Annotated in this window: 54 protein-coding genes and 1 tRNA gene (2 of these 55 cut by a window edge); 30 read left to right on the top strand and 25 right to left on the bottom strand. The window is 66.4% G+C overall.

Features of this window, described 5'->3' with window-relative positions:
* From ACYQ0R_RS00890 to ACYQ0R_RS00880, 3 genes are all read left to right on the top strand, one after another.
* Nucleotides 1-859 carry the 3' portion of a C-terminal binding protein gene (locus ACYQ0R_RS00890; RefSeq protein ID WP_459820446.1) on the top strand. 116 nt of this gene lie to the left of the window's left edge, so 859 of the gene's 975 nt are visible here — the last part of the coding sequence; the start codon falls outside the window, past its left edge; the stop codon is at nt 857-859.
* A gap of 90 nt (nt 860-949) precedes the next feature.
* Entirely contained in the window at nt 950-1,540 is a 591-nt protein-coding gene (locus ACYQ0R_RS00885) for a winged helix-turn-helix transcriptional regulator (RefSeq protein WP_459820445.1), read from the top strand.
* 1,115 nt (nt 1,541-2,655) lie between these two features.
* A tRNA-Gln gene (locus tag ACYQ0R_RS00880) sits at nt 2,656-2,728 on the top strand.
* Nucleotides 2,729-2,952: 224 nt separating this feature from the next.
* Here the strand turns inward: ACYQ0R_RS00880 and ACYQ0R_RS00875 are convergent.
* Entirely contained in the window at nt 2,953-5,853 is a 2,901-nt protein-coding gene (locus tag ACYQ0R_RS00875) for a CARDB domain-containing protein (protein ID WP_459820444.1), read from the bottom strand.
* Here ACYQ0R_RS00875 and ACYQ0R_RS00870 point away from each other — a divergent pair.
* Nucleotides 5,833-6,255, top strand: coding sequence for a DUF5305 family protein (locus ACYQ0R_RS00870; RefSeq protein WP_459825625.1), 423 nt, complete (start codon nt 5,833-5,835; stop codon nt 6,253-6,255). The two genes, ACYQ0R_RS00875 and ACYQ0R_RS00870, sit on opposite strands and share 21 nt — an antisense overlap.
* Before the next feature lie 33 nt (nt 6,256-6,288).
* Here the strand turns inward: ACYQ0R_RS00870 and ACYQ0R_RS00865 are convergent, their stop codons facing one another.
* Nucleotides 6,289-7,017 (bottom strand): SDR family oxidoreductase, encoded by a 729-nt coding sequence (locus ACYQ0R_RS00865; RefSeq protein ID WP_459820443.1) that lies wholly within the window; start codon nt 7,015-7,017, stop codon nt 6,289-6,291.
* 116 nt (nt 7,018-7,133) lie between these two features.
* Nucleotides 7,134-8,285, bottom strand: coding sequence for a signal peptidase I (locus ACYQ0R_RS00860; RefSeq protein WP_459820442.1), 1,152 nt, complete (start codon nt 8,283-8,285; stop codon nt 7,134-7,136).
* Between the two features lie 289 nt (nt 8,286-8,574).
* Here ACYQ0R_RS00860 and sufB point away from each other — a divergent pair, with 289 nt between their 5' ends.
* The 19 genes from sufB to ACYQ0R_RS00765 all read left to right on the top strand — a co-directional run bounded on the left by sufB (nt 8,575) and on the right by ACYQ0R_RS00765 (nt 29,417).
* Nucleotides 8,575-10,005: a Fe-S cluster assembly protein SufB gene (gene sufB / locus ACYQ0R_RS00855; protein WP_459820441.1), complete on the top strand. Its 1,431-nt coding sequence runs from the start codon at nt 8,575-8,577 to the stop codon at nt 10,003-10,005.
* 4 nt (nt 10,006-10,009) lie between these two features.
* Nucleotides 10,010-10,150, top strand: coding sequence for a DUF7563 family protein (locus ACYQ0R_RS00850; protein ID WP_459820440.1), 141 nt, complete (start codon nt 10,010-10,012; stop codon nt 10,148-10,150).
* A gap of 9 nt (nt 10,151-10,159) precedes the next feature.
* Nucleotides 10,160-10,528 (top strand): hypothetical protein, encoded by a 369-nt coding sequence (locus ACYQ0R_RS00845; RefSeq protein WP_459820439.1) that lies wholly within the window; start codon nt 10,160-10,162, stop codon nt 10,526-10,528.
* Between the two features lie 176 nt (nt 10,529-10,704).
* Nucleotides 10,705-11,808 carry an ABC transporter substrate-binding protein gene (locus ACYQ0R_RS00840; protein WP_459820437.1) on the top strand — a complete coding sequence of 368 codons (1,104 nt, stop codon included), beginning with the start codon at nt 10,705-10,707 and terminating at the stop codon, nt 11,806-11,808.
* An 11-nt stretch (nt 11,809-11,819) separates the two neighbouring features.
* Entirely contained in the window at nt 11,820-12,857 is a 1,038-nt protein-coding gene (locus tag ACYQ0R_RS00835) for a FecCD family ABC transporter permease (RefSeq protein WP_459820435.1), read from the top strand.
* Complete coding sequence (locus tag ACYQ0R_RS00830) at nt 12,854-13,681, top strand: ABC transporter ATP-binding protein (protein ID WP_459820434.1); 828 nt, start codon at nt 12,854-12,856, stop codon at nt 13,679-13,681. Before ACYQ0R_RS00835 ends, ACYQ0R_RS00830 begins: the two co-directional genes overlap by 4 nt.
* Before the next feature lie 358 nt (nt 13,682-14,039).
* Nucleotides 14,040-15,266: a hydrogenase small subunit gene (locus ACYQ0R_RS00825; protein ID WP_459820432.1), complete on the top strand. Its 1,227-nt coding sequence runs from the start codon at nt 14,040-14,042 to the stop codon at nt 15,264-15,266.
* A gap of 2 nt (nt 15,267-15,268) precedes the next feature.
* A complete protein-coding gene (locus ACYQ0R_RS00820) occupies nt 15,269-16,837 on the top strand; it encodes a nickel-dependent hydrogenase large subunit (protein WP_459820431.1) in 1,569 nt (522 codons plus the stop codon).
* Nucleotides 16,830-17,765, top strand: a complete 936-nt coding sequence (locus ACYQ0R_RS00815) for a cytochrome b/b6 domain-containing protein (RefSeq protein ID WP_459820430.1) — start codon at nt 16,830-16,832, stop codon at nt 17,763-17,765. Before ACYQ0R_RS00820 ends, ACYQ0R_RS00815 begins: the two co-directional genes overlap by 8 nt.
* A gap of 18 nt (nt 17,766-17,783) precedes the next feature.
* Nucleotides 17,784-18,467 (top strand): hydrogenase maturation protease, encoded by a 684-nt coding sequence (locus ACYQ0R_RS00810; protein WP_459820429.1) that lies wholly within the window; start codon nt 17,784-17,786, stop codon nt 18,465-18,467.
* Nucleotides 18,464-18,703: a hypothetical protein gene (locus ACYQ0R_RS00805; protein WP_459820428.1), complete on the top strand. Its 240-nt coding sequence runs from the start codon at nt 18,464-18,466 to the stop codon at nt 18,701-18,703. Before ACYQ0R_RS00810 ends, ACYQ0R_RS00805 begins: the two co-directional genes overlap by 4 nt.
* Nucleotides 18,703-19,200, top strand: a complete 498-nt coding sequence (locus ACYQ0R_RS00800; RefSeq protein WP_459820427.1) for a HypC/HybG/HupF family hydrogenase formation chaperone — start codon at nt 18,703-18,705, stop codon at nt 19,198-19,200. The genes ACYQ0R_RS00805 and ACYQ0R_RS00800 overlap by 1 nt, the downstream gene beginning before the upstream one ends.
* A complete protein-coding gene (gene hypD, locus ACYQ0R_RS00795; RefSeq protein WP_459820425.1) occupies nt 19,190-20,296 on the top strand; it encodes a hydrogenase formation protein HypD in 1,107 nt (368 codons plus the stop codon). The genes ACYQ0R_RS00800 and hypD overlap by 11 nt, the downstream gene beginning before the upstream one ends.
* Nucleotide 20,297: 1 nt before the next feature.
* Complete coding sequence (hypE, locus tag ACYQ0R_RS00790) at nt 20,298-21,401, top strand: hydrogenase expression/formation protein HypE (protein ID WP_459820424.1); 1,104 nt, start codon at nt 20,298-20,300, stop codon at nt 21,399-21,401.
* 29 nt (nt 21,402-21,430) lie between these two features.
* Nucleotides 21,431-21,817: a hydrogenase maturation nickel metallochaperone HypA/HybF gene (locus tag ACYQ0R_RS00785; RefSeq protein ID WP_459820423.1), complete on the top strand. Its 387-nt coding sequence runs from the start codon at nt 21,431-21,433 to the stop codon at nt 21,815-21,817.
* Nucleotides 21,814-22,620 carry a hydrogenase nickel incorporation protein HypB gene (gene hypB / locus ACYQ0R_RS00780; protein WP_459820422.1) on the top strand — a complete coding sequence of 269 codons (807 nt, stop codon included), beginning with the start codon at nt 21,814-21,816 and terminating at the stop codon, nt 22,618-22,620. Before ACYQ0R_RS00785 ends, hypB begins: the two co-directional genes overlap by 4 nt.
* The gene (hypF, locus tag ACYQ0R_RS00775) at nt 22,617-25,124 is read left to right on the top strand and encodes a carbamoyltransferase HypF (RefSeq protein WP_459820421.1); all 2,508 of its coding nucleotides are present in this window, start codon (nt 22,617-22,619) and stop codon (nt 25,122-25,124) included. Before hypB ends, hypF begins: the two co-directional genes overlap by 4 nt.
* A gap of 102 nt (nt 25,125-25,226) precedes the next feature.
* The gene (locus ACYQ0R_RS00770; protein ID WP_459820420.1) at nt 25,227-27,425 is read left to right on the top strand and encodes an N-6 DNA methylase; all 2,199 of its coding nucleotides are present in this window, start codon (nt 25,227-25,229) and stop codon (nt 27,423-27,425) included.
* A gap of 291 nt (nt 27,426-27,716) precedes the next feature.
* The gene (locus tag ACYQ0R_RS00765; protein ID WP_459820419.1) at nt 27,717-29,417 is read left to right on the top strand and encodes an L-lactate permease; all 1,701 of its coding nucleotides are present in this window, start codon (nt 27,717-27,719) and stop codon (nt 29,415-29,417) included.
* Nucleotides 29,418-29,479: 62 nt separating this feature from the next.
* Here the strand turns inward: ACYQ0R_RS00765 and ACYQ0R_RS00760 are convergent, their stop codons facing one another.
* A complete protein-coding gene (locus ACYQ0R_RS00760) occupies nt 29,480-29,719 on the bottom strand; it encodes a hypothetical protein (RefSeq protein ID WP_459820418.1) in 240 nt (79 codons plus the stop codon).
* A gap of 145 nt (nt 29,720-29,864) precedes the next feature.
* Between ACYQ0R_RS00760 and ACYQ0R_RS00755 the strand changes: the two genes are divergently transcribed.
* Nucleotides 29,865-31,370, top strand: a complete 1,506-nt coding sequence (locus ACYQ0R_RS00755; RefSeq protein WP_459820417.1) for a flippase — start codon at nt 29,865-29,867, stop codon at nt 31,368-31,370.
* Nucleotides 31,371-31,508: 138 nt separating this feature from the next.
* A complete protein-coding gene (locus ACYQ0R_RS00750) occupies nt 31,509-31,979 on the top strand; it encodes a hypothetical protein (protein WP_459820416.1) in 471 nt (156 codons plus the stop codon).
* Nucleotides 31,980-32,013: 34 nt separating this feature from the next.
* Here the strand turns inward: ACYQ0R_RS00750 and ACYQ0R_RS00745 are convergent, their stop codons facing one another.
* The 9 genes from ACYQ0R_RS00745 to ACYQ0R_RS00705 all read right to left on the bottom strand — a co-directional run bounded on the left by ACYQ0R_RS00745 (nt 32,014) and on the right by ACYQ0R_RS00705 (nt 39,477).
* Complete coding sequence (locus ACYQ0R_RS00745) at nt 32,014-33,066, bottom strand: actin-like salactin (RefSeq protein ID WP_459820415.1); 1,053 nt, start codon at nt 33,064-33,066, stop codon at nt 32,014-32,016.
* Entirely contained in the window at nt 33,053-33,565 is a 513-nt protein-coding gene (locus ACYQ0R_RS00740) for a FlaD/FlaE family flagellar protein (protein ID WP_459820414.1), read from the bottom strand. Before ACYQ0R_RS00740 ends, ACYQ0R_RS00745 begins: the two co-directional genes overlap by 14 nt.
* Before the next feature lie 87 nt (nt 33,566-33,652).
* On the bottom strand, nt 33,653-34,222 hold the full coding sequence (locus tag ACYQ0R_RS00735; RefSeq protein ID WP_459820413.1) for a DUF7575 domain-containing protein: 570 nt from the start codon (nt 34,220-34,222) through the stop codon (nt 33,653-33,655).
* Nucleotides 34,223-34,257: 35 nt separating this feature from the next.
* Nucleotides 34,258-34,686, bottom strand: coding sequence for an MFS transporter (locus tag ACYQ0R_RS00730; protein WP_459820412.1), 429 nt, complete (start codon nt 34,684-34,686; stop codon nt 34,258-34,260).
* A 122-nt stretch (nt 34,687-34,808) separates the two neighbouring features.
* Nucleotides 34,809-35,522, bottom strand: a complete 714-nt coding sequence (gene hisH, locus ACYQ0R_RS00725) for an imidazole glycerol phosphate synthase subunit HisH (RefSeq protein ID WP_459820411.1) — start codon at nt 35,520-35,522, stop codon at nt 34,809-34,811.
* A gap of 96 nt (nt 35,523-35,618) precedes the next feature.
* Nucleotides 35,619-36,704, bottom strand: a complete 1,086-nt coding sequence (gene phnE, locus ACYQ0R_RS00720) for a phosphonate ABC transporter, permease protein PhnE (protein WP_459820410.1) — start codon at nt 36,702-36,704, stop codon at nt 35,619-35,621.
* Between the two features lie 22 nt (nt 36,705-36,726).
* Nucleotides 36,727-37,509: a phosphonate ABC transporter ATP-binding protein gene (locus ACYQ0R_RS00715; RefSeq protein WP_459820409.1), complete on the bottom strand. Its 783-nt coding sequence runs from the start codon at nt 37,507-37,509 to the stop codon at nt 36,727-36,729.
* 24 nt (nt 37,510-37,533) lie between these two features.
* Nucleotides 37,534-38,673: a PhnD/SsuA/transferrin family substrate-binding protein gene (locus ACYQ0R_RS00710; RefSeq protein WP_459820408.1), complete on the bottom strand. Its 1,140-nt coding sequence runs from the start codon at nt 38,671-38,673 to the stop codon at nt 37,534-37,536.
* A 189-nt stretch (nt 38,674-38,862) separates the two neighbouring features.
* Nucleotides 38,863-39,477 (bottom strand): uracil-DNA glycosylase, encoded by a 615-nt coding sequence (locus ACYQ0R_RS00705; protein WP_459820407.1) that lies wholly within the window; start codon nt 39,475-39,477, stop codon nt 38,863-38,865.
* A gap of 303 nt (nt 39,478-39,780) precedes the next feature.
* Here ACYQ0R_RS00705 and tnpC point away from each other — a divergent pair, with 303 nt between their 5' ends.
* A complete protein-coding gene (gene tnpC / locus ACYQ0R_RS00700; protein ID WP_459820405.1) occupies nt 39,781-41,235 on the top strand; it encodes an IS66 family transposase in 1,455 nt (484 codons plus the stop codon).
* A gap of 55 nt (nt 41,236-41,290) precedes the next feature.
* On the top strand, nt 41,291-41,467 hold the full coding sequence (locus ACYQ0R_RS00695) for a DUF7501 family protein (RefSeq protein ID WP_459820404.1): 177 nt from the start codon (nt 41,291-41,293) through the stop codon (nt 41,465-41,467).
* A 36-nt stretch (nt 41,468-41,503) separates the two neighbouring features.
* Here the strand turns inward: ACYQ0R_RS00695 and ACYQ0R_RS00690 are convergent, their stop codons facing one another.
* The 5 genes from ACYQ0R_RS00690 to ACYQ0R_RS00670 all read right to left on the bottom strand — a co-directional run bounded on the left by ACYQ0R_RS00690 (nt 41,504) and on the right by ACYQ0R_RS00670 (nt 46,826).
* Nucleotides 41,504-42,916, bottom strand: a complete 1,413-nt coding sequence (locus tag ACYQ0R_RS00690) for a glutamate-5-semialdehyde dehydrogenase (protein WP_459820403.1) — start codon at nt 42,914-42,916, stop codon at nt 41,504-41,506.
* 146 nt (nt 42,917-43,062) lie between these two features.
* Nucleotides 43,063-43,986: a glutamate 5-kinase gene (proB, locus tag ACYQ0R_RS00685; protein WP_459820402.1), complete on the bottom strand. Its 924-nt coding sequence runs from the start codon at nt 43,984-43,986 to the stop codon at nt 43,063-43,065.
* Nucleotides 43,979-44,767 (bottom strand): pyrroline-5-carboxylate reductase, encoded by a 789-nt coding sequence (gene proC, locus ACYQ0R_RS00680; RefSeq protein ID WP_459820401.1) that lies wholly within the window; start codon nt 44,765-44,767, stop codon nt 43,979-43,981. Before proC ends, proB begins: the two co-directional genes overlap by 8 nt.
* An 82-nt stretch (nt 44,768-44,849) precedes the next feature.
* Nucleotides 44,850-46,364, bottom strand: a complete 1,515-nt coding sequence (locus ACYQ0R_RS00675) for a flippase (protein ID WP_459820400.1) — start codon at nt 46,362-46,364, stop codon at nt 44,850-44,852.
* A 57-nt stretch (nt 46,365-46,421) separates the two neighbouring features.
* Nucleotides 46,422-46,826, bottom strand: coding sequence for an FxLYD domain-containing protein (locus ACYQ0R_RS00670; protein ID WP_459820399.1), 405 nt, complete (start codon nt 46,824-46,826; stop codon nt 46,422-46,424).
* 314 nt (nt 46,827-47,140) lie between these two features.
* Here ACYQ0R_RS00670 and ACYQ0R_RS00665 point away from each other — a divergent pair, with 314 nt between their 5' ends.
* Nucleotides 47,141-48,286 carry a glutamate-cysteine ligase family protein gene (locus ACYQ0R_RS00665; protein WP_459820398.1) on the top strand — a complete coding sequence of 382 codons (1,146 nt, stop codon included), beginning with the start codon at nt 47,141-47,143 and terminating at the stop codon, nt 48,284-48,286.
* Here ACYQ0R_RS00665 and ACYQ0R_RS00660 read toward each other — a convergent pair.
* From ACYQ0R_RS00660 to ACYQ0R_RS16035, 5 genes are all read right to left on the bottom strand, one after another.
* A complete protein-coding gene (locus ACYQ0R_RS00660) occupies nt 48,283-49,164 on the bottom strand; it encodes a class I SAM-dependent methyltransferase (RefSeq protein ID WP_459820397.1) in 882 nt (293 codons plus the stop codon). The genes ACYQ0R_RS00665 and ACYQ0R_RS00660 overlap by 4 nt on opposite strands.
* Nucleotides 49,165-49,197: 33 nt before the next feature.
* Nucleotides 49,198-50,247 (bottom strand): ABC transporter permease, encoded by a 1,050-nt coding sequence (locus tag ACYQ0R_RS00655; RefSeq protein WP_459825623.1) that lies wholly within the window; start codon nt 50,245-50,247, stop codon nt 49,198-49,200.
* A gap of 19 nt (nt 50,248-50,266) precedes the next feature.
* Nucleotides 50,267-52,294, bottom strand: coding sequence for an ABC transporter permease (locus ACYQ0R_RS00650; RefSeq protein WP_459820396.1), 2,028 nt, complete (start codon nt 52,292-52,294; stop codon nt 50,267-50,269).
* Nucleotides 52,291-53,295, bottom strand: a complete 1,005-nt coding sequence (locus ACYQ0R_RS00645; protein ID WP_459820395.1) for an ABC transporter ATP-binding protein — start codon at nt 53,293-53,295, stop codon at nt 52,291-52,293. Before ACYQ0R_RS00645 ends, ACYQ0R_RS00650 begins: the two co-directional genes overlap by 4 nt.
* A gap of 134 nt (nt 53,296-53,429) precedes the next feature.
* Nucleotides 53,430-53,549, bottom strand: a complete 120-nt coding sequence (locus tag ACYQ0R_RS16035; protein WP_488193299.1) for a DUF7989 family protein — start codon at nt 53,547-53,549, stop codon at nt 53,430-53,432.
* A 119-nt stretch (nt 53,550-53,668) separates the two neighbouring features.
* Between ACYQ0R_RS16035 and ACYQ0R_RS00640 the strand changes: the two genes are divergently transcribed.
* Nucleotides 53,669-54,097, top strand: a complete 429-nt coding sequence (locus ACYQ0R_RS00640; protein WP_459820394.1) for an SRPBCC family protein — start codon at nt 53,669-53,671, stop codon at nt 54,095-54,097.
* A gap of 11 nt (nt 54,098-54,108) precedes the next feature.
* Here ACYQ0R_RS00640 and ACYQ0R_RS00635 read toward each other — a convergent pair whose 3' ends face one another.
* Both ACYQ0R_RS00635 and ACYQ0R_RS00630 read right to left on the bottom strand, forming a co-directional pair.
* Nucleotides 54,109-54,636, bottom strand: a complete 528-nt coding sequence (locus tag ACYQ0R_RS00635; RefSeq protein ID WP_459820393.1) for a DUF84 family protein — start codon at nt 54,634-54,636, stop codon at nt 54,109-54,111.
* Nucleotides 54,637-54,657: 21 nt separating this feature from the next.
* Nucleotides 54,658-55,425, bottom strand: coding sequence for a cobalamin-binding protein (locus tag ACYQ0R_RS00630; RefSeq protein WP_459820392.1), 768 nt, complete (start codon nt 55,423-55,425; stop codon nt 54,658-54,660).
* Nucleotides 55,426-55,645: 220 nt separating this feature from the next.
* On the opposite strand from ACYQ0R_RS00630, the gene ACYQ0R_RS00625 reads away from it, so the two are divergent.
* A protein-coding gene (locus tag ACYQ0R_RS00625) for a transcription initiation factor IIB (RefSeq protein WP_459820391.1) crosses the window boundary here: on the top strand, nt 55,646-56,578 show its 5' portion. Its footprint extends 39 nt past the window's final position; only the first 933 of its 972 coding nucleotides appear in the window; the start codon lies at nt 55,646-55,648; the stop codon falls past the right edge of the window.

Raw genomic sequence — 56,578 nt, 5'->3', positions numbered from 1 at the left:
CGAGCGGCTGATCGAGGCCGGAGACGGTGCGGACGCGGTCGTAACGGATATCAACAGCCCCGTCAGCGCCGAGGCGGTCGAGGCGCTGGATCTCTCCGTCATCGTCCGGTCGGCGGTCGGCGTCGACAACATCGACGTCGTCGCCGCGGACGAGGCCGGCGTGGTCGTCACCCACGTCCCCGACTACTGTATCGACGAGGTTGCGGCCCACTCGGTGTCGCTGCTTCTCACCTGCCTCCGGTCGATCGCGACGTACGACGACGACGTCTCGGCCGGCAACTGGTCGTGGGAGACCGGCCGGCCCGTCCGCCGGATCGCGTCGTCGACGATCGGCCTCGTCTCCTTCGGCCCGATCGGACGGCGGGCGGCGCGTCAGCTGTCCGGATTCGGCGCGGAGCTCGTGGCGTACGACCCGTTCGTCGATGCTGAGACGATGGCCGACGCCGACGTCGAGAAGGTGGCGTTAACGGAGCTGTTCGACCGCTCCGACCACGTCGCCGTCTACGCGCCCCTGACGGATGCGACCCGCGGGATGGTCGACGCCGATGCGCTCGCCCGGCTCGACGACAGCTCCGTGCTCGTCAACGTCGGTCGCGGTCCGGTCGTCGACTCCGACGACCTCCTCGCGGCGCTGGAGGCGGACGAGATCAAGGCCGCCGGCCTCGACGTGCTCGACGAGGAGCCACCCGGGGACGACCCGCTCATCGGACGCGAGGACACGATTATCACGCCACACGCCGCGTGGTACAGCGAGGAGGCGTACATCGAGCTGAACGAGCGCGGCGCGGCCGACATCGCCGCCGTCCTGAACGGAACCGCACCCGACGGCCGGGTCGACCCCGAAGCGGACTGGTTATAACAGCCGTCGCGCCGCCAACGGTAGTCGCTTCCCACATCTCGGAGTCGCGTCGACCGCACCGTTATAAACGCGCCGGCGAAATCGTCGATCATGCGCACGCTTGATGAGACGGACCGGGAGATCCTTCGGCTGCTGTTGTCCGACGCTCGCCGCCCGTACAGCGAGATCGCCGACCGCGTCGGGCTCTCGGCTCCGGCCGTCTCCGACAGGATCGACCGCCTGCGGGACGCGGGCGTCATCGAGGGGTTCACGCTCCGGATCGACGACCGGGAGCTGTCGAGCGGGCTGGAGACGCTGGTGACCATCCGACCCGCTCCGGCCGAAGCGACCCGGGTGTACGACGCGCTTGCCGGCCACGACCGCGTGGAGAACGCGTTTCTCACCGCCGACGGCGACGTGGTCGTCTCCGCGCGGATCGCGGACGGCGAGGTCAGGGACCTGATCGACGAGGCGATCGGGATGGACTCCGTCGCGGAGCTCTCCGTGCAGGTGATCGATCGGCAGAGCTGGTCGCCTGCAGTCGGCGACGTCGACCTCGCCGTCGACTGTGTCGAGTGCGACAACACCGTCACGGCCGAAGGCGAGTCGGCGCGGATCGACGGCACGCTGTATCATTTCTGTTGTGGCTCCTGTCTGCAGCGGTTCGAACAGCGTTACGACCGCCTCTCCGAAGATGCGTGAGCAGCCCTGAGAGGGCGGATCGCATAACACAGTGCACACACCGACAGGAGAACCGCTTGATCCAAGATATCGCGGCGATCGATACCGGGCGTATATTGCGCATACGAGAATCGATGTGTGGTTTATAAAGGTGTATTCAGCGTGGTGAGGAGTGGTATATAAGTGAGCGGTGGAGCGGAGACCGACTTGGAAGCCCCAGCCGCGACGGCTCGCGCGGCTCGCTGCGCGCTTCAGTCGCTCACTTCGCTCGCTCCTTGCAGTGCTTGCTTCGCCGTGCGTCGCCCTCGCGGCTGCCCCTTCCAGTCCCGCCCCGCACCGCAGCCTCGGACCACCCCAGCCTCGACCGGAGGGGCCGCCGGAACCGCTCGGCGGCCCCCTCCGGTCTCCCTCGCGCGCTCGCTCACGGGCCTGCGGCCCGCTCGCGGCGCGCGCCACCGCAACCACAAGCAAAACATTGTTCGTTTATCAGGCGACTGCGGGCGGTCGGCGCGCGCCTCCGAGCGCCCTTTCTAGGGCGCGAGGAGCGCGTGCGAGGGAGGCGGCGGCGAGCGCGGAACGCGCGAGCCGCCGACGAGGCTGGGGAGGCGTGAGGTGCGGTTGCGGTGCGGTCGGGTGGGGTTGAAAGGGGCAGCCGTGATCCCCGCGAGCGGAGCGAGCGGGGGCTCGGGAGACGCAGTCTCCCGGTGGGGCGACGCCCGCCGCTGTAAGCACCACAGGGAGCGAGCACCGCGAGCGACCGAGGAGCGCAGCAAGGCGCGCGAGCCGTCGCGGCTGGGGCTTTCAGATCGTTCGTCGCGGAGCTATCGCTCCCGCGACTCACTTATAAACCAAATCCGATCCCCTTACATGATTCCTTATAAACAACCCAGTCACCCTAATAAGAGACGTACGCCCGGTGTCGATCACGACCCAAGCAGCGTCGCACTGCTGAGTCGAGCGTGAGATCATCGCATACACACCGTGACAAGAGTTCCATAACACCCTGTCAGGGTGAGTCTGGCCGAACGCGTCGGGGAGTCGAGTGGTTGGATCCGGATCGACGGTCGGGGCGACGGCGCGGTCGGACGGGGCCGGAAAGTAACCTACTTGAGGGCGGGCGGGTTAGAGGCAGGCGAAGTCCCGTGGTGTAGTGGCCAATCATAATGGCCTTTGGAGCCATTGACGGCGGTTCGAATCCGCCCGGGACTATGGTGTTCCGAATATCCCCGTGAGCCGTGCATATCCGCGGCTGCTCGACGCAGCGCACGATCGGAAGCGAGTCCTTGCGGGTCGAAGCCGTCCGCAACGAGGCTGACGGGCGGGCCGTTATCGATCGCGGCCGGCACCGACGCGTCGCCGTTGCGAGCGACGAATGAAACGATACTCGAGCGGCGTGCGGGTCACGCCGAGCGTGGACCGAGCGCCGACGTCGGCTACTCGGTTCTGCGGGCCGCGATCAGCGCCGCGACGAGCAGCGCGACGAGCGTGACGACGGTGCCGAAGCCGGGGATCGGGAACTCCGCGGGCTCCTCGGGCGTCTCCTCGACCGGCGTGTCGACCGGCGTCTCCTCGGGCGTCTCTTCGGGCGTCTCTTCGGGCGTCTCCTCCGGCGTGTCGACCGGGGTGTCCTCCGGCGTCTCCTCGGGCGTCTCTTCGGGCGTCTCCTCGGGCTCGTCGTCCGGCACGCCGAAGTCCTGGTCGAGCGAGCCGCCGCGCGGACTCGGGTCGTCCTCCTCGACTTCGGTGACCGTCAGGGCCGCCGGATCGCTCGTTTCGTCGTCGGAGCGAACTCGGACGTCGAACTCACCGAGCTCGGTCGGCTGGTACGACAGGTCGACCTCCTCGGACTCGCCGGGATCGAGCTCCTCGATGGTCTCGGCATCCTCGACATCCCCGTCGATGAGCAGCTCGATGTCCTGGCGGTCGCTCGCGCCCGCGGTGCCGCCGTCGTTCTCGACGGTGACTTCGAGCTCGAACGTCTCGTCTTCCTCGATCTCGAACTCCTCGTCCTCGAACTCGGCGATCGTGAACTCCGCGTCCACGATCGGCGCGTTGAGGGCGGTGAGTTCGACGTTCGAGAGGATGTCTGCCACGTCCTCCGGATCGTCCTCATCTTCATCGAATTCGTCAGTGTCTCTGACATCATCGAAGAACACCGGTCCGGCGGCGCTTCCCCACCAGTTGTCGGGCGCGAAGACGTACGCTTCGGCTGCCGTGCCCTCCGTTTCGATGGCGGCGTCGTTCCGCTCGATGTTGGTCAGCGTCAGTTCGTGGCTGCCCGAGTTGGCGAACAGCCCACGCTCGTGGTTGATCAGATTGAGGTTCTGTACGGTGGCGTTCGAGGCGTCGCCGTGCAACTCGATCGCGTGGTCGGTTCCACGGAAGTCGCTGTCACGGACCACCAGATCCGAACCGGTGCTGACCACGCCGTGGCCATCGGAGTCACCGCGGATCGTCGTGTACCGGACCAGCGTGTCGGTACCGGCGTCGTCGATCGCCGGGTCCCACTCGCTGTCATCCTCGGCAAAGAGCGTAACGCCGCGGATCGTCGCGTTCTCGGCCTCGTCGTCGACGGCGACCCCGGTCGCACCGTCCGCATCCGCAGCCGACAGGGCGAGCCCGTCGATCGTCACGTCGTCGGCGTCGATCGCGATCGCGGTCGAGGTGAGGTCCGGCGCAGTCGGCTCGCCACCGACGGCCTCCAGGGTGATGCCGGACTCGTCGACGGTCGCCGTCGAGTCGAGCGTCGCGTCGCCGCCGACGAAGACCGTGTCGTCCTCGCCGGCGTCGTCGACCGCCTCGTCGAGCGCGCCGAAGTCGAGGCCGGCCGCCGTGCCGCCGACCACGTCGTTCGCATCGTCGGACTCGTCGTTCGCGATCGTGACCTCGAGCACGGCCGGGAACTCGCCGGCGCGGAGCGTGTCGTCCTCGATCTCGACCTCCAGCTCGACCGTCTCAGTGCCGTCGGCCGGCACCGTGACGCTTTCGGTCACCTCGTCGGCGAACGGTTCGACGACGGTGGTCTCGTAGGCGAGCTGGACGTCGGTGTCCGCTTCGACCTCGCCGAGGTTCGCGACGGTGATTTCCACCTCGTCGCCGTCGGCAACCGACTCGATATCCAGATCGTCGTCGGGGTCCTCGAAGACGAACGTCGCCGGGAACGCCTCCCTGACGAGGATCTCGCTGTCACGAGTCGCGTCGTCGGTGCTGAGCTCGATCGGCTGCTCGCCGAGGTCGAGCTCGTCGGCGTCGACCGTGAATTCGACTTCTTGGGGCTCGTCGCCGCCGTCGAGGTCGACAGCCTCCTCGGTGCGGATCACCTCGCCGCCGACGATCAGCTCGACGTCCTGTGTGTCCGTCTCGTCGCCGACGTTGTTGATCTCGGCCTCGACTACGAGTGCATCGCTCCCACTGTCTTCTAAGATCTCGTCCGCGCCCTGCACGATCTCCGCGTCCTCGATGCTCGGATCGTCGATCCGGAAGAGCGGATCGTCGGGTGCCTCGATCACCTCGACGGTCGCGTCGTCCTCGCCGCCGTCGTCACCCTCGATCTCGACGTCCAGCGTGCCGGGGTCGATCTCCGCGTCGTCGCGGGTGAGCACGACGGTTTCCGTCTCGCCGCCGTCGACGGTCACGTCTTCGGCCGTGTCGACCTCCTCGTCGTCGACGAACAGCGTGACGGTTTCGTCGCCCTCCTCGTCGCCAGTGTTCGCGATCCCGACGTCGACCTCGAGGTCCTCCTCGTCGGTCATCGGATCGGGGATATCCTCGATGAACACGTCGAACGCCGCGGGCGCGAGCACGGTCACGAACTCGGTCCGCTCCTCGTCGGCGGCGGTGACGGTCACCTCGAGCTCGCCGGGCTCGAAGGGCCCGTCGGCGGTCAGCGTCACCACCTCGTCGTCCTCGCCGGCGACGGTCACGTCCTCGTCGACCGTCGCGCCGTTTGCGGCCAGCTCGACGGTGGTGTCGCCCGCGGCGGTGCCGAAGTTCTCGATGGTCACGTCGACGTCCAGTTCGGCGTCGTCGTCCTCGCCGGAGACCTCGGCGGGGGCGTCGACGTCGGTGATCGCGAGGTCGGCGGGTGAGAGCACGGTGACGTCCTCCTCGGCGGAGTCGTCCTCGGTGAACGCCTCGACGACGCGGTCGCCGGCGTCGCGGTCGTCGACGTCGACGGTGAACTCGACGGTCTCGGTGTCGTCGCCCGCCACGTCGACGGTGCTGAACGCGACGCGGCTGTCGTCGAACTCGAGCCACGTGCGGTCGTCGGCCTCCTCGGCGCGGTCGCGACCGGCGTCGCCCGCCGCGAGGCGCTGTTCGCGGTCGCCGACCACGAGCGCGCCCACCTCGAGTACCGGCGCACGCGCTCGGACATGGACAAGTGGATCTCCGCCGGCAGCGCGCCCGACGGCGACGACCGCACCGTCGTCGAGCTCGACTCGCTCCGCGATCTGGTCGACGTCGCCGTCGACAGCGACCGCCGCGTGATCGAACGCGCCGACCAGCGCCCCCGGTTCGTCGTCCTCGACGACGACGTCCGCTACGTGTACGACCCGCCGCCCGAGGTGCTTTCCCCCGGGCGTGCCGCCACCGAGGACGACCGCACCGAGTCGGACCCCCCGACCCCGCCGACTGACGGCGACCCACGCGTGAACGACGCGACGATCGCGGACGACGGCGACGCCGCACGCTCCGCCGCCACCGACGGCGACGGACGCGGTCGCGAGCAGCCGTAAATCCAGTCGGCCCGCGACACGTGACGGCCTCGGTCACCGCATCAGCTCTCCGCCGTTCACGTTCAGCGTCTCGCCCGTGACGAACGTCGCGTCCCTGAGGTACGCGACCGCGTCGGCGATCTCCTCGGGCTGGCCGTATCGATCGACCGGAATCCGTGCCAGCTCCTCGCGTTGTTCCGCCGGCGTCCGGTCGTCGGTCATGGCCGTCTCGACGTGGCCGGGCGCGACCGCGTTCACCCGCACGTCGGGCGCGAAGTCGCCGGCGTGGCTCCGGGTGAGCGAGAGAAGCGCCCCCTTCGAGGCGGCGTAGTGGCACTCGACCGGCGCACCGGTGTGCGCGAGGATCGAGGAGACGTTCGTCACCGAGGGAGCGTCCGTCGACGCTTTGAGGTGCGGGAGCGACGCCTTCGTCACGTTGAACGCGGAGTTGACGTTGACGTCCATGATCCGGTCGAAGTCGTCGGCATCGAGCTGCTTCGTGTACACGTGCTGGTCGATCCCGGCGTTGTTGACGACGTGGTCGACGCCGCCGAACGCGTCGGCGGTCGTCGTCACGAGTCGTGCGGCCGCGTCGGCGTCCGACACGTCCGCCCCCACGACGACGGCGTCTCGCCCCCGGTCGCGTACCGCTTCCGCGACGGCCTCGGCGGCCTCGTCGCTGGTGTGGTAGTTGACGGCGACGTCGTAGCCGTCGTCGGCGAACCGAACTGCGATCGCCCGTCCGATTCCTCTGGAGGATCCCGTCACGAGTGCGGCCGGCATGCCTCCCGGATCGCCTGCCACCGACTTCGTGTTTTCGACCGCGATAACGGACGCGTGCGCCGCTACCGACCGCGTCGATCGAGGTCGAACGATCGCACGAAGTAGGGAGCGGTCGGCTACCGCAACAGCCGTTTCACGCGGACGGTGAACGGAACGTCGCGGGAGGTGTCTCGGAATCGGACCTGGTTGAACCCGATCAGCCCGCCGACGAAGCCGACGAACGCGCCGCCGATGAACAGGTTCAGTGCGGCCAGCGCCGCGTACGGCGACATCGAGTGGAGCCACGTCAACGCACCTTCGGGCATCACGACCAGATACCGGTGCTCCTCGATCGTGATCGTCCGCTCGACGCCCGGCTCGGGCGCGGGTGCGGAGACGGTCGCCGTCGCCGTCTCACCGACCGGTACCCCGAGCGAGTCGGGTTCGACCGCCACGTCGTCGTCCGTCGGCTCGAAGACGAGGAGTAGGGTGATCAGCCCGCCGTTGTGCGCGTCGAACTCCGCCTCCACCGCGTCGCCCGGCTCGACCCCCTCGGCGTCGGCCACCTCGTCGCCGTCGATGACGACGTCCGTCGGCCCGCTCGGCACGATCATCGCCGCGTTCGCGGGCACGAGCACCACGACGAGCAGCAGCACCGCGACCGTCCGCCCGTCGACGCCGTCCGGGTCGTCCAGCGACCGGCTCATGTCGCGCTCCGGGCCGGCGTCCGGGTCGGACCGGAACGAGGCCACGAACAACACCGCGCCGAGCACGAAGATCCACACGCCGACCGTGCCGGGCGAGACGTCCGCATCGAGCCCCAGCGCGTCGACCGCCCCGACCACGGTGCCGAACACGACGCCCTGAATCCCTTCGATCCCGGTGCCGAGATGCGGGATCGTCACCGTCGTATCGCCGATCTGCAGCGCCTCGGCGACGATCCGGTCGTCACCCACGGGTGGCTCCCCGCCGTCCTGATCGGTGAAGGGGTTGGCGTCGCCGCGCGTGATGTACCCCTCGTCGGTCTCGCCGACCACCCGGTGAGTCGTGAGCCCGCCACCCTCGATCTCCTCGGCGTGGAACGTGATCACGTCACCCTCGCTCGGCGGTCCGGCCACCGCGGCCGGGATCGCGACGAAGCCGTCGCCCTCGTCTATCGTCGGCTCCATGCTTCCGGAGTCGACGTACGCGATGAGCGTCGGCTGGCCGAACACCTGGCCGAGCACGAGCGCGGCGAACACGACGACCAAAACCACGACGGCAGCGCGCTCGATGACTCCACGGAGCATGTACTATCGCCGAGTTACACGTCAGCGCACCTGAAGCTTTCTCACGACGAACCCGGAGGAACTTCAGCTGCACGGCAAGCATTCGTCGCCCGCAGAGCGTTCGGGCGGCACATCGAGACGTGTCGATCGAAACACCCGTCGGGTGTTCCGACCGATCTAAGATTCACAACAAAAAATCCGTATTTAAACCTCAGACATTTACCGTGGTCTTTAGATGAAACCATACGTAGTTACTAAAATAGATTTCCGTACAGCACATTTATATTCATAGTATCCGAAGTTCAGTTCGATGAGCTCAAATCAAGACCACCTGAAAGAGACGAACACCGAGGCCCGGTTCGAGTTCAAAAAGGAGGAGAAATCCGCCTTCAAAGCCGATAAGGGGCTGACCGAGGAGACGATCCGGGTCATCTCCGAGGACAAAAACGAGCCCGAGTGGATGCTCGAGCGGCGCCTCCGCGCGCTCGAGCAGTTCAACGCCATGCCGATGCCGACCGACTGGCCGGAGGCTCCCGACATCTCCGAGGTCGACGTCAACGAGATCATCCCGTACATCCGCCCCGACGTCGACGTCCGCGCGGGCGTCGACGACTGGACCGAGCTCCCCGACGAGATCAAAGACACCTTCGACAAACTCGGCATCCCCGAAGCCGAAAAGAACGCCCTCTCCGGCGTCGGTGCTCAGTACGAGTCCGAGGTCGTCTATCAGAACATACAGGAGCGCTGGGAGGAGAAAGGCGTCATCTTCTGTAACATGGACAAGGCGGTCCAAGAGCACGAAGAGCTCGTCAAAGAGCACTTCATGACGAAATGTGTTCCGCCGAGCGACAACAAGTTCGCCGCGCTCCACGGCGCGATCTGGTCGGGCGGCTCGTTCGTCTACGTCCCCGAAAACACCACCGTCGACATGCCCGTCCAGGCGTACTTCCGGATGAACTCCGAAGGGATGGGCCAGTTCGAACACACCCTCATCATCGCCGAGGACGGCGCCGAAGTCCACTACATCGAGGGCTGCTCGGCACCCAAATACTCCGCGTTCAACCTCCACGCCGGCGGCGTCGAAGTGTTCGTCGGCGAGGACGCACACGTCCAGTACTCCACCGTCCAAAACTGGTCGAAAAACACCTACAACCTCAACACCAAACGCGCCATCGCCGAAAAGAACGGCCGCATGGAGTGGATCTCCGGCTCGATGGGCTCGAAAGCCACCATGCTGTACCCCTCGACGATCCTCAAAGGCCGCGGTGCCTCCGACAACCACATCACCATCGCCTTCGCGGGCGAAGGGCAAGACATCGACACCGGCGCGAAAGTGTACCACAACGCGCCCAACACCAAATCCACGATCGAATCGAAATCGATCGCCAAAGACGGCGGCCGCACGAACTACCGCGGGCTAGTCCACATCGCCGACGGCGCCGAAAACTCCTCGACCGCAGTCGAGTGTGACGCGCTCATGTTCGACAACGAGTCGACGTCCGACACCATGCCGTACATGGAGATCAACGAGTCGAAAGTCGACGTCGCACACGAAGCCACCGTCGGCAAAATCGGCGACGAGGACATCTTCTACCTCCAGTCCCGCGGCCTCGACGACGACGACGCCAAACAGATGATCGTCTCCGGCTTCATCGAACCCATCACCGAAGAACTCCCCATCGAATACGCCGTCGAACTCAACCGACTCGTCGAACTCGAAATGGAAGGGTCGCTCGGGTGATAGTATGCCACGGTGTACACACTGCGGAACACACGTGTCACAGCGCTTCGTGAACGTCTTCGGACTGGACGGCGACGGCGTCGTGGCCTGTCCGAGCTGCTCGGGTCGGAGCCACGTCGCTGAGACGATCAGAAAACGCTGCTGAGACGCTCACATGGAACACTGCTTCGCGTGCGACACTGCGTACGGGTACCTCGGCACCACGCCCCACGACGGATCGTGTCCCGACTGCGGCGCCACGACGGTCACGCCAGCCGGCACGCTGGACGTCGTCGACACGACCGTGTGGGAGAGCGCGAACGGGCTCTCGACGCTCCGGATAACGGCGGTTGACGCCGGGTCGCGGCGATTCGAGTTCGAGGTCGCCGCGCGACGCGGGCGTGGAACGCTCGTCCGGCTTGCGATCGAAGGGGTCGCGGTGCCGACCGAAGCGGTCTGGTCGGTCCCGCCCACCGTCGCCACCGTCGTGACCCAACACGGGATCAGAATCGGCGACGATCCGTCGAAACCGACTCCCTGCTGAACGTTACACAACCGGTCGAGGGAGCCAGCGAGCCGTCCCCCGTCCCGGCCAGCTCCGATGTGATGGCTCGGGACGAGGACCGTGCCTCGATTCGAAGATCGCGGCTCGATTCTAGTATTACGATCATGCCCAAAAGTATTATTTTGGGTGTTGATGTAGCTCCAGTACGGGCAAACATGCGCCGATGCTCCCGACGCTCGTTGCTAGCCGGTCTGAGCGCCGGATCACTCGCCGGTGCTGCCGGGTGTGTTGCCGAACCGCTCACCACCGGGACGAACGGCGAGACGATACAGGACCAGGCGGGCAGGGAGGTGACACTCCCGGAGACGGTCGATCGGGTCGTCGGCGTCGGTCCCGGGGCGCTCCGGCTGGTGTGTCATCTCGGACTGGCTTCGCGGGTCGTTGCGGTCGAGTATCCCGAACACGCCGACGATGACTGGACGCCTCCGTACACCCTCGCACATCCCGAGTTCCGTGAGCTCCGGACGGCGGGCCCACAGCACGGCGGCGACGCCGAGTCGATCGTGGAGGCGGCTCCCGACCTGATCGTCGCCGCCACGGAGACGCCGGAGCGGGCCTCCCAGCTCCAGTCCCGTACCGGGGTGCCGACGCTGTGGGTCGATCAGGGCGATTTCGCCGACGGGCGTGACTCACTGTACGCCGCGTGGCGTACCGTGGGAAAGGCGGTGGATCGTCGCGAACGCGCCGAGGAGCTCGTCGAGTTCGTGACGTCGACCCGTGAGGAGCTCAGCACGATGACGACCGACGCCGGCGCGCATCCGTCGGTGTTCGCCGGGGCCGTGAGCCACCGCGGCGGCCAGGGGGTGACCGCAACCGAGGTGCCGTTCCCTCCGTTCGCGATGCTCGGTGTCCGGTCCGTCGCCGGGGAGCTCGCACCGAGCGGGAACGGCGAGAGCGGCGGGACGGTGAAACGAACGATCGCCGCGGAGCGGCTGCTCGAGTGGGACCCCGACACGCTGTTCGTGAACCGAGCCAACCTGGCGATCGTCGAGGCGGAGCTCCCCGGCTCCGGCCTCGATGAACTCTCCGCGTTCCGGAACGGGTCGGTGTTCGGCGTCCATCCACAGTACTACTACGAGTACAACCCGTCGACGATGCTGGCAAACGCCTACTACGTCGGGTCGGTCGTGTACCCGGACGCCGTCGACGGAGTGGATCCGGCGGCGGCGGCCGACCGGGTGTATCGGGCGTTTTACGGGACGGAGCTGTACGACCGGCTGTCCGACGCGTTCGGGCCGTACGGGCGAATCGACCTGTGAGACGGTCCGTCATGGCATCACCAGACCCACACGTCCGATACCGGAAACGGAAACGACGCAAGCTGCTTGCCGGTGTCGGCTCCCTGGTGTTGCTGGCGCTGGCCGTCGCCTGGTCGATCGCCGCCGGCGCTGCCGATCTGTCGGTGCTCGACGTGGTGGCAGTGCTCGCCGGTGACGGGGCACTGGCGGACCGAACGATCGTCTGGCGGATCCGGCTCCCGCGGGTCCTGTCGGCGGTCGCGGCCGGACTCGGACTCTCCGTTGCCGGTGCGGTGATGCAGAAAGTGCTGAACAACCCGCTCGGCTCGCCGTTCACCCTCGGGATATCCCAGGCCGCAGCCTTCGGCGCGGCGATCGCCGTAGTGGTCCTTTCGAGTACCCGGCTGGTGGTGTCACAGTATCTGATCGCCGGCTCGGCGTTTATCTTCTCGCTGCTGTCTGCGGGAGCGATCCTGCTTCTCGTCGTCTACACCCGGGCGACGCCGGAGACGATGATCCTTACCGGTATCGCGCTGGGGTCGCTGTTCGCCGCGGGGACGTCCGCGCTCCAGTATCTCGCCGATCCGTCGGACGTCTCCGCGATCGTGTTCTGGACGTTCGGGGACGTCGGCCGCCCCGGAGTGTCCGAACTGGTCGTGATCTCCGCGGTCGCCCTGCTCGCAACCGGCTACTTCGTGTACAACAGCTGGGATTACACGGTGTTGTCGGCCGGCGACGAAGCCGCTGCGGGGCTGGGCGTCGACGTCGACCGACTGCGGACGAGCGGCATGGTCGTCGCGTCGCTCGTCACCGCGACCGTCACCGCGTTCGTCGGGATAATCAGCTTCGTCGGACTCGTCGTGCCACACATCGTCCGGAAGATCGTCGGAGGTGACGACAGATACGTGATCCCGGTCGCCAGCGTCGTCGGCGGACTGTTGCTTCTCGTCTCCGACACCGTCGCACGTACCGCGTTCGATCCGGTGGTGCTGCCGGTCGGGATTCTGACGGCGTTTCTCGGAGCGCCGCTGTTCCTGTATCTCGTCATCCGTGGGAGGGAGTACTGGTGACCGACCGCGACGCGGCGGACGCGACCGGATCGCCTCCGGTTATCGGCGTCGAGAGTCTCCGGTTCGCCTACGACGACGTTCCCGTCCTCGATGGCGTGGATCTGACCGTCGACGCAGGTGAGCTGGTCGCGCTCGTCGGGCCGAACGGCTCCGGGAAAAGCACGCTGCTGCAGTGTCTCAACGGTATCCTCCGCCCGGACGGGGGGCAGGTGTCGCTGTCGGGCGACGCGGTGTCCACGCTCAGCCGTTCGGAAATCGCGCGTCGGGTCGGCTACGTGCCACAGCGAGAGCGGGGTCGATACCCCACCAGCGTGTTCGATGCGGTGTTGCTCGGGCGACGCCCGCATGCCACCTGGCGTCCCGACGAGGCGGATATCGAGGTCGTCAGCGACCTCCTCGACCGGCTGGAGATCGCCGCGTTGTCCGACCGGCCGCTCGAGGAGCTCAGCGGCGGGCAACGACAGAAGGTGACGATCGCCCGTGCGCTGGCTCAACAGCCGCGGGCGCTGGTGCTCGACGAGCCGACGAGCGATCTCGACGTGAGACACCGGCTGGAGGTGCTCGACGTGCTCGCGGCGGAGCGCGACCGGGGACGCGCGGTCGTGATGGCGATCCACGATCTGAACGTCGCGGCGCGGTACGCCGACCGGATCGCGATGCTCAGCGACGGCGAGCTGTACGCGGTCGGGAGTCCGGAGGTGTTGACGCCGGAGACGATCGCCGACGTGTACGGCGTTCGGGCGGACGTCCTCGACAGGGACGGTCGGCGGATCGTCGTCCTCGATGCGCCAACGGACCAGCCGCTGACCAACCCGGACCGGTAGCCATCGGCACATCCTCTACGTGTGACCGTTGTGTGGTGTAACACACGGGGCGAAAACGACTCGTCAAGGCGAAAACGACTCGCCGGCACGAACCACGGCGGCCGATCTTCGTCCCCAGCGAATTAATATATAAAACCTGTACTATTCAGGGGTGCATTAATTATGAATGATGTAGATCTTTCGTATGGAACCAACAAACATCGGAGAAACACGGACTTCCATGAACGAAGTTCCAGTACTTCCGGTCGAGTAGTAACGAACAACGACTCCGGTGTCAGTGTCGAAACGGGTCGGGCACCGACACCGAACGAGTGGCGGACGGACGCGACGGACCGAACCAACCGTACACACCACGACGATGTCACGATCACATACGGACGAATCCGGAGGTGGTGGCGGCGGCACCGTTTCCTCCCGCCGGAACTTCCTGCAGCTTGCTGCAGGAGCCGCGGCGGGAACCGTCATCACACAGTACAGCACCGAAATCGGATCGGCGTTTGAGCAAGTAACTGAGGGGGATATCGAGGTGGCCTGGCTCCAGGGTCAGTCGTGTACCGGCTGTACGATCTCGGTTCTGCAAGGCCAGTACCCATCGCTCGAGGAAGTGTTGAGCGAGTTCCGCCTCGACGTCACGTTCCACCCGACGATCATGCCCGAAGCGGGGGCTCCGGCGATCGAGGCGATGAGCACGGAGCCGGACGTGTTGATCATCGAGGGGTCGATTCCGGTGGATATCCCGGAGGCGGCGACCGTCGGCCAGACCGCTGACGGGGCGAGCAAACCCATGGTCGACTGGGTCCAGGAGCTCGCCCCCGAGTCGGAGTACGTGATCGCGGTCGGTAACTGTGCCTCCTTCGGCGGCTGGCCGGCCGCCGAGAACAAACGGAACCTCCACGATCTGGGCACGAACGTGACCGGGGCTCGCGGCCTCCAGTTCGAGAAGTTGGAGGATAGAGGCGTCCTCGGCCCGGACTTCACCTCCGGTGCGGGGCTGCCGGTCGTCAACCTCGCGGGCTGTCCCGTCCATCCGGACTACGTGCTGTTGACGATCGCGACCGTGCTGAACGGCCACGTTCCGGAGCTGGACGAGTACAACCGACCGAAACCGTTCTACGAACCGCTGGTGCACGATAACTGCCCGCTTCGAGGCTACTTCGACCGCGGGGAGTTCGCCGAAAAACCCGGCGACGAGGGGTGTCTGATCAAGGCCGGCTGTGCCGGACCGTACACCCACTGTGACGACCAGAGCCGGCTCTGGAACGACGGCACCAGCGTCTGTCTCAACGTCGGTGCGCCGTGTATCGGCTGTATGGAGCCCGGCTTCTGGGACCGGTTCGCGCCGATGGAAGCCGAGATCGAGCGCCAGTCGTTCTTCGGCTCGGCCACGGCCGAACAGGCGGGCTGGGCCGGCGTCGTCGCGGCGGGCGTCGGGATCGGAGCCCACGCGGTCCGGAAGGCGACCGGGTACGGCGACGTCGACGACCGCGCCGAGGCGAAGACGGCGACGGGAGACACCGACGAGCAGGCGGAGACGGTCACGGAATCGACGGGTGAACAGTCAGCCGACGAATCCGAGGAGCGCTAACAATGGTCGAAGTCACCATCGATCCAACCACGCGAATAGAGGGGCATCACGGAACGACCCTTGAGGTCGAGGACGGCCAGGTCGTCGAGGCCAAAAGCCAGATGAAGATGTTCCGCGGGGCGGAGATCGTCACGATCGGTCGCAGCCCGCGTGACGCCGCACAGCTCACCGGCATGGTGTGTGGCGTCTGTTTCCTCTGTCATCGACTGTGTTCGTCGAAGGCGTCGGAGGACGCCGCGATGAACGCGGGGGTGTACGAGGGGCCGCCGCGCAACGCCGTTCTGCTTCGCGACGCCGCGGAGGGGATCTTCTACCTGTGGAACCACGCGATCCACCTGTTCGCGCTCGCCGGGCCGGATTACAGCGACGCCGTCGCCGGCACCGGCTTCGACCGGATCGATCCGCTCGAGGGGGAAGGGTATCAGAGCGCGCTGGCGAACCAGCGCAAGCTGATGAAAGCGCTGACCGAGTTCGGCGGCCGTGCCCCCCACCCGGTCGGCTACATCCCCGGCGGGCTGGCGACGAAGCCCGACGCCTCGACGATCCAGCAGGTGAAATCCCGGGTTGCCGAGGTAAGCCGGTGGCTCGGGCCGACTGACGCGGTGCCCGAACTGATCGAGAACGTCCAGAACGACGAGTTCGACCCGGCGCTCGGCGAGGGACTGCACGACATCGTCTCGATCCTGGTCGGCGCGGCGGAGATGGGTGCGGCGGAGCTCGGCGAGGGGCCCAACCGGTTTTACAGCAACGGCATCTTCGTCGACCCCGACACCGACGAGCTGTTCCTGCCGCGGGGCGTGTACCGCGACGGCGGGGTCGAACGCCTGAGCAAAGCGGAGGTCGTCGAGGGGATCACCGAGGACACGGAGTACTCCTGGTACACCGACGAGTCCGGCGGCCCGCCGACGGAAGCACCCCCGCCGGAGCCGGATCTGGACAAGGACGACGCGTATTCGTGGGGGAAGGCACCGCGGTTCGACGGCCAGTCGATGGAGGTCGGACCGCTGGCTCGATTGGTCGTGGCCGACCTCGACCCGTTCGACCTCAGAGCGAACCTGGGCGGCGGTGCGGCCGAAAGCAACACGCTCAACCGACTGATCGCCCGTGCCCAGGAGGCGCTTGTCGTCCGCGATCAGGTGCTCGACTGGCTGGACGCGATCGACCCGGCCGAGCCGTTCGTCAACGAGTTCCCGACCGAGTTCACCGGCAAAGGTGTCGGCCTGTTCGAGCCGTCGCGGGGAGCGCTGTCACACTACGTCGACATCGAGGACGGCACGATCGAGCGCTACCAGATCATCACGCCGACGCTGTGGAACATCGGGCCGCGTGACGGCGAGGGACAGCCGAGCATCATGGAGGAGGCCGTCGTCGGCGACCCGGTCGACGACGTGGAACACCCCCTCGACATCCTGCGGACGGTCCGATCGTTCGACCCGTGTCTGGCGTGTGCGGTCCACGTTCGGAGCCCGAGCGCGGAGTACGAGACCGTGATCGAGCCAGCACGCCCGGAGATGGAGGGCGGCCCCGGCGCGTGCGAACTCGGGGACCCCCCCGTGGTCGACGATGACTGACCGTCACGGAGAGCTGACCGAGTCGGGGGCGGGCTCGGAAACGGTCAGATCCGACGGCGGTCAGCCCGCCGAGGACCGCGTGACCGACTCCGGTGACGGGAGGATCGCCGAACGGCTGCCGGGCGGGTCGGTTGCCACCGACGTCTGGTGGGGGTTGGCGGCTCGCTACGAGCCGTATCTGACGCTCGAATCGGAGGATAAAGAGCCGATCAAACGATGGGGACTCGGGTCGATCGTCTCTCACTGGCTGCTGGTCGTGTTGATGGTCGTCGTCGCCGGGACGGGGTTCCTCTTCTGGACCGGCTGGTACGGCCCGCTCAACGTCGGCATCTGGGACGGGTACCAGCTGTCGTTTTACCTCCACACCTACGGTGGAGTAGTGATAACAGCGATCGCGCTGCTCGTCTTCCCGATGTATCACAAGTTCGCCGACGGACACAAGCTGCTCGTTACCCCCACGCAGATCAAAGAGAATCTCGTCATCGCGCTGTCGTTCCTCGGGCTACTGAACTACATCCCGGGCTACAAGAACGCACGCCGGACCTACGACGAGGACGAGTCGGAGTGGGTCGGGTATCATCCGATGCAGACGGTGTTCTGGTACGTGACGTGGCTGTTCGTGGTCGTGCTCACTCTCACCGGATTCGCGCTGTGGAAGGCGCTGGCGATGGAGCCCGCGTGGTGGATCGCCGCCCTCGGCTTCATGGAGGGGTGGGCCACCTACGAGACGATGCTGCGGCTGCATCTGATCGCGACGTTCTGGGTGCTGGCGGCCATCGCAGTGCACGCCTACTTCGCGGTCCTGCCCGGTAACTGGGACTTCCTCCGATCGATGGTCTTCGGGACGGTAAACGGGTGGCGAGTTAGCGAGGAGACACGGTCGGAGATGGAGGAGTCGTTCCCGTCGGAGGGACGAGACGATGACTGATCGAACGTGGAGCCACAGATGACGACGACGGACCGGTCCGACGACGCGACCGCGGAACGTCTACGGGCGGACGAGGAGAGCGACCCGGAGGCCGCGGTCGTCGGCGTCGGCAACCGACTGCTGCGGGATGACGGCGTCGGGCCGCGCGTGATCGACGTCCTCGAGCGGTCGCTTGACGCACCGTCCGAAACGGTTCGTCTCTACGATGCGGGGACGACCGGATTCTTCGCGCTCGAAGCGCTGAGCGGCTGCGATCGGGCGATCGTCGTCGACGCGATACGGACGGGCAAAGAGCCGGGAACGATCCGGGAGTACCGGTTCAAAGACGGCGGGTTCGATGATGAGGTGCCGCAGGTGACGATGCACGACGTCTCCTTCACCGAGGCGCTCACCTTCGCACGTGACGTCTACGAGCTGCCCGACGACGTTCGAATCATCGGCGTCGAACCCGGATCGTTGAACACGGGGCTCGAGCTCACCGACCCGGTACGGGAGGCGATTCCGGAGATTCTCGACCGGATCGCGAGCTACGAGCCGGCTATCGCCCCGGATGAGCTGTCTGCGTTCGATCCGGACGACGAAACGACGGTCGGGCTCGACGAGAAGTCAGCGGTCCAGCCGGGCGAGAAGTCAGCGATCGACACAGAACGACCCCATGACGACACCCAGACACCGACCACACGAGAGGTGAGAGACCCATGAAATCAGAATGGTACTGCACGGACTGCGAGACGCGGATCAGTAGCGACGAGATCGATGATCACGAGGCGCGGGACCACCACGTCAAGGGTCAGCTACAGCCCGATCGACTGATCGGGAACGACCCACACAACGTGACGGTGCTGAAAAGCGGGGAGGAAGACGACGAGTCAGGGCGCGGTACCCTCGATGACGTGGGCCACGGAGACGAAACGACCGACTCGGAGGTGATCGACTGATGTGTCTGGGAATCCCCGGAGAGATCCTGGAGATCGACGGCCACGAGGCTCGCGCTGAGTTCTGGAACGTGGAGAAAACCGTCCGGCTCGACATCGTCGGCGACACCGTCGAGGAGGGTGATTACGTGTTGAACCACGCGGGGTTCGCGATCCGCAAGATCCCCGAGGAGGAAGTCGAGGAAACGATGGCGATCTACGAATCGTTCCTCGAGGGCGACGAGGACGAGGCGCTCGAAGAGATCGGTGCGACGGACGCGACGCTCGAGTTCGGCGAGCGACCGGCCGCGATGGACGGAACGAGCTCGGCGACCGTCACTTCCGATCCGGGAGATCGGCGGCGAGGGCCCGAGACGGAACCCCGGCAGCGAGGATCGGAACACCGGGACCGAGCGGAGCGGCCGGAACACCGGGACCGAGCGGAGCGGCCGGAACACCGGGACCGAGCGGAGCGGCCGGAACACCGCGACGAAACGGAGGGACTGACCGATGGCGAGTGAGGCGACCCTGCAGTTCCGTGACCCCGACGCAGCCCGGGAGATCGCCGACCGGATCGAGGAGCTGATGGCCGAAGTCGACGAGCCCGTGAGCCTGATGCACGTCTGTGGCTCCCACGAGCAGGCGATCGCGAAGTTCGGCTTGCGAAGCATGCTACCGGACGGGCTCACGGTGCGGATGGGGCCGGGCTGTCCGGTCTGTGTCACGAACATGCCGGAGGTCGACGAGGCGGTCGCACTGGCGGAGGACGGCGCGATCGTGGCGACGTACGGAGACATGTATCGGGTCCCGGGAACGAAGCGGAGTCTCGCGGACGCGAGCGCGGCAGGCGCGGACGTCGAGATCGTCTACTCCGCCAGCGAGGCGGTCGAACTCGCCGAGGAGCACCCCGACCGGGAGGTCGTCTTCTTCGCGACCGGCTTCGAGACGACCGCCGCGCCGACCGCCGCGATCCTCGCCGCCGGCCCGCCGGCGAACGTCTCCGTGCTGTCGGCGCACAAGTACGTCCCACCAGCGATGGAAGTCGTCGCAGAGCTCCCGGAGACGGATATCGACGGCTTTCTCGCGGCGGGACACGCGGCGACGATCACCGGCTACGGACTGTTCGACGAGTTCGTCGACGAACACGAGATTCCGGTCGTCGTCGGCGGGTTCGAACCGCTCGACGTTCTGCTCGGCGTCGAGCGACTCCTCGAACACGTTCGAGACGGGAGAGCAGGGCTGGAGAACGCCTATCCGCGGTGTGTCACCGAGGAGGGTAACACCGCCGCGCTGGAGACGATGTGGGAGGTGTTCGAGACCACCGCCGGCGAGTGGCGTGGGATCGCCGACATCCCCGACGCGAACCTCGAGCTGCGCGAGGCGTACGCCGAGCACGACGCCCGCGAGCGGTTCGCGATCGATCCGGACGTCGGGGCGGCCGACCCCCTGACGGAGCAGTGCCTCTGCGGGGATATCATGGCCGGGACGGCCGACCCGGACGAGTGCGAGCTGTTCGGCGAGGAGTGTACGCCGTCGAATCCGGTCGGTGCGTGTATGGTGAGCAGCGAAGGCACCTGCAAGATATGGCTCGAGTACGGCGGGAGGCCCGATCTCTGAGATGACCCGAAACGACGCGACGGCCGAGCGAGCGGAGCCGGACACGGTCGCGGAGGACGGAGAGGTCGTAACCCTCGCGCACGGCGCGGGCGGCGAGGCGATGCGAGAGCTGGTCGATAAGCTTGCCGTCTCGCGATTCGGAGACGCGACGAGCGACGCGACGGAAGCCGCGAAGCCGGGAGCCGTCGGGCTGCCGGATCTGGACGACGGGTCGGCACACCCGCTGGCGATGGGCGACGCGTCGATCGTGCTCACGACCGACAGCCACGTGGTGAGCCCGCCCGTGTTCCCCGGCGGCGACATCGGCCGCCTGTCGGTTGCGGGAACGGTCAACGACCTCGCGGTGATGGGTGCGACGGAGCCACTGGCGCTCACCTGCTCGCTGGTGGTCGAGGCGGGAACGCCGACGGCGGAGCTGGAGGAGATACTGGAGTCGATGCGGGAGGCCTGCGAGGACGCCGGCGTCGCGATCACGACCGGCGACACCAAGGTGATGGGTAACGGGGAGCTCGACGGTCCGGTGATCAACACCACCGGGATCGGCGCGATCGATCCCGAGGCGGTCGTGACGGACGCCGGACTCTCGCCGGGGGATGCGATCGTCGTCTCCGGAACGGTCGGCGACCACGGGATCGCGCTGCTGTCCGAACGCGAGGGGTTCGATTTCGGCGGCGAGCTGGAAAGCGACGTCGCACCGGTAAACGATCTCGTGGCGGCGGCGGTCGACGCCGGGCGAGTGACCGCGATGAAGGACCCGACCCGCGGCGGACTGGCGACGACGCTCAACGAGATGGCGGAGAAGGCGGCCGCCGGCATCGAGATCGAGGAGCGGGCGATCCCGGTCGACGACGCGATCGCCTCCGCCGGGGAGGTGCTCGGCATCGATCCGCTGTCGGTCGCCAACGAGGGCAAGGTCGTTCTCGGCGTCGACCCGGCCGACGACGAGGCGGTGCTCGAGGCGATACGCAGCCACCCGCTCGGATCGGACGCGGCGATCGTCGGACGAGCGACCGAGGAGAACACGGGACGGGTCGTCCTGGACACCGGCTTCGGACGGCGGTACCTGAGCGAACCCGCCGGGGAGGCGCTGCCGCGGATCTGCTGACTGGCCGACCGAACGCGAAAGGAGACACCATGCACGAACTCAGCATCGCGATGGGGATCGTCGAACGCGCGCTCGAGGCCGCCGAGACACGCGGCGCGGAGACGGTCGACCGACTCACCGTCGAACTCGGCGCGGCGACCCACGTCAACCCCGACCAGCTTCGGTTCTGTGTCGAGACGGCAACCGACGGGACCGCCGCGGCCGAAGCGACCGTCGATATCGAGCAAACCGCGCCGCGCGGCAGATGTGACTGCGGCTGGGAGGGTGAGCCGGAGGCGCTGGAGTCGGCGATGGTGTACGCCCCGGACGTGCGGTGTCCGGAGTGTGGCGATCGAACCGAGCTGATCAGCGGACGCGAGTGCCGGCTCGCCGCGGTCGAGATTCCGGACGAACGACTAACTCACCACGAACGATGACCTACCACACGAACGGCACGCTGGTACGGACGCTGGACAGGCCGCTCGAGACAGCCGATCTGCTCCGTGACGTCGTCGACGTCGCGATCGGTCCGCTCCGTCTCCACCGGTTCGGACACGATCACGACCACGGTCACGACGACGCCGCGAGCGACGTCGAGGCCGACGTGCTCGCCGCGGTACGCGAGCGGGCCGGGGAGCTCCATGAAACGCTTGCCCACGACCACGGCGTCCACTGCGTCGAGTTCGCCGGGTCGACCGGCGGCGGCAAGACGATGCTGATCGAGCGGCTGATCGAGCGGTCGCCGGACGACGAGACGATCGGCGCGATCGTCGGCGACGTCGCCGGCGAGGACGACGCATTGCGGCTTCGCGAGCGGGGCGTCCAAGTCGAGAACGTCAACACGGGCAAGGAGTGTCACCTCGATCCGACGCTCGTTTCGGAGGCGATCGACGCCTTCGATCTCGACGAACTCGACACGCTGTATCTGGAGAACGTCGGGAACATGGTCTGTCCGGCCGACTTTCCGCTCGGGGCGAACCAGCGAGTGCTCGTCGTCAGCACGACCGAAGGCGACGACGTCGTCCGGAAACATCCGATGTTGGTCCAGACGGCCGACGCGGTCGTGATAAACAAAGTCGACGTGGCGGAGGCGGTCGGCACCGATGTCGATCGGATCCGGTCGGACGTGGAGACGATCGCCCCGGAGACGGCGGTGTTCGAGACCGACGCGAAAAACGGCGCTGGCGTCGGTCCACTGGCCGCCGCGCTCGACGACGAGCGCGGACACCACGACACATGACGGACGCTGTAACCGAACACGACGACGTGATCCGGGTGGAGCTGACGGTCACCGGCGTGGTGCAGGCGGTGGGGTTCCGACCGTTCGTCTACCGCCGGGCGACCGCCCACGACCTCGGCGGATCGGTCCGGAACACCGGCGACGCCGGCGTCGATATCGTCCTCGAGGGACCCGAGGACGCCGTCGACGCGTTTCTGACGGAGCTGCGGGAGCGGCCGCCGCCGCTTTCAGTCGTCGAGTCGATCGAGATCGAACGGCGAGAGTCCATCGCGGCCGAACACCGAGGGTCGTTCGAGATAGCGGCGTCCACGGACGATGACGGAGGGTCGGGCACGATCCCCCCGGACACCGGAATCTGTGACGCGTGTCTCGCGGATCTCCACGACGCCGAGTCGCGATATCACGGCTACTGGGCGACCTCGTGTGTCGACTGCGGCCCGCGATACACCGTCATCGAGGCACTACCGTACGATCGTCCGCGGACGACCATGGCGGAGTTCCCGTTGTGTAAAGCGTGTCACGAGGAGTACACCGACCCCACCGACCGGCGATACCACGCCCAGACGATCGCCTGTCCCGACTGTGGACCATCCCTCTCGTTGCTGGATCGTGATCGTGAGGCGCGAACCGAGGGCGAGGACGCGATCGCCGAGGCGAGCAGACGCCTCACCGACGGGGAGATTCTCGCGGTCCGTGGCATCGGCGGAACCCACCTGGCCTGCCTCGCGACCGACACGGCAGCGGTCACGCGGCTCCGCGAACGCACCGACCGACCGGGGAAGCCGTTCGCTCTGATGGCCGAGTCGGTCGAGGCGGTCGAGCGGTTCGCACGCGTCGGCGACGAGGAACGAACGTTGCTGTCGGACGTGCGACGACCGATCGTCGTCCTCGAGACCGCGACCGACCCCGAAGATCGACCCGCGTGGCTGGAGACGGTCGCACCCGGGCTCCACACCGTCGGCGTGATGTTGCCGTACGCCGGATTACACCACCTGCTTTTCGAGCGGCTCGAGGAGCCGCTGGTGATGACGAGCGCGAACCGTCCCGGAGAGCCGATGGCGCTCACCGTCGACGCGATCTACGAGAGCCTCGACGGCGTGATAGACGCCGCGCTCGTCCACGACCGGGAGATCGCCGCCCGGTGTGATGACAGCGTCGTCCGCGTCGTCGACGGGACCCGGCGGTTCGTTCGACGGTCCCGCGGCTGGGTTCCGCGGCCGTTACCGCGTCGAACGACGGGACCGACGGTGCTCGCGTTCGGGGCGGAGTTCGACAACACGGTCGCGATCGCACGCGACGACGAAGTACTCGTGTCACAACATCTCGGCGACGTCGACGGGCCGGAGACCGAACGGTTCCTCCAATCGACCGTGAGACACCTGACCGAGCTGTTCGGAGCGGATCCCGAGCTCGTCGCCTGCGATCTCCACCCCGAGTTTCTCACCTCGAAGCTGGCCGACGCCTACGCCGACCGGAGCGTCGACCGAGGCGGCGAGACGGCGACGTCGACGGATGGGGTCGGCTCGGTGGACGATGTCGACCCGACGACGCCGATCCGGGTCCAACACCACCACGCTCACGCGGCGGGGTTGCTCGGGGAACACGACCGAGACCGCGGGATCGTGATCACCATCGACGGAACCGGATACGGACCCGACGAGACGATCTGGGGTGGGGAGATCCTCGACGCAACACGTGGATCGTTCGAGCGAGTTGGCGGGCTCGGCTCCGTCCGACTCCCGGGCGGCGAGGCGGCCGTTCGACGACCCGCGCGCATCCTTGCGGGAGTGCTGGAGGACGACGACAGAGTCGATCGACTGCTCGCCGAGCGAGCCGGGCTGTCCCGGACCGAGGCGGCGACCGTTCGAGAGAGCGTCGAGGCGGGCGTTAACGCTCCCGAAACCACGAGCGCCGGGCGATATCTCGATGCAACAAGCGCACTGTTGAACGTCTGCACGGAACGTCGCTATCAGGGTGAGCCAGCGATCCGCCTCGAGGCGGCGGCCGCCACGTCCGACCCCGTCGAAATCGGCCACGAGCGTGGAGCCCCCGCCGACGAACCGGGCGAGCTATCGGTGCCGTACACTACCCGCGACGGGACGACCGTGATCGATACGCCGCGATTGCTCCGCCGGCTGGATCGGCTCCATGAGACGCGCTCGAGCGAGACCGTCGCCGCGACCGCGCAAGCGGCTCTCGCCGAGGGGGTAGCGACGGTCGCGGTGCGGATGGCGTCGGACCGCGACGTGCCGGCGGTCGGCGTCACCGGCGGCGTGGCGTACAACGAGGCTATCTCGCGACGGGTTCGGGAGACGGTCGAGCGCGCCGGCCTGCAGTTCATCGCGCCCACGCGAGTCCCTCCGGGCGACGCCGGTATCGCGTACGGACAGGCGATCGTCGCGAGCGCACGGGCGAACGGGCGGTCCGAGTCCGAGCGCACACGGTCCAACTCAGAGCGCGTGCGGTCCAGCTCAGAGCGCGCGCGGTCCAACTCCGAGCGTTGAGCACCGGCGGTACCGACGACGGCGCGTATCGTCGCCGTTCGTCTCGTACCATCTTTACAAGACAAGCGGCGAGAAACACGGTACCGACCACTGACGGTTCCTATGCCAGACCACACATCGCTCCGCAGCACGTGGGGAACGGGGAGTCACTTATATGACCGATACACGTCGAACGCGGCCACGGAGCTGGCGTCCAGCGAGACGCTGCAGGCGGCCCACGAGGAGTGGGTGCAGTTCGTGATCACGCATCACGGAGACGTGTTCGAGGAGGTCGACGTCGAAAACCCGCGCGAACGGCTGTTCATCGAGACGCTCTACTACGACCTGGTCGTCGATCGGTTCATCGAGTTCGCCGAGCGGTCGTTCGGATGTCGCCTCGTCAACCGGGAGGCGACGGCAAACACCGACGCGCTCTCGTTCGAGTTCGGCTCGCTCCACGAGTCGATCATCGATACGGACCGGGTCGACCGGACGGTCGCGGAGTCGATCGGGGCGCGTCCGCTGGTGGAGGTGGACGCCGCGTTCCTCAGACGGCTTCACGAGAGCGTCGTCTCCGACGGGCTGCGCCGCCAGCTCGGGCAGTACTACACCCCACGTGGCGTGGCAGAACTCGCCGTGGCTGAACTCGAGGTCCACGACTACGGACAAGAGACGTTTCTCGACCCGGGCTGTGGCTCGGGGGTCTTTCTCGCCGCGTGTATCGAGGCGAAGCGGGAGGCATTGCGCGATGCTCGCTCGCCGGACGCGCTCGTCGACGCCATCACGAAGACGGTGTACGGCATCGACCTGAACCCCGTGGCGGTCAAAAGCGCGAAGCTGCAGTATCTTCTCACGTTGGGTCCACTCCTCGATGCGTCCGATGTCGACGCGGTGGAGCTGCCGGTGTTTCTGGCCGACGCCCTCGAGCTTACCGGGACGCATCGGCTCCGATTCGGCGGCGACGAGCTCGACCGTACCGTCGACCATCTGGTCGGGAACCCCCCGTGGATCACCTGGGGAAACCTCTCCGAGTCGGTTCGAGACGCATGGCGCAACACGTACGCGACGGAGTTGGATCTGCTCCCACACCGCGGCGCCGAACGGCGGCTGGGCCACGCCAACGACGACGTGTCGGTGCCGTTCGTCTGGGTCTGTATGCACCGGTATCTTGCCGAGGAGGGTGACGCCAGCTTCGTCCTGAAGCGGGACGTGATGACGGGGCCGGCCGGGAAGCTGCTCCGCAGCCAACGGGTGAACGGGCGTCCGGTCGCAGTACGGCAGATCCACGACCTCAACGGATTACGACCCTTCGGCGGGGATGCAGCCGTGAACGCCGCCGTCTACACGTTCGACGCCGACAGCGAGCCCGCGTTTCCGATCGCGGTCGACTCGTGGACGAACGCGGGCCGCACGCCCGACTTCTCGACGATCGGCGCGATGCGGAACACGATAGCACACGAGACCACCGGCGTGATCCCCGTCGATGAGGACGACCCATCCTCCGCGTGGATCAGGAAGGACGCCAGAAACCGGGCGCTGGGCGAGTGTGAACAGGAGATCCGACACGGCGTGAAAGACGACGCCAAAAGCGTGTACAGCATCGATCGAGCGCAGCTCGAGGAGCTGGAACGCGACCACATCTATCCGTATCTCAGATCCAAGCACGTGGTGAAGTACGGCCTGTTCGGCTACGATCTGCATCTCGTCCCGATCCGGAAGGCGAACGAGGACAACGAGTCCGAGCTCCGACGAGCCTGCCCGAGGACGTACGACTACCTCGAGTCGAACAGACGGACGCTCGAGGATCGCTCGTCGACGTGGCTGAAGCAGGGAACGTTTTACAACGTGTTCGGGGTCGGCGAGTACACCTGGTCGGAGTACAAGGTCGTCTGGTGCCGTCTCGGGTTCAAACCGCATTTCGCGGTCGTCAGCAGCGTCGAGGATGCGGATCTCGGCGAGAAAACGGTCGTCCCCGGGGATCATCTCATGTTCGTTTCGACGGACAGCGAACACGAGGCGCATTTCCTCTGCGGGCTGCTCAACTCCGCCGTGTATCAGGCGGCGCTCCGCGACATCGCCTCGGGCGGAAAGTCGAGCCTCTCGAAGGCCGTCGTTTCCCGGCTGTCGCTCCCCGAGTACGACGGCTCCGCGATCGCGACCCGTCTCGCCGAGCGCTCGATGGACGCCCACGACATCGTCCCGAGACACACCGACGTGAGCAAGCGGACGTACAACCGGACGGAGATCGAGGCGGTAACCACGATCCAAGCCGAGATCGACGAGCTCGCCGAGCGGCTGCTGGCGCGGGGCGAGTCGCAGTGAGTCCGGAGCGCGGAACGCGGCGTATCGGCAGCTGACACGCCGTTACCCTATCACCGCGGCAAATCAGTCGTTTTTGTTCCGAATAATGAGTGAATATCGTGTTTTATCCAAAAATTTCGGTTTTACATTACAGAAATATACTTGAATGCTTCGCACGTAATGTAACCATGAGCAACAACATAACCAGGTTTTTGTACATTATAGAAACTTTTTTTAGTTACTCAAACGGGATAGCTGCTCCGTTTCACTACCGAACAATTGGTCGGAGAATTCGTGTCGGAGGAGGTAGTGATGAGTGAGCCGTTGTTGGCGGTTGCGGCGGCGCTTCCGCTTGCTATCGCGGGAGCGTTGCTTGTCGGGGCTCTCTGGCCGGCGACGAAAGCGATGCCGGTTGCCTGGGTGACGGCCGCACTCGTGGCGGCGACGGTCTGGCAGCTTCCGGTCCGATGGATTGCGGCGGCGACGACGTGGGGAGTGCTGCTGGCAATCGAGATTCTCTGGATCGTGTTCGGCGCACTAGTGTTGCTATATACGCTCAAGCAGGCAGGCGCAATAGCACGGATCACCGAAGGGTTCGCCACGATCAGCAACGACCATCGAGTGCAGACGGTTCTCGTCGGTTTCTTTCTCACGACGTTCTTGACGGGAGTTGCGGGGTTTGGTACCCCCGCGGCGATCGTTGCACCGTTGTTAGTCGCTCTCGGATTTCCGGCCCTAGCAGCTGTCGTCGTCGCGCTTCTCGGGCACGCGATCGCAACGACGTTTGGTGCTGTCGGAGTCCCGATCCAGCCGGGCGTGACCGACGCCGTCGAATCGGTCGATGGGGTTTCCGCATCCGAGGCGGCAGTGTTCGCCGCGGATGTCAGCGGTGTCATTGCCGCCTACCACCTCCTTCCCGGACTCCTCATGCCGTTGGTTACCGTCTCGATGCTCGTCTACTTTTTCGGGGATGTTTCCGATCGGTCGATTGCAGCGGTACGGCCCGTCGTTCCGCTCGCGGTGTTCGCCGGAGCGGCGTTCATCATTCCGTTCGCAGTGACCGCTACGTTCGTTGGTCCGGAGTTGCCCTCCATTATCGCGCCGATGGTCGGTGGAGGCGTGACGGCTGCGGTGCTCAAGCGCGGCCTGTTGCTCCCGGAAGACGAATGGCGACTCCCGGAAGCGAACGAGTGGCCGGAGACGTGGACGAACGCGACTGACGTGAAGCAGTCGGCGGGCTCCGGCGCCGGATCGGGAGTGATAACTGACGGTGGAGCGCCGATCTCTCTCGCACGAGCATGGGTACCGTACCTCCTCCTCGTCGTGCTGCTTGTGGGGACGCGCGACTTCACCCCGATCGGGACGGTTCTCACTGATGTTGAGGTGCTCGCTCCGACATGGACCGGAATATTTGCAACGAGTATCACGAACAGTGTCAGATGGGCATACGCGCCGGGGACGTGGCTCATCGTCACCGCGCTCGCCACGATTCCGCTGTACGGACTCTCCCGCGCCGAAGTCAAGCAGGCATGGCGGGAAGCCGGCGAGACTACAGCGGGTCCCGCCGTAGCGCTCGTGTGTATCATCGGTACGGTCGGCATTCTGCTCCATTCGGGCCAGTTCCCGGGAGCCCCCGGTAACAAGAGCATGATGCTCGCTCTCGCTGATGGGGTCGGCGGGGCGCTCGATGGAATGTATACGGTCGTGGTAGCTCCGATCGGCGTCGTCGGGACGTTCGTGACCGGCTCCGTCATGGTGTCGAACGTCACGTTCACCGCCATGCAGTACGAGCTGGCCGGTGATATCGGTCTCGACCGAACTCACGTCGTCGCTGCACAGGCGGCTGCGGGAGCGATGGGGAACGCGATCTCCATCCACAACGTGATCGCTGCGCTGGCCACGGTCGGCCTCGTCGGCAAGGAAGGTGTAGTCATCAGGATAAATCTGCTTCCAGTGGTGGCGTACACGCTCGTCATCATCCTCCTGCTGTCAGCCACGAGCGTGCTCGCCTGAGATCTTGCCTACAGCCGAGGTCCCTCCGTTCACGGTGTGAACCTCGAGGAGGATGTGACGCGTCACTCCAGTTCGTTGAGATCCGTAACGAGAGATGCGACTTCCGAACCGTCGAGAGCCACCTCCACGGCGTTTCCCTCGTCGTCCTCGAAAGCGAACTTGACCTGATCGCCGAACGCTCGCGCGCTGGCGTCGGTCACGTCGTAGAGCTTCGCTTCCGCGGTCGTCGTCGACGCACCGACGTGTTTGACCGTTCCGTCCTTCAACTCGACAATGAAGTCGTCGAGGTCGATCGTGAGCATCACTCGATGTTCGTCTCAGATCGTAATACTCTGTCGACAGTCCGCCTCCGCGTTCGTCCCTTTCGGGGAGGGTCGGTCGAAGGGAGTCGGAGCCACGCTCCCAGTCGATAACAACACGAATGTGTGCGCATTGCGTGGATGGGGTATGGGGAGCGACGACGGCGATTCGCGGATCCGTTCCCTCGCGACGATCGCTCGCGGCGGGTCGCTGTACACGATCGGGAAGGTCGTCTCCGATGCCGGCGAGTTCCTGTTGCATCTGCTCGTTTCGCGAATCCTCGGTGCGGGTGCGTACGGGATGTTCGCGTACGGAAAGACGCTGGCGTTCACCGCCCTGTTGTTGACGAATCTGGGATCGGACACGTCGATCGTGCGGTACCTCCCGCAATACGAGACGTCGCCGTCGAAACGACGATTCCTCCTCGGTCTTGCGTGGATCACCTCGGTCGCTGGAGGGCTCGCAGTCGCCGGGAGCCTGTTCGTGTTCGCTCCGTCGATCGCCGCACTCACGCTCGATGAACCCGGGTTCGTCGGCGTACTCCGACTGTTCGCGGCGGTTCTGTTCGTCGATACGGTCGCACGGTTGCTGTACGCGACGTTTCGGGCACTCGAAGTCATCGAGTACGAGGTGGCCACCCGTCGCGTGCTGAAACCGCTGTTGCGGGTGCTCGCCGTCGCCATCGCGCTCGCGGCCGGGGCGTCAGTGTACGGCGTCGTCCTGGCGATGCTCGCCGCCGGCGTCGTCAGCCTGAGTGTCGCCGGCTACGTGTTCGTGACGCGGACATCGATCCGGCCGACGCTTCGCTCCCCGTATGCGACGCGGAGAACCGTTCGGGAGTACTACGGCTACTCGCTACCGCTCACCGCGAAAGAGGTGGGGACCGTGATGCAGAGTCGAGTCGACGTGCTGATGGTCGGACTGTTTCTCTCTTCGGCCGCCGTCGGGATATACAACGTCGCCGTGCTCGTCGCGGGCGTGCTGTACGTACCATTGCTGGCCGCGAACCAGCTGTTCGCTCCCGTCGCCTCGCGGCTGTACTCGCAAAACGATCGAGACGAGCTGGCCGCCGTGTACACGGCAGTGACTCGGTGGATCCTGAGCGCGAGTCTTGCGCTTGCAGTCGTCCTCGTCATCCTGCGTCGTGAACTGCTGTTGCTTTTCGGACCGGAGTTTACCGCCGGAACGACCGTGTTGACGCTGTTCGTCCTCGCACAGCTGTGGAACGCCGCGACTGGACCCAGCGGCGAGCTGCTGATGATGACCGATCATCAGTACGTGGTGATGGCCAACGAATGGGTTTTCGGCCTCGTAAACGTCGTGTTGAACTACGCGTTCATTCTTCGATACGGCATCGTCGGTGCGGCACTGGCGACCGCGAGCGTCCTCGCCGTACGCAATCTGGTGAAACTCGCCGAACTGTGGCGCTACGAGCGGATGCAGCCGTACTCTCGGCGAATTTATAAGCCCGCCGTCGCCGCGGCGGTCGCAGGTCTCGGGGTGTGGGTGATCCGGTCGTGGACCGGACCGACGACGGGGCTCCTGCTCGGAGCTGTCATCGGCCTCACGTTGTACGTCGTGACGCTCGTTAGCCTCGGAGTCGAGCCGGTCGACCGCCGGCTGTATGCACTAGTGACGAACGGGACGAGGTGAGCGGTTGTCGAACTCGAGGCGACGACCGCACGGCGTCGCTGCACGTATCGCCGAACGACCTCCAGCTAGCGCCGAACGACCTCCAGCTAGCGCCGAACGACCTCCATCACTTTTAATCATAGAACACGGAGACGGTCCATGGATCATCGACGCTATCAGGACGCCGTCGTTTCGAACCGTCGCGAACACGGGTTCGAGGTCGTCGACGAGTGGACCGACGGGTTCGATCCGGTGTGGGCGGCTCGGGACGAGGACCCGACGTTCGGCGACGTGTACGTGCTCGCGACGATCGTCGACGCGGCCGGCACCGATCCGGCAGACGTCGTCGACATGGCGGACCGGTTCCGGGAGGTGCTACTCGATCGGGTAGCGCCGTCACGCGAGTCCACGACGCCGATCGGCTACGTCGTGTTCACGGCTCCCGATCCGGACGACCAGTTCGTCGAGACGGCAACATCGTACACCGTCGCCGAGCAGCGAACGAACGTGTTCCCGCTCGTGTACGACCGGGCGGACGAGCGGCTGCACACCCACTCGGTCCCGCGGCTCAAAGGACGCGGAATCTACCGGCGACAGATCAACGACGCGGAAGAGCTGTTCGACGTCTAGCAGGAGCTGCCGGTCACCGCGCGTCCGTGAGCGGTCACACCAGTCGCTCGGCGATGCGTGCCGCGCCCTCGGCGGCGGCCTCGGCAGGATCGTCGGGAGCGACGACTGCCACGTCGCGGTCGAGCGTCTCGCTCAGTCGCGTCTCGAACTCCTCGACCAGACCCGGAATACACGCCATGCCGCCGGTGACGACGATCGGGCGGCCTAACGCGAGCTGGTACGGTTTCATGTGGTCGTTCGCGAGCTCCGGGAGGAACTCGTTGGCGACCGCGTCGACGACGTCGTCGATGTAGCGGTCGACCGGCTCCCGAACGCCACGATCGACGGTGAACTCGTGGCTCCCGCCACCCGGCTGCTGGACCACGTCCGTGAACGGCTCGAACTCGTCGATGTCGGCGTGTTGCTCCTTGTACTCGCGGGCCGTGGTGCGGTCGATGTGGACCCGGCCCTGCGTCTCCTCCTCGACGGCAGCGACGATCCGTCTGTCGACCTCGTTGCCCGTGACGGAGCCGGTCGAGAACGGGGTGAGCTGCTCGCCGCGGCGGTACGCGCATGCCTCCAACGTCGTCGACCCCATGTTGACGGAGACGAACACCTCGTCGATCGCGTCGAGACCGTCACCGTACGCCGGGATCGCTCCGCAAAGCGACTCCGGGAAGCTCCGGACGGCGGCCTCGCCGATCGGGGACTCCTCGATCACCGATTCGAGGTTCCGGACGCCGACCTCGTTGTCGATCGTTGGGACGGCGTAGACGACCGCGCTGTCGGCGGGGACGTCGTACGCGTCGAGGAGCGCCTCGAAAAAGCGCGTCGCGTCAGCGACGCTCTCGTCGCTTTCGGGAAGACCCGACCGGAGCATGAACCGGACCGTGTCCGGGTACTCGGTCGCGGCCTCGTTCCCGAAGAGGACGCGCTCCTCGCCGGTGATCGCATCCTCGTACGTCGCCAGACAGGTGAGCGTCGAGTGACGCTCCCGGTCGTCTCGCTCGTCCGGTAAGTCGAGAACGGTTCTGGTGCTGCCAAGTTTCACGCCGACCGCGGTCGGGGTGTCGGTGCCGTCGATCTCAGTGGATTCATCGTCGCTCATGGTCACTCGCACACGAAACGAGTCGGACGAGGGAGACGAGACTGATCCGGTGGTCGGCCGGGATGAACGGCCGGTCGTGGCGCGGAGACTCGAAGCCGTGCAGTCGACGTTCGAGCACGTCGGCGACGTCCGGCGCGATCCATCCCAGCTCGGTGTAGTACGACAGCGCGTCTCGGCTCCGAAGATGGCCGCCGACGTCGACGAGATAGCCGAGCCACTCGCCGATCTCGTGTTCCGCGTCCGGCGTGGCCGGTATCTCGGTGAGATAGGGCCGATCGCCATCGATGAGAGAGGGCCGATCGCCGTCGGTGGCCTGCCGCAGGCCTCGCTGACGCTGGAGAAGTTCCGTGAACGCCGCCGAGCGAGCCGCGTGCTCCGCCCGGCTGCGGTTCGGCTGTCGGAGCGTCCGCTCCCGAGGCGCTCCGTCGGCGGCCGCCCGCGGCTGTCCCGCGAGCGACCGCAGCTCCCGCACGTCGTATCGTCGTGGATGCAGACTCATGTTCCGTCCGTCGTTCGCGTCCGTACCAAATGCGTCTCGGACACCGTATATGAGCATTCGGCCGCAGTTATCAGCGCTGAAAAGCAGCTACTCCTCGTCGGCCCACGGCAGCGGCTCGGTACACCAGTGACAGAAGTCGATCTCGGCGTCCGTCTTGCGGCCGCAGCTCGGACACTGGACCTCCGGCGGCCGACCGTCACGGTCCTCGACATCGACTGCGGCGCGGGCGGCCGACTCCGCGTCGGTGGCGGCCGACTCCGCGTCGGTGGCGGCTGATGCCGCGTCGGTTGGGATCGAGTCGGGGTCACGGGCAGCCGCCGGACCGTCACGTCCTCTCGCGAACGAGCCGTCGTCCGGGCGCGTCCGCTCCGCCGTGACCTCCTCGCGCCCGACGAGGTAGGCGTCGACCGCCGAGAGTCCGACGAGGAACGCGACCGGAATCGACACCTCCGGCGGAACAGCGGCGGCGAACGCGTTCGGATCGGCCAGCGGATCGACCGGCTCCACGTCGTACAGCACGTACAACAGCACGGTGCCGCCGACGATCGTGGCGTGCCACAGTATCGCCCGTCCCCACCGGCGCAAGAGGAGGTGCCCGAGCCCCGGCAGTACGACCGCGAGGACTGCAGCCACCACGGGTCGGACGGTGTCACGCATACGCGGTGATTTCCGGGGGAGTTACTTACAGCTTTTCAACCGGGAATTCGGCCGGCTCGATGGAGAACCGCACAGACTGCCACAAGGAGACCGAGTCCGGCGGCCGACGTGAGAAACACCGTGTCGTACGCCACGCCGGCCTCGACGGCTTCGCCGACGATCCACGAGCCGCTGGCCTGCATCGCCATCTGCCCGGCGGAAAAGACGGCGTACGCAGACGCGCGCGAATCGTCCGGTAGCGAGCCGAGCAGAGACGTGTCCATTGCGGGAAACAGCATGTGGACGACGAATCCGACGAGGATCGACGCGATGACAACCGTGACGAGTCCGGAGGCGGCGACGACGACGACGCTGACGGAAAAAAGCGTCACGATACCCAGGATGTACGGCACGTGTGGGAGCCGGTCGGCCAGATCGCCCGAGATGAGTCCGCAAAGCGACCCGAACAGCCGTCTCCGTGACACACGCGGCGTTTCCGTCGAATAGCCTCAAGCGTTCCGGAAGCGGTCACCGAAGCATCCGAGACGATGCGAATGGCCGACCGCCGTCGAGCGAGCCGTTCACGGTACTCGATCCGTCCGGGGAGTTATCGCTGGGCGCAGTACTCGACGAAGTTACGGAGGATGCGGAGCCCGGTCTCACCGCTTTTTTCCGGGTGGAACTGGGTTCCGAACACGTTGCCGACGTCGTTGGCGACGACTGCCGGGAACTCCACGCCGTAGTCGGCCGTCGCGACGACGGCGTTCGGGTCGTCGGGCTCGGCGTAGTACGAGTGGACGAAGTACGCGTACTCGCCGTCGACGGACCCGCCAGTGGGGCCGTCCCCCTGCGGGGTGTTTGGCCCCGCTCCGTCGACACCCGTGACCAGGGGGTGATCACGCGTGACCGACAGCTCGTTCCACCCCATGTGTGGCACCTTGCGGTCGACCTCGAACCGGACGTTGGTGCCCGGGATCAAGTCGAGACCGGTCACGTCGCCTTCCCCCTCGTGGTCCGCCTCCTCGCTCGTCGTGAGAAGCATCTGCATCCCGAGACAGATCCCGAACAGCGGCCGTCCCGCGTTTGCGTGGTCGGTAAGCGCCTCGCGGATCGGACCCGCGTTCTCCATCCCCTCGCGGAACGCGCCGACACCCGGGAGGACGACGCCGTCGGCGGCGGCGAACGATTCGGGATCGTCGGTGATCTCGACGCTCGCGCCGGCCCGTTCTAATCCGCGAGTCGCGGAGCGTAAGTTACCGAGGCCGTAGTCGACGAGAACGATATTCGCGATCGTCTCCGCCGGCGGCTCGAAAGTGCTCATGACCCACGTTCGGGCCGGCAGCGAGAAGTCGGTTTCCCTTCCCGTAGGTCGGTGAACGGTCGTCAAAAAATAAAGGCTGTCGGCGGCCCGCGTTCGTCACTTCAGCGCTGAGTCGGCCATACGGCGCGGGAAGCCGACGACGAGCTCCCACAGGCCCATCTCCACGTCGTCGGCGCGGAGCCGCGATCGGAGCCGCTGGCTGAACAGTTCGACGGAGATGATGAGGATGAAGATCGATATCAGCGTCGCCATCATGTTCGTGAACTGCAGCAGGTTCTGCTGGGACGTCACGACGAAACCGAGCCCGCCAGCGCCGATGACCCCGACGGTGACGGCGATCCGGACGTTGATCTCGAGGACGTACAGCGTCCACGCAATGAACGCGGTACGGACCTGGCTCAACATGCCGAAGAACACGATCTGCGGCTTGCTAGCCCCCGTCGTCCGCATCGCCTCGACCGGCCCCTCCTCGATCTCTTCGAGCTCGTCGACGAACAGCCGTCCGAGGTTGCCGATCGTGTCGAACGCGATCGCCAGCGCCGCGGAGGCCGGGCCGAGCCCAAGGAACGGAATGAAGATGAGCGTCCAGACGATCGCCGGGACCGCCCGGATGAACGACATCGTCCCCCGGAAGATGAAGTTGAACGGGAACGGGGTGACTCGGCCGGAGCCGAGCGTCCCGAACAACAGCGCGAACGGGAAGCCGACCACCGTCCCGACGAATCCCATCGCGAGCGTGATCCCGGCCTCGCCGAAGACCTGAAATATCCCAAGTTCGGTGAAAAAGAAGGCGTAGGCGTCGGTCGCGCTCGGCGGCCACTGGAACAGGAGGCTGCCGACCTCGGGGTCGTACAGCAGGTTCGCCTGCCGGATGAAGTCGATGTACGCGCCGAAATCAAGGAACGGGATGACGTCGAAGTAGAAGGTGATCGGGAAAAACTCGTTCAGCGAATCGAGGAACGTCCCGAGCCGGGCATCGGGCTCGAGAAGCTCAGTCGCGGCGAACGCCTGGAGCGTCGCGAACGCGAGGAACACGAGGAGGCCGAACCAGCCGACTGCCCGGCGGCGGCGGGTCCGCTTGATGTTCTCGAACTGTTCGGCGATCCGATCCGGGGCGTCCGCCTCGGCGGACCTCGACTCGGGATCGTGTGGATCGTCGGTGTCGGTCGTGCCCGTTGTCACGTGTAGATCAGCTCAGTGTTCATCATGTCGTGGCTACGTCCTCGGCGGCACCGTCGGTGTCCTGCTGACGCACAAACATCCCCTCCGTGTCGATGTCGCCGTACAGCTCGTCGATCACCTCGATCGTCAGATCGTCGCGGTAGCCGTCGAACACCTTCTGTCCGTTTCGGAGACCGATGAATCGATGCCCGAACTTCCGCGCGATGTTGACCTGATGGAGGCTACAGAAGGTCGTCAGATCTCGTTGCTCGGACGCGCTCCGAAGATACCCCATCACGTCCTGCGCGCTCCCGGGATCGAGGCTCGCGACCGGCTCGTCCGCGAGCAGCACGTTCGGACGCTGCACCAGCGCCCGGGCGATCCCGACGCGCTGTTGTTGGCCGCCGCTCATCCGGCGAGCCTTCTGCTCGGCCTCGTCCAGCAGCCCGACGGTATCCAGCGCGTCCAGCGCGCGGTGTTTCTCCGACTCGTCTTGGAGCTGGAGAACGCTGGAGAGAAATCCGAACTGGTTGATCCCGCCCGAAAGGGCGTTCGAGTAGGCGGACATGTCCCCAATGATGTTGTGCTGTTGAAAGATCATCGCGACTTCGGGCCGGGGAGCTTCCATCGGCGTGCCGTCGACGCGGATCTCGCCCTCCGTCGGCGAGAGCAGCCCGCTCATCGTCCGAAGGAGCGTCGACTTGCCGGAGCCGGAGACGCCGAGGACGATCACGAACTCGCCGGCCGGGACCTCGAACGACACGTCGTCGAGTGCCACGACGTCGCCGAATCGTTTCGTAACGCCGTCTACTTCGATGTAGCTCATGAAGGGAGAAAGCGTTTGAGCCCTTTATAGGTCGCCCCAGTCGAGCCCGAGCGACTGGCCGAGTTCGACGACCGGATCGTAGTCCTCATGGCTCGCCTCGACGACGCCGCTGAACCAGAGCTCGTGGTCCTGAACGAGCTCGACGTCGTCGCGTTCGGCGTCGGAGAGCTCCTCCTCGTCCATCTCGAGCAGGGCGGGGTCGATGTTGAGCGCCTCCGCGATGTCCGCCTGGGAATCGTGCTGGAACGCCTCGTCCGGCGCGTTAATCATGGTCTCGCGGATGTCGTCCTTGAGCGGCTCGTTCCACGCCGCATTGTCCACGATCGGCGCGCGCGGGATCGGGTCGGAGACGCCGAGCAGCTGCAGTTCTGGCTCACGCGATCCGGCGTCCGGATACTCCGCCGAGATATCGACGTAATCCTGGGACATCTCCTGGAACTGCTCGGCCGGCACGTGCGGGCCCGTGGAGAAGGCGCCGGTCGCCGCGGCGGCGATCGAGTCGTCCGCGACCATCTGTTCGCGCGCCGTCGTGTGGTCCGACGTCCGTAGCTCGAAGTCTTCCGGGCTGGTACCGGGCGCGCCGCCGATGTCAAGGCCGGCGTTGCTGAGCATCAGAAGGGGGAACAGCGTCCCCGAAACGGAGGTTGGCGCGCCGGACGCGACGATCTCGCCCTCAAGGTCGCTCAGCGACTCGATACCGCTGTCAGGCGTCGTCGTGATGAGCGAGAAGTACTGCTCGGCGCCGAACGCGACGCGCATTCCGGTGACGTCGATCTCGTTGGGGACCTGTGCGACCGCGCCGGGCGACGTATCGGCGAGGACCCGGTCATCCTCCTCGGCACGCTGAAGCTCCGCGACGGTCGCGGAGTAGTCCGCCGTGGGCTGACCGACGATCTCCACGTCGAGTTCGGACTCGATATACTCGAAGAGGGGGGTGTACTGCACCTGAATGTCGATCTCCTCCTCCGCGGGGTTCATCACCCACGTGACTTCGGTCACGCCGTCGGTCTCGCCCGTCGTCGTCCCGTCGTCACCGCCGGCGTCGTCACCGCCGGCGTCGTCACCGCCGTCGTCCCCGGCACAGCCCGCGAGTCCAGCGACGCCGACCGCTCCGGACGTTTTGATGAACGTTCGCCGATCCGTCGACCACCTGTTGTCGGACATATGCGTTTTGTCTTTCTCGTATAGTAAAGTCGTTTCTATGTTTGCTATATATCCGTTGGGTAGAAGCCGCTCACGCCCCGTCTTCAATGATTTTTCAGTACGAGCGGAAGCGAAGCACGAACCCGTGTCCCTCCGTCTGTACGGACCTATCGAGCCGGGTCTCCGAGAGCCGTCGCGGCCCGGTCCCGCTCAGAACTCCCCGAGCCGCGACTGGCCGTCCGATCCCTCGGTGACGCCCGCCAGCTCGGCGGCCCGGGCGATCGTCTCGAAAAACCCCTCGCGCTGGCTCCGGTCGTACAGCGTCGCCGCCGGATGGACCGACAGCAACACGCGTCGTGGCGTGCCGGCGATCCGCGCATCGACGACCTCGCCGGACTCGCCGGTGATTCCCACCGACCGGTCGAGGAGGTGTTCGCTCGGCACCTTTCCGAGCGTGACGACGAGTTCGGGATCGAGGCGGTCGATCTCGGCGTCGAGATAGCCGCGACAGTTCGCGAGCTCCTCGGCGCTCGGGTCGCGGTTCTCCGGCGGTCGGCACCGCACGCAGTTCGTGATCCGCACGTCCGACCGGGCGAGGCCGGCGTCGCGGAGCGCCTCGTCGAGCACGTCTCCGGATCGTCCGACGAACGGCTCGCCCCGTTCGTCCTCCGTCGCGCCGGGCCCCTCCCCGACGAACAGCAGATCGGCGTCGACCGGGCCGACGCCGTTGACGATCCGACTCCGCGAGTCGACGAGCGCCGGGCATCGCTCGCAGGCGGCCACGCACAACTCGTCGTCGAGGACGCGTTCTCCCTCGTCGCTCATGGTTCCCGTCGTCGTCGATCACGCATAAATCGCCGCGATCGACACGCCAGCACGTATACGGCCTCGATCTTCGAAATCGTAGATAATATTTCTTTTATATACGATATTGAGAATATTCCTGATCATACAACCGAGTTCAATCGAAGTACACCCACTGTTTTACCACTATTATCCACGAAAATCGACCGCTCGAAGTTTTTATACTCTCCGAGCCGCATGAACCGGTATGGTAGTTGGATAGCAGTTCCATGTCGAGACGATTTCGTAGCAGTCTCATAGATCGTTCACTACTGCTGAATTACTGTGTCGCTGGGGAGTCGCGGATCAACGGAATCGACAGATTCCGTGATCCGCACCGACGACAGTTCGCTACTCCGCCAGCAGCTCGTAGTCAAGAAGCTTGAGAACCAGCTGCTGCGACGCCAGATTACTGCACAACAACAGAAGATCGAACAGCTTGAGGCTCGCCTCAAGCAGTACGAAAATCCAAACACACCACCCAGTAGACAGGGTGGTGCGGCTAATTCATCAGGCGATGACGACCAAACCGAGGACGAAGACCAAGAACCTGATGAAGACGACGCTGGCGGCGACTCTGACGCCGCCAGCGACTCATCGCCTGGACGCAGCGAAGGTCACGAGGGAACAACTCGAACAGCACCTGAACCAGAAGAGACGATCCTCGTTGATCAGGGATTCTGTCCAGACTGTGAGCAAATCCTCTCTAGCCCTGATAGCTACGTTTCACGGACTATTATTGACGTACCGCTTCCTGTTCCAACCACTGTTACCGAGTACAAGCTCGGTAAACACCACTGTTCTTGTGGTAACGAGGTTGTTGCTGAGCATCCTGACTGTCCCGAAAAGGGGCGGTTTGGGCCAAATATCATGGCCCAAACCGCTCTCGGTCGGTTCCATCAACGACTGCCGAACCGGAAACAGGCCGAGCTGTTTGACTGGGACTTCGACCTTCCGATCTCTCACCGGACGATCTACAACTTGACTAAGCGGGTCGCAGCCGGTCTGCGACCCGCTTACGAGGATGTCAAAGAGAAGATTCGGGAGAGTGAGGTCGTCTACTGCGATGAAACAGGCTTTCCGGTCGATGGAGAACAACACTGGGCGTGGACGTTCGTCACTGATGACGAAGTGCTGTTTTGGGTTGATGAAAGCCGAGGAAGTGGAGTCTTAGAAGACGTCCTCGGCGAGGAATTCGCCGAGGACTCGACGCTCAGTTGTGACGGCTGGTCGGCGTATTCGAGTTATCACACGAAACTGCAGCGGTGCTGGGCGCACCTGTTGCGGGAGGCTGAGTACGTCGCTGAACGGTACGAGGAAGCAGAGCGGCTGTCTGAAGAGTTGCACGCACTCCACGACGATCTAACGACGTTCGTCGAAGGAGATCCGTCCGCTTCCGCCCGCGAGCAGAAGCGGGCGGAAGCATCCTTACACTTGGAGGGCCTGGTGAGGGAAGGTTACGAGGCCCAAGAGGTTCAGCAGCTGATCAAGAAGATCAGCAATGGCTTGGGTCACTGGCTGACGTTCGTGACCGAACGGGGTGTTGATTCAACGAATAATCGCGCAGAGCGGGCTCTGCGCGAGCAAGTAGTCCTTCGGAAGATGTTTCGGACCCTGCGTTCGGCAGAAGGGGTCCAGATTCACGAGACAATAACAACGATGTTGGCGACGTGGAAACGACGAGGACTTGATCCACCTGAACAGCTCCAGTCAATTCTGGGTGGGAGAGAACTTCGGTAAGGACGAGAGGCATCACTGTGCGGTGTATCTTTGTCTTGCTATCCAACTACCCGGTATGCAGTTCACCGAGCAAGATATCGATCCGGAGCAGTGTCCGTTCTGCGGCGCGACGCTCGCGTCGGCCGGTGCGGGGTTCATGGATCACGTCGACGAGAACCCGGAGTGTGACGAGCAGTTCACCACGTGGCGCGTGCGGATCGCCCAGGATATCCACGCCGGATGGGCGGGGTGACCGCCACCGGCAGCCGACCGATCGAAAAACGCGGGGCTACCGCTTCGAGAGCCGACCCGGCGTCCATTCGCCGTCGAACTCGCGGTGCGTGTACGGTTTGGCGTCCTCGCCGGCGTAGGTGGCGACGAGCTGGCCGTCTCCCTCCAGATAGTACTTGTACGTCGTGAGCCCCTCCAGTCCGACCGGGCCGCGGGCATGGATCTTGCCGGTCGAGATGCCGACCTCCGCGCCGAGCCCGTAGCGGTAGCCGTCCGCGAACCGCGTCGAGGCGTTGTGGAACACGCTTGCCGCGTCGACGCCGGTCATGAACGTTTCGGCGGTCGCCGGGTTCTCGGTGAGGATCGACTCCGTGTGTTTCGAGCCGTTCTCGTTGACGTGTTCGACCGCCGCGTACACGTCGTCGACCACCGTGATCGACAGCTCGAGGTCGCCGTACTCCGTCCGCCAGTCCGCCTCGGTCGCCGGGTCGATATCGACGATCTCGCGCGTGCGCTCGTCGCCGCGAAGCTCGACACCTGCGGCCTCGTATCGCTCGACGACGTCCGGCAGGAACGACTCCGCAATCGCCTCGTCGACGAGCAGCGTCTCCACCGCGTTACACACCGCGGGATACTGGACTTTCGCGTCGACGGCGACGTCCGACGCCATCGACAGGTCGGCCTCCCGGTCGACGAACACGTGACACACCCCTTCCGTGTGGCCCAACACGGGGATCTGGGTGTTGTCCTGGATGTACGAGACGAACTCCGAGGAGCCCCGGGGCATCACGAGGTCGACCGCATCGTCACGCTCGAGCAGCCGGTCGACCGCCTCGTGTGCCTCGATGAGCTGCGCCCAGCCATCGGGTATCCCTGCTGTGGCCGCGTCCGCGTCGCGGTCGGCAGTACCACCGGTCGATCCATCGGTCGCGGCGGTGCCAGCCGAGAGCTCGACCTCGGCGGTCGCTTCGCGAATGATCTCGTAGAGGACGCGGTTGGACTCGCTGGCCTCGCTGCCGCCTTTGAGGATGACGGCGTTGCCGGATTTCAACGCGAGCGCGGCGATCTGGACGAGCGCGTCCGGCCGCGACTCGAAGACGGTCGCGACCACGCCGATGGGGACCGCAACCCGGTACAGCTCGAGGTCGTCGTCGAGCTCCCGGGCCGAGAGGGTCTCTCCGAGCGGGTCCGTCTGGTCCGCGACGGACTCGACCATGCCGGCGATGCTCTCTATCTTCGTCTCGTCGAGCTTCAGGCGGTCGACGAGCGCCTGCGTGTACTCGCCGCGTTCGAGCATCATCTCCGCCTCGGCGACGTCCTCGGCGTTGGCGTCGAGGATCGCCGCCTCTCGCTCGCGAATCGCCGCCGCGATCGACTCAAGCGCCGCGTTTCGCGTCGCCTCGTCGACGTTCGCGAGTCGCAACGCGGCGCGCTGTGCATCCGTAATCTGCGCGTCAGTGTCGTGTTCCATGGTTCGTCGTACTCCTTCGCCGTATTTGGTCGTCGGGGTTCGGGTTCGTCGGGGTTCGCGTTCGTCGGGGTTCGCGTTCGTCGGGGTTCGCGTTCGTCGGGGTTCGCGTTCGTCGGGGTTCGCGTTCGTCGGGGTTCGGGGTTTCGCTATGCGCCGTCGTCATCCCCATCGGCGGGGACGAACAGCGTGCCGGCCGTCTCGCCCGCCGCGATCCGCTCCAGCACGCTCGGTTCGGCGGAGCCGGCGATCACCGCCGGCACGCCGTGACGGCTCACGTCGCGTGCGCCCTCGACTTTGGTGCGGATCCCGCCGAAGGAGGCGGTGGTGCTCGCCTCCACGATCCGCTCGATCGCGTCGTCGTCGGGGTCGACGACCTCGATCAGCTCCGCGTCCGGATCGCGTTTCGGGTTCCCCGTGTACACCCCGTCGACGTCGGTGAGCGTGACCAGCAGGTCGACGTCGATCCCCGTCGCGATCGACGCCGACAGCATGTCGTTGTCGCCGATCTTCAGCTCGTCGACGGTCACCGCGTCGTTCTCGTTGATGATCGGGACGACGTCCCACTCCAGAAGCGTCTCGATCGTGTTCTGGAAGTTGTGAAACCGCTCCGGGGTGTCGAGATCCTGCCCGGTCAACAGGATCTGTGCGACCGTCTGGTCGTAGCGGTCGAAGCTCTGCGTGTAGTGTCGCATCAGGTGGCTCTGGCCGACGGTCGACAGCGCCTGACTCTCCGTGAGCGTCGTGTCGCCCCGCTCGCCGACCGGCGTGCCGTTCTCCTGTTCGATCCGACCGATCCCGGCTCCGACCGCCCCGGACGACACCAACACCACGTCCTTGCCGCGCTCTCGGAGATCCATGATGTCGGCGACGAGCTTGTCGAGTTTTACCCGGTCGAGGCGGGAGTTCTCGTCGGTGAGCGAGTTCGTGCCAGCTTTCACGAGCACGCGGTCCGCGTCGGCCGCGCGCCGACGGGCCCACTGCTCCGTCTCGAGGTCGACCGTCCCAACGGTCGCAGAACCGGCTGCGCCGCCGCTCGTCGAGTCGCGCTCCGTCTCGCCACCCTCACTCATCCGCAAGCCCCTCCGAGACCTCGCGTGCGATCTCCGCCGAGCGTTTCTCGGCCGCCGCGACCGCGTCGACGACCGCTTCGTCGGCGTCGCTGTCCCACAACAGTTCCATCCCCTCGATCGTCGTGCCGTTCGGCGAGCACACCGCGTCGATCAGCTCGTCGACGCTCCGGTCGTCGCGGAGCACCGTCTCGGCGGCTCCCTTGAACGTCTGTGCTGCGAGCGTCTCCGCCTGATCGGGGTCGAGACCACCCTCTACCCCGCCGCGTTTCATCGCGTCGATGAGGTAGAAGGCGAACGCGGGGCCGCTTCCGTTCACCGCGGTCGAGATGTCCATCAGCGACTCGTCAACCTCGACGAACTCGCCGACGTCGTCGAGCAGTTCACGGACCTCGTCGGTGAGCCCCTCGGTCGTTGCGGCCGCCGCCATCTCCCCGGTTTCGGCTGCGAGGTTGGGCATGATGCGGACGACGGTTGCGTCGGTCCGCTCCGCGACGAACGACCGGGTCACGCCCGCGGCGAGCGTCACGAGCGTCTGATCGGCCGAGAGGTCGAGCTCCGATAGTACGGTCGGCGCGACGTCCGGCTTCACCGCGAGCACGACGACGTCCGCGTCGGCCGTCGCCGCGAGGTCGTCCGTCGTCTCCGCGGCGACGTCCGCGACTGACGCGCGCGCGTCGGGGTCGAGGTCGATCGCCGTCACCCGGTGGTGATCCGTCCGTCCGAGCCCCCTCACGAGGGCACCGCCCATGTTCCCACAGCCGATAACGCTCACCCGAGTCATCGTGTCGGTACGACACGGTTGAGCGACATACCACCTGCGGTTTCCGTCGACGAGCGCCGTCGACCATCTCCCCGGATTCGGCTCACTCCTCGACGTCGGCCGCTCGTCGGAGCCGGGCGACGACCGGGTCGGGCGCGACGGTTTCCGCGATGCGGACGTCATCCGGTGTCACGGCTCCGACCGCTCGTCCGGCGACGACGTACGTCCCGAGCACGACGACCGGGAGCACGACGGCGACGACGAATCGGTCCGGGATCGCCCACACGACTAGCCATCCCGCCGCGAGCGCCGGAAGCCACGCCGCGATGACGCGCCCTAACGCTGGCGAGAACGGATGGATCCGGCGGTAGTAGTACACCTCGACGAGCGCCGCGATCCCCGACAGCGACAGCGCGATCATCGTTCCGAGCCCCGCGCCGAGAATGCCGTATCGAGGGACGAGCAGGACGCTGAAGGCGACGTTGGCGACGAGGAGGAGCCCGGAGTTGACGAACACGAGCCGGGAGTAGCCGAGCCCCTGTAACAGCGCGCCGTCGGGACCCCCGCCCGCGATACTGACGAGATAGCCGACGACGAGCGCGAGGACGACGCCGCTGGCGACCGTGTACTGTGGCGTGAACACGATGGAGAGGTACACGTCCGCGCCAAGCACCAGAATCGCCGCAAACGGCAGCGAGAGACCGAGCACCCACCGCGTCGCGGTTCGGTATCGCTTCTCGACCGCGTCGCCGTCGCGGCGCTCCTCCGCGATAAGCGGTTTGAAGATCGGTGCGAGCGACGAGAAGAAGACGAGCAGATTCGCGGCGAGCATGTAGCCGACCCGGTAGATCCCGACGTCGTCGGACGCGAGGAAGTAACCGACGACGAAGTAGTCCACCTGCCCCATCACGACGTAGATCACGCCCGCGAGCGCGAGCGGCACGCCGTACCAGAGCACGTCACGAACCGAAGTGAACGCCGTTTTCGCCCCCTTCAGCGCGTCGTGGCGGACGAGGAGGACGAGACCGAACGCGATCGAGACCGCGAGTCCGACCACGTATCCGCCGACGATTCCGATGAGCCCGTAGCCGGTGACGAGCAGCACCGCGGTGGTAAGCAGGCGGATCGTCGGCCGAGTGACGTCGCGAACGTACACTCGATACTGGAGTCGCTTGATACCGGCGTACGTCGCGAGCAGCCCGTTGAACACCGCCAGAAGCGGGAGCGCGACCGCAAGCAGCCGGAGCGCAGTCGCGAGCGCGGGTTCGTCGAAAACTCCCGCGAGGAGATCGGCTCCGAGATACATCGCCGTACCGGTAAGCGACGACGTGAGGAGCAGGAGTCCGAACACCTGCAGCGTCACTCCCCGTGCCTTTCCGGGCTCGTCGCGTGCGAGGTACTGCGGAACGAAGTAATCGATCGCGCGGTGGAGCCCGGCGCTCGCGAACACCTGCATGAGATGGAGCACTGACGTCGCCAGCACGAACAGCCCGTACACCCCGGGGCTCACGAGCCGCGTGATGAGCGCGACGACGAGGAAGCCGAACGCCTTCTTGATCAGCTCCCCGCCGAAGGTGATCCCGCCCTGTTCGGCCATCGTCTCGTCGGAGCCGGTCACGGGTCGACCCTCGCGGCGGGGAGGACGTTCCAGGACGTGGCGGGGGTTTCGAACATGCTACGGGTTTTCGACGACGTCCGCGTCGTGGTCCGCGACACGGGCGGCCGCTTCGCCGACGCGGGGAAACTCGACGGTGAACGGCCAGCGGTCACCCTCGGTCACGTCCTCGAGGTGTTCGACGGTGCTGTCCAGCAGCTCCCCGCCCGCGGCGTAGAACTCGACCCGGATCTCGAGATACGTGATCTCGACATCGCGGGTTCGTTCGACGACACCCTCGACGACGACGGTCTCCTCGTCGGTCCCTGCGTGTTCCCTGACGAGCTCGCTCTCGACGACGCGTGCCGGCGGCTCCGGGTCGTCGGCCGCGTCGTCGGCTCCCGGTCCGACCGGCACATCCGAACAGCCAGCGAGCGACGCGGCGGCCGCCGTGCCGGCGAGCGAGAGGAGAGTACGACGGCGCATGCGTTATCCAAGCGTCGCGCGGCGTGTATATAAGCGCCGGGCAAGCGACCGTGACTCCTCAGCGTCGCTCACCGACCGCAGTTCACGGAGCCATCCGAGAAGTTGATTGTCAGGGGAATCTCCGTATTCTCGAACACACAATAAGAATATTAGGATACACCGATGTGTTTTAATGAAACGTTATCTGATAGTGGCTAAACCTACGATTCGGAATGGTTTGGAATCGTACCGAACTCGGGGAGCGAACCACGCGACAGCAGCGTGGCACCCTCGAAAGAACCGGACGGACGACGACCCCGGACCGAGCGTAACTCATGACCACAGGAGCCGACACGCACCGATCATCGGGCAGTACCGCGGAATCGGGGCGGCGGAGACGAAGCATCGAGGTGGAGTACTGGGTGATCGACGAGCGCGGCCGACTCACGGAGCCCGGCTCGATGGCCGACGCCGCCGAAGGGGTCGAACGCGAGTTCGTGCGACCGCTGCTCGAGATCAAGACGTCGCCGTGTGAAACGACCGCACAGCTCCGGGAGCAGCTGTACGGCCGGCTGAGCCGGGTGCTCGAGGTGGGCGAAGCCGAGGGGAAGAAACTGGTGCCGCTGGCGACTCCCCTGTACGCGGATGAGATCCGAGAGCTCCCCCACGAGCGAACGCGGATTCAAAACCGTGTCGTGGGCGAGGAGTTCGAGTGCGTCCGCCACTGTGCGGGCACACACGTTCATTTCGAGCAGCTACCCGGACGGGAGACGGACCAGCTCAACGTGTTGACGGCGATCGACCCCGCCCTGGCGCTCGTCAACTCCTCGCCGTACTTTCAGGGGTCGCGTGTAGCCGCCAGCGCGCGGTCGGTGGCCTACCGATGGAAGGCCTACGACAGCCTCCCACGGCAGGGACAGCTGTGGCCGTACGTCGACAGCACCGAGGAGTGGGCCACCCGGCTCTACCGCCGGTACGAGGAGTTCGTGACGGAAGCGGTAGCCCGCGGCGTTCCCCGTGCGGACGTGGAGTCGTGTTTCGACCCCGAGAGTGCGGTCTGGACGCCGGTCAAGCTCCGCGCGGAGTTCCCCACCGTGGAGTGGCGCTCACCCGACGCTGCGCTTCCGGATCAGGTGCTCCAACTGGCCGATCAACTGGGGTCGCTCATGGACCATCTCGCTGACGCGGAGGTGTGCATCGACGGCGATGGGGGTCGCGTCACCGACGACAGGATCGTCATCCCGACGTTCGACGTCGTCGAAAATCGCGCCCGGACGGCCGTCGAAACGGGGGTGCAAGCGCGTGACGTGCGCTCGTACCTGAAGCGAATGGGATTCGACGTGTCGACGTTTACCCCACTGACACGAACCCTCGACGCGGGGGAGAGCCTGTCACCGGAGCGTGCCCGAGAGCTTCGGCTGAAATACGCCGACCGGCTGCGGGAGAGCGTCACCGAGCACGGTCCCATCGCCGCCGACTAGCGGTTACGGGGCGATGACGAGACGGCTCCGGACGAGACGGTTCCAGCAGTGATCCGCGCGAAGCCGGCGAGTGCGCGGTCGGTGGTCGCGTTCCGGCACCGGTCGTGGACCCGGCGGTGGGCAGCCGCCGCCCGCTCGTCGAGCAGTTCGACCGGCGACTCGGGACGCCCGCGGCCACGACTCGGCGGCGTCGCGAGACGCACGACCCCCCCAAAGACGGGGTTCAGTAGTCGACCGACGGGATGGGTGCTCCGCGCGAACCCCGCGACGCAGATGCGACCGCCGCCGCCGACTGCCGCCCCGTCACCCTCACCCGTCGCCGCCTCGGACTTCCCACCCGTCGCCGCCTCGGACTTCCCACCCGTCGCCGCCTCGGACTTCCCACCCGTCGCCGCCTCGGACTCCCCGAACTCAGTCCCACCAGCCATCGGAGCGAGGATCCGGCACCAGTCGTCGACGACCGTCGCGGGGTCGTCGAACATGCCGGTGACGAACGTCGCGAGCACGGCGTCGACCTCGCCGGCCGGGGAGACGGCTCGCGCTCGGTCGGCGAACGCGACGGGGGGTGCGGTCGCGTCCGCGCGAGCGACGTGGACGTTCTCCCAGCCGGCGTCCGCGATCCGGTCCCGGGCGCGAGCGACGACGCCCGCGGAGACGTCGACGCCGACCACCGCGCCTTCCGGACCGACCCGCTCGCGAAGGAGCGGAACGTTCGCGCCGGTGCCACAGCCCATCTCGACGACGACGTCGCCCCGGCTCGGGGCGAGCGCATCGACGATCCGCCGTCGGAGTCCGTCCGCCAGCGGTGCGTCGGTGGCGATCCGGTCGTACAACGCCGCGTATCGCGTGTAGTGACGGGCCGCTCGGAGCGCGCTCATGCTCCGTCGTTCGCGTTGGAGTGTGAAAGCTCCTCACAACTCGTCGGGCCGAGACGCGGCGACGAACCGCCGCACGCCGAGATACGCCACGGCCGCGATCGCGACGTAAACGACGACGGAGAGATGGGTCGCCGCGTCGGCGCTGTCGATCGCGAGCCGCGCGACGGCGTTCGTCGGGCCGCCGGCCATGAGGGTCGCGCCGCCGAACAGCGCGAGCACGGCGATCGAGTACAGCAGCTGTGCGGCCCGCCGGTCGGGAGAGACGACGGCGATCGCGACCGCAACCGCGACGACGATCGTCGTGAGCGCCGTCATCAACGCGAGGATCGGACCGACGTTCGCGACTGGCGTACCGTTCACCTCGAGCAGCAGCAGCCACGCCAGCGCCTGTCCAGGCGCGATCGCGACCGCCGCGAGCGCCTTGCCGTCGACGATCTCCGGCAGCGTCACGGGCGCGACCCGAAGCAGCTCGAGGGTCCCCCTATCCACCTCCTCCGTGATCGAGTCGACTGCAAGCGAGCCGGAGATGAACACGGGTACGAAGACGAGCAGCGGGATCAACACGGTGTAGGTGAACGTGAAGTACGGACTCGAACCCGTCCGGTCGGACAGCGGTAGCGGGCGTTCGCTCAGGGATGCGGCCCGGTCCGCGCGCTCCGCACGCTCGGTGGCGCGTAGCAGCTCCTGGAGCTGGACGACGATCACCGTCGTCTCCACGTTCGAGTCGGGCGCGAGCACCGACGCGTCGATCCGTCCGTCCTCGTCGCGGGTGGCGACCACCATCGCGTCCGCCGCGCCGGCGTCGAACGCCAGCCGCGCGTCGGCTCCGCTTTCGTAGCGCGTCACCGACGCACCCGGCACCTCGGCCGCCGCGCGCTCCAGTTCGACGACGGCGTCGCCGGAGCCCGCGACCTCGATCTCCGCGCCGTCGAGGCCGCTCGGGTCGTACATCGAGACGAGCCCGACGACGAGAAACGAGGAGAACGCGGCGATGAAAAGCTGGATCGCGATCGCGAGGAGGATCGTCTTCTCCGCGCGCAGACCAGCGATCTCCCGTCTGGCAAGCGTCAGTCGACTATCCATGCTGGCACGCGTCAGTCGACTATCCATGGAGGCTCACCACCCCGACGTTGTACGCCGCGTGGAGCAGCGTCGCCAGCGCGAGCGTGACCGCGTAGTACGCCCGGCTCCGGCTCGCGCCGACCGCCGCGACGACGGTGGCGAAGCCGTGAAGCGCCAGCGGCGCGAAAAACAGCCCGACCGCGACGAGCGGCGAGAGCGCTCCGAGCCCGGCGACGGCCCCGAACGCGGCCCGGCCGACGTACAGCTCCGTGAGCCCGACCGCCTGCACGACCGCGGTCGCCTTTTCGGCGAGGAAGAAGCCGAACCCCGAGGCGAGCCCCACCGCGACCGCGACGCGATCGGTCCGGGCGAACACGTCGCGCTCGAAGCCGGCGTACAGGTGGAGAGTTTTCGCGACCTCCTCGATGAACGCGATCGTCACGAGCAACACGGGGATCGAGACGGTGACGGGGAGCGCGAACAGCACGGCGACCGCGAGCAGCTCGGCGACGAACACGAACGGGATCGTACACGCGGTGAGCACGGCGACCGCACCCAGTCCGCGAAGCACCGAACGACGCCGCCCCCGTTCGAGTCCACCGTCGACCGCGGAGAGCCGCACCGCCAGCGCGTCGAGGAACTTCCGTGGCACCGGCTTCTGGGTGAACATGTCCTCCTCGCGGTAGACGCCGAGTCCGAGCACGAACAGGAGCGCGCCCCCGATCAGCACCGGTCCGGTCGAAAAGAGAAACGCGCCGAGCGACACCGCCTCGCCCTGGAGATCCAACACGACGAGCGTTAGCGGCGAGATGAGCGCCACCGGCGTCACGTTCGTGAACACCGCTGGGACGAACGCGTACGTAGTGAGGAACACGCTCACGGCGACGGTGACGAACGTGAGCTCCTTGAACGACCGTGCGAACATCGCGCCGACGAACGTCGCCGCGAGGAAGGTAAACGCCAGCGGAAACACCGCCAGCACCGAGACGACGCCCCCGCCGACCGCGAGCGCGATGACTGCCGTCACTGCAACCGCGGCGGCGACGTACGGAAGCGTCTTTCCGGCAACGATCTCCGCAGGCCCGAGCGGCGAGACGAGCAACAGCTCCCCGCGCCGGTTGATCCGCTCGTTGAGCACTGACGAGCCGTACGCCTGAATCAGGAAGTTCATCGGGACGAGGAACGCGAACGCTAACACGAGCGCGACGAACGGGAACGGCGGCGTGATCTCACCCGGCGAGCCGGCGGCGTCCGCGCCGAACGCCCCGCCACCACCGCCGACCGACGGGACGGCGAGACGATCGTCGTCCGCGTCGTCACCCTCGTCCGCGTCGTCCGCGTCGTCAGCGTCGTCGGACCCGTCTTCCGTACCGTCACCATCGCCGGTGCCGTCACCGTCAGCATCGAGTTCGTCACCGTCTCTCTCGACTGCGTCGTCACCGTCTCTCTCGACTGCGTCGTCACCGTCTCTCTCGACTGCGTCGTCACCGTCTCTCTCGACTGCGTCGTCACCGTCTCTCTCGACTGCGTCGGCGTCGGCGGCATCATCGTCGGCGTCATCGTCGCCGCCGAGCGTCGTCTCGGCGGTGACCCCGCCGGTCCGATCCACGTACTGGAGCGTGACCGTCACCGGGAACGCCGCCGTCTCGTTCGTCTCGGCCGCGAACAGCCGCTCGTTGTGCGCTTCGATCGCCTCGCGGAACTCCGCGGTCGCGGCCGCACCTTTCGTCGTCTCCGTCGCCTGCACGACGACGGCGTCGTGACTGCTGTGCACGACGAGGAGGTCGACGTTCTCACCGAGGTCGGCTCCGTCGGCCGGAACGAGCGTGAGCGCGGGTTCGTCCGCGACCACCGCAGCGTGCGGGTCGTCGGGATCGACGCCGACCCGGTAGATGTCGCGGTCGACATCGAGCCCAGCCACTCCCGCCACGAGCCCGGCACCGACGACCGCACCCACGACCGCGAGGAGCGCCAGCGCGGCCAGCACGGTCCGGCGATCGAGCCCACCCGTGACCCCGGACGCCTCCCAGCGAGCAACGCGGAGAACCGACCGAAGCCGCCCCCTCACTCGACCCCCTCCCCGGTCGTCGCCGAATCGGCTCGTTGCGTCTCCGTCGCGACACGCCGTCGACCGGGCATCGGTCGGCCGACGATGTTCAGGAACACGTCCTCGAGGGTCGGCTCGCGGGTTCGAATGTCGACCACCTCGCCTCCCGCGGCCGCGACCGAGTCCCGAACTCGTTCGACGTCCGCCATCGTCGGCACGGCCGTCCGATGTCGATCGCCGACCTCCGCGGAAGCGAGACGCGGCGACGTGTCGGTATCGGATTCAAACGTCGCGCCCCCGCCTGTCGTACTGTCGTCGACACGGATCGGAACGTCCGTGAACACGTGGTACGTCGTCTCGCCGTGTGCTTCGCGGATCTCGTCGACGGTGCCGCGAGCGACGATCCGTCCCTCGTCCATGATGACGACGCGGTCACAGACGGACTCGACGTGATACAGGTTGTGTGCCGAGAAAACGACCGTCTTACCTTCCGCACGGAGCTCGCGAGTGAACTCCAGAACCGAGTTCGTCGTCACCGGATCGAGTCCCGACGCCGGCTCGTCGTAGATCAGCACGTCCGGGTCGTTGACGAGTGACCTGGCGATCGCGACCTTGCGTTTCATCCCCTTCGACATATCGCCGAGGCGACGCTTTCGGTGGTCGAGCTCGAGTCGATCGAGCGACGAGTCGATCCGCTCGTCGGCGACGTCGCCGGGAACGTCGTACAGATCGGCAAAAAAGCGGAGATACGACAGCGGCGTCATCTCCTCGTACAGCGGTGACTCCTCGGGAAGGAAGCCGAGACGGCGGCGCATCTCCGGGTCGGCGGAGTCGTAGCCGGCGACGCGAGCCTCGCCGTCGGTCGGTTCGATGAGCCCTGCGAGCAGCTTCAGCGTCGTCGTCTTCCCCGCGCCGTTGGGGCCGACGATGCCGAACACCTCCCCGTCGTCGACGGCGAAGGTGCTATCGACGACCGCCTCGAAGTCGCCGTACCGCTTGCGTAACCCCCGAACCTCGATCATGGGACCGCGTCCGTCTCCGGGCGAGTTAAACCCACGGCCGCGGCTATCAGCGGCGAGAACCGAGACCGTACGGAGCGGAAAGCCACTGGGGACGCCGGGAGCGGAAACCGGCGACGAGCCCGTGGGAAACGCGGTTACTCTTCTTCTTCTTCGGCTTCGGTCGGTCGCTGCCCTCGCTCCCAGACCGCCTCCGCGGAGGTGCCGTGTGGTGCCGTGTGGGAGACGTCTTTCATCGTGTCGCGGCGTTCAGTCATCTTGGGACCCCATAGCGAGGGACGACGTATCAAGGCTTCGGCGAGATAGGTCCGGACAGTATGTATTGTATAAGGTCATAATATCGCACCTTTTCCTCGGTCGGCTCCGTACGTCGGTCGTGAGCCAGAACGGTGGAATCGACCGCATCCGTCACGGGTTCCGGATCGACGTCGCCAGGGACGTGGCCGTCCCGCCCGGGGTCGCAGTGGAGCTGCTCCGTGACACGCGGACGTGGCCGGAGTGGAGTCCGACGATCAGCGGCGTCGAGAGCGACGACCGGTACGTCCGCGAGGGAACGCAAGGGCGCGTCCGCGTCGCAGGGGCGTGGGTCCCGTTCCGCGTCACCAGTTTCAACGGACGGCGATGGACGTGGACGGTGGCGGCGATACCCGCGACGGGTCATCGCGTCGAGGGATACGCCGGTGAGGGTGACCGGTGCCGGGTCGTTATCGAGGTGCCGGTTCTCGCCGCTGGCTACGTCCCCGTCTGCGAGCGGGCGCTCGACCGGTTCGCGGAGCTGGTCGAGCGTCGGACTGACGAGGAGTGAGACGGGAGCGATCAGTACAGGTCGGAGACGAACGGTCCGAACGCGCCGGCGACCGCGGCCGCGAGCGCGTCGGTGCGGTCCACCCGTCCCTCGGTGAGTGCGCCGGCCGCCCCGCCCCGTCTCGCGATCCCCGTGGTGTCGAGTAGCTCGTCCATTACGGGGCCGAGTTCCGCCCCGTCGTCGATCCGCGACGCGACGCGGTCGGGGAGTCGAAGACTCGGTCCGGATCCCCGCCCGACCCGGGACCCGTCGTCGACGGCCGCCCACATCACGAGGAAGAGTCCGTTGACCCCGTCGAACCGGGCGACACCCCCCTCGATCCCGATTCCCAGATCGTACTCCCCCGTGTCGAGCACCGCCGCCGCGCGGTTCTCGGCACCCTCGATCGTCTCCCGATGGCCCCGTGGTTGGTCGTCGACGCCGGAGGCAACGGACACGGCCTCCACCGACGTCACCCCCGGCAGACCGTCGTGATCGGAGACGACCCGTTCGACCGCGCGCCGCTTCACCGGATTCCCGCTGCCGACGCCGATTCGCATGTCGGGCCGGTCGGGGGCCGTTCACAAGTCGATGTCGGGATGGAACAGCTCGGCGAGACGTTCGACCCCGTCGATCAGCGCCGGACTCGGCTGGTTTAAAAGCGAGTCGTCGACGACGTGGACCTCGGGATCGACCGCCCAGTCGCGCTCGGTTATCACCGTCCGATCGACGCGCGTTCCGTGCCCGCAGACGTGGACGACGGCGTGGTCCGGCTCCGCGGCCTCGACCGCCGCACCGTCGACCTCCCGGGAGCGCTCGCCGGCGTCGACGAACGGATAGCGACCGCCAGCGACGCGGACGGCGTCCGGCACCCAGTTCCCCGCGGCCATCGGCGGCTCCGACCACTCCTCGCAGTAGACGGTCGGACGTGGTCGATCCGCGACGGCGTCGGCGACGCGGTCGAGTCGGCCGCGAGCCGCGTCGGCGAGTCGCGAACCGGCCGCCGGCCGGCCAACTGCCTCGCCGCGCCGCTCGAACGTCGTCAGAACGTCCTCGAGCGTCGCCGGCTCGCAATGGTCAACCTCGAACCCCCGGTCGCGACAGTCGACCGCGAGCTCGGCTTGCAGGCCATCGCTCGTACAGACGACGTCCGGTGACAGCTCCCCGATCCGCTCCAACGACGGGTCGAGCCAGCCGCCGACCACGGTCGGGGCGACTCCGTGCGCGGAGCCGGCGTCAGCGGGCGGATCGCAGTGATGAGTGACGCCGACGAGCGTGTCGGCCGCACCCATCGCCGACAGCGTCGCGGTCGCGCTCGGAGCCAGCGACACCACGCGAGGATCGGTCATGGAAGCGGATCGGTGTCACTTCCCCCCAAGCGTTTCGGTTCGGCGTCCGGCGCACGGACCGCGTCTCCGTCTGCCGGCGTAGTGGCCTCGAAACTGCTGAAGGATCGTGATGATTCGTCGGCGTGGCGGCGACACGTTCCGAGCCATTTAAGTGTTGTTCCAACATCCAGCCTGTAAGACCGCTCTCGGGCGTCGTTTGGGTACCGAGAGATCGACCGCTATGAGTGAACGAATGCATCTACGGGGGAGCCGCTCCCGGAACGAGACGGAGGAGGAATCGGAACGAACCGACGAGAGTCTGAGCTGTCCGGAGTGTGACGGACAGGTGATCAACGACGAGGAACACGGCGAGAGCGTCTGTGCGGACTGTGGGCTCGTCGTCGAGGCCGACTCGGTCGACCGGGGGCCGGAGTGGCGCGCGTTCGACTCACGCGAGAAAGACGAGAAGTCCCGCGTCGGCGCGCCGACGACGAACACGATGCACGACAAGGGGCTGTCGACGAACATCGACTGGCGCGACAAGGACGCGTACGGCCGGTCGCTGGGCGCGCGCCAGCGCCAGAAGATGCAGCGACTCCGCAAGTGGAACGAGCGGTTCCGCACCCGTGACTCGAAGGAGCGCAACCTCAAGCAGGCGCTCGGCGAGATCGACCGCATGGCGAGCGCGCTCGGGCTGCCGGACAACGTCCGCGAGACGGCCTCGGTGATCTATCGCCGCGCGCTCGACGAGGATCTCCTCCCCGGCCGCTCGATCGAGGGCGTCTCGACCTCCTGTGTGTACGCCGCCGCACGGATGGCCGGCGTCCCACGGAGCCTCGACGAGATCGCGGACGTCTCCCGCGTCGAGAAGGCGGAGATCGCCCGCACGTACCGCTACGTCGTCCGCGAGCTCAAGCTCGAAGTGAAACCCGCCGACCCGGAGCAGTACGTTCCGCGGTTCGCCTCGGATCTCGACCTCTCGGAGGAGTCCGAGATGCGCGCGAAGGGACTCCTGAAAAACGCCAAGGAGAAGGGCGTCCACTCCGGTAAATCGCCAGTCGGTCTCGCCGCGGCCGCCGTCTACGCCGCCGCGCTGCTGACCAACGAGAAGACGACCCAGGCGGCGGTGTCGGAGGTCGCTGACATCTCCGAGGTCACGATCCGGAACCGCTAC

It is taken from the genome of Halorubrum luteum, from assembly GCF_054652935.1.
This window is presented reverse-complemented; position numbering and strand designations above follow the sequence as displayed.

Excerpts from the sequence above, each read along its gene's own strand:
- ACYQ0R_RS00885 (WP_459820445.1), top strand. The coding sequence starts at position 950 with ATGCGCACGCTTGATGAGACGGACCGGGAGATCCTTCGGCTGCTGTTG.
- ACYQ0R_RS00865 (WP_459820443.1), bottom strand. The coding sequence starts at position 7,017 with ATGCCGGCCGCACTCGTGACGGGATCCTCCAGAGGAATCGGACGGGCG.
- ACYQ0R_RS00860 (WP_459820442.1), bottom strand. The coding sequence starts at position 8,285 with ATGCTCCGTGGAGTCATCGAGCGCGCTGCCGTCGTGGTTTTGGTCGTC.
- sufB (WP_459820441.1), top strand. The coding sequence starts at position 8,575 with ATGAGCTCAAATCAAGACCACCTGAAAGAGACGAACACCGAGGCCCGG.
- ACYQ0R_RS00850 (WP_459820440.1), top strand. The coding sequence starts at position 10,010 with ATGCCACGGTGTACACACTGCGGAACACACGTGTCACAGCGCTTCGTG.
- ACYQ0R_RS00845 (WP_459820439.1), top strand. The coding sequence starts at position 10,160 with ATGGAACACTGCTTCGCGTGCGACACTGCGTACGGGTACCTCGGCACC.
- ACYQ0R_RS00840 (WP_459820437.1), top strand. The coding sequence starts at position 10,705 with ATGCGCCGATGCTCCCGACGCTCGTTGCTAGCCGGTCTGAGCGCCGGA.
- ACYQ0R_RS00835 (WP_459820435.1), top strand. The coding sequence starts at position 11,820 with ATGGCATCACCAGACCCACACGTCCGATACCGGAAACGGAAACGACGC.
- ACYQ0R_RS00825 (WP_459820432.1), top strand. The coding sequence starts at position 14,040 with ATGTCACGATCACATACGGACGAATCCGGAGGTGGTGGCGGCGGCACC.
- ACYQ0R_RS00820 (WP_459820431.1), top strand. The coding sequence starts at position 15,269 with ATGGTCGAAGTCACCATCGATCCAACCACGCGAATAGAGGGGCATCAC.
- ACYQ0R_RS00815 (WP_459820430.1), top strand. The coding sequence starts at position 16,830 with ATGACTGACCGTCACGGAGAGCTGACCGAGTCGGGGGCGGGCTCGGAA.
- ACYQ0R_RS00810 (WP_459820429.1), top strand. The coding sequence starts at position 17,784 with ATGACGACGACGGACCGGTCCGACGACGCGACCGCGGAACGTCTACGG.
- ACYQ0R_RS00805 (WP_459820428.1), top strand. The coding sequence starts at position 18,464 with ATGAAATCAGAATGGTACTGCACGGACTGCGAGACGCGGATCAGTAGC.
- ACYQ0R_RS00800 (WP_459820427.1), top strand. The coding sequence starts at position 18,703 with ATGTGTCTGGGAATCCCCGGAGAGATCCTGGAGATCGACGGCCACGAG.
- hypD (WP_459820425.1), top strand. The coding sequence starts at position 19,190 with ATGGCGAGTGAGGCGACCCTGCAGTTCCGTGACCCCGACGCAGCCCGG.
- hypE (WP_459820424.1), top strand. The coding sequence starts at position 20,298 with ATGACCCGAAACGACGCGACGGCCGAGCGAGCGGAGCCGGACACGGTC.
- ACYQ0R_RS00785 (WP_459820423.1), top strand. The coding sequence starts at position 21,431 with ATGCACGAACTCAGCATCGCGATGGGGATCGTCGAACGCGCGCTCGAG.
- hypB (WP_459820422.1), top strand. The coding sequence starts at position 21,814 with ATGACCTACCACACGAACGGCACGCTGGTACGGACGCTGGACAGGCCG.
- hypF (WP_459820421.1), top strand. The coding sequence starts at position 22,617 with ATGACGGACGCTGTAACCGAACACGACGACGTGATCCGGGTGGAGCTG.
- ACYQ0R_RS00770 (WP_459820420.1), top strand. The coding sequence starts at position 25,227 with ATGCCAGACCACACATCGCTCCGCAGCACGTGGGGAACGGGGAGTCAC.
- ACYQ0R_RS00765 (WP_459820419.1), top strand. The coding sequence starts at position 27,717 with ATGAGTGAGCCGTTGTTGGCGGTTGCGGCGGCGCTTCCGCTTGCTATC.
- ACYQ0R_RS00760 (WP_459820418.1), bottom strand. The coding sequence starts at position 29,719 with ATGCTCACGATCGACCTCGACGACTTCATTGTCGAGTTGAAGGACGGA.
- ACYQ0R_RS00755 (WP_459820417.1), top strand. The coding sequence starts at position 29,865 with ATGGGGAGCGACGACGGCGATTCGCGGATCCGTTCCCTCGCGACGATC.
- ACYQ0R_RS00750 (WP_459820416.1), top strand. The coding sequence starts at position 31,509 with ATGGATCATCGACGCTATCAGGACGCCGTCGTTTCGAACCGTCGCGAA.
- ACYQ0R_RS00745 (WP_459820415.1), bottom strand. The coding sequence starts at position 33,066 with ATGAGCGACGATGAATCCACTGAGATCGACGGCACCGACACCCCGACC.
- ACYQ0R_RS00740 (WP_459820414.1), bottom strand. The coding sequence starts at position 33,565 with ATGAGTCTGCATCCACGACGATACGACGTGCGGGAGCTGCGGTCGCTC.
- ACYQ0R_RS00735 (WP_459820413.1), bottom strand. The coding sequence starts at position 34,222 with ATGCGTGACACCGTCCGACCCGTGGTGGCTGCAGTCCTCGCGGTCGTA.
- hisH (WP_459820411.1), bottom strand. The coding sequence starts at position 35,522 with ATGAGCACTTTCGAGCCGCCGGCGGAGACGATCGCGAATATCGTTCTC.
- ACYQ0R_RS00715 (WP_459820409.1), bottom strand. The coding sequence starts at position 37,509 with ATGAGCTACATCGAAGTAGACGGCGTTACGAAACGATTCGGCGACGTC.
- ACYQ0R_RS00710 (WP_459820408.1), bottom strand. The coding sequence starts at position 38,673 with ATGTCCGACAACAGGTGGTCGACGGATCGGCGAACGTTCATCAAAACG.
- ACYQ0R_RS00705 (WP_459820407.1), bottom strand. The coding sequence starts at position 39,477 with ATGAGCGACGAGGGAGAACGCGTCCTCGACGACGAGTTGTGCGTGGCC.
- ACYQ0R_RS00695 (WP_459820404.1), top strand. The coding sequence starts at position 41,291 with ATGCAGTTCACCGAGCAAGATATCGATCCGGAGCAGTGTCCGTTCTGC.
- ACYQ0R_RS00690 (WP_459820403.1), bottom strand. The coding sequence starts at position 42,916 with ATGGAACACGACACTGACGCGCAGATTACGGATGCACAGCGCGCCGCG.
- proB (WP_459820402.1), bottom strand. The coding sequence starts at position 43,986 with ATGAGTGAGGGTGGCGAGACGGAGCGCGACTCGACGAGCGGCGGCGCA.
- proC (WP_459820401.1), bottom strand. The coding sequence starts at position 44,767 with ATGACTCGGGTGAGCGTTATCGGCTGTGGGAACATGGGCGGTGCCCTC.
- ACYQ0R_RS00670 (WP_459820399.1), bottom strand. The coding sequence starts at position 46,826 with ATGCGCCGTCGTACTCTCCTCTCGCTCGCCGGCACGGCGGCCGCCGCG.
- ACYQ0R_RS00665 (WP_459820398.1), top strand. The coding sequence starts at position 47,141 with ATGACCACAGGAGCCGACACGCACCGATCATCGGGCAGTACCGCGGAA.
- ACYQ0R_RS00660 (WP_459820397.1), bottom strand. The coding sequence starts at position 49,164 with ATGAGCGCGCTCCGAGCGGCCCGTCACTACACGCGATACGCGGCGTTG.
- ACYQ0R_RS00655 (WP_459825623.1), bottom strand. The coding sequence starts at position 50,247 with ATGGATAGTCGACTGACGCTTGCCAGACGGGAGATCGCTGGTCTGCGC.
- ACYQ0R_RS00645 (WP_459820395.1), bottom strand. The coding sequence starts at position 53,295 with ATGATCGAGGTTCGGGGGTTACGCAAGCGGTACGGCGACTTCGAGGCG.
- ACYQ0R_RS16035 (WP_488193299.1), bottom strand. The coding sequence starts at position 53,549 with ATGACTGAACGCCGCGACACGATGAAAGACGTCTCCCACACGGCACCA.
- ACYQ0R_RS00635 (WP_459820393.1), bottom strand. The coding sequence starts at position 54,636 with ATGCGAATCGGCGTCGGCAGCGGGAATCCGGTGAAGCGGCGCGCGGTC.
- ACYQ0R_RS00630 (WP_459820392.1), bottom strand. The coding sequence starts at position 55,425 with ATGACCGATCCTCGCGTGGTGTCGCTGGCTCCGAGCGCGACCGCGACG.